The following is a 47,624-nucleotide window of genomic DNA, read 5'->3' as shown; positions in this document are numbered from 1 at the left end:
ACCAAGGGATGGCTTTTCGTGAATTTTTTAGTAGTGTAGCTTACTTTATCTTTTTTCTTTTGGTCACAAATTTATTCCTGACCAAGCATTCAAAAAAAATTCTTTTAATAACATTCAATATCAATGCTGTTTTACTGGTTTTGCTGGGGTTTTTCTACCGATTTGGGTGGATTAATCCTCTGTCTCGACCATTGGGGATGAGCATGAAAGATCTTTTTTTGGCAGCATCAGGTCGTTTGCATTCAACTATGCAATACCCAAATACCTTTGCTGCTTATCTCGCAATGGCGATAATAACCTTGATTCTTATTCATTTTTTGGAAGAAAAACCGGTTTATCTCAGTTTTTGGGGGTTTATACTTTTTTTTCTTCAAACTGGATTATATTTTACCTATTCCCGGGGAGCTTTGTTGGTATTTATCATAACCTCGGTGGTTTTATTCTTTTTGTTGAAAAGGAAAGAGAAGATAAAGCATCTTCTTATTCTCATGGTCGTATTTATTTGGACAATACTTTTTACTCCGCGCTTGGAAAATTTTTTATTCAACAATTTACCCGGTCAGTTTTTTGGTTTCCTCTTATTAGGGAGTCTTTTACAGGCTTTTAGCATCTATTTGCTTTCCTTCCTATGGAAAAAGTTGATCAACCTATCAAAACCATCAATTCGTACCTCCTATTTAACAGTTGGAATTGGTGTTGCTCTTGTTCTCGTTATTTTAATTATTTTGGGACTAAAACCAGCCTTCTTGGGTGATCGTTTTCGGCAAATCACTCTCAACACCATCATTTCTCAAGAAAGATGGATTTTTTATGGAGATGGTTTAAAAATATTCCAAACCCGACCAACCGTTGGTTGGGGAGGAGGAGGATGGGAAGCTTGTTATTTTGCCCATCAATCCTATCCCTATTTTAGCGAAAACACTCACAATTATTTTCTTCAAGTGATGATTGAAATCGGCATTATTGGTTTGTTAGCAACAATTGGGTTAATAATTGGCCTTTTTTATCAAATTTATCGTTTCAAAAAGGTGAATAGTGATAATTGGGATACTCTTTTCGTTTTAGGATTGGGAGCTGCAGTGTTTTTGGGATTTTTTCATGGATTCATTGATGTTGATTTTGCTCTTGGTTCTTTTTATTTTGGCATTTGGGTGTTTATTGCTTTCATCAACCAAATAACTCGATCTCAGCAAATCACCATCAAAAATCGACATTTATTTGAAATGAAAATACCCAATTGGGTGTTGTTTTCCGGGGTTATTTTTTTAATGATTTTTTCCCTATTTTTGATTTCTGGAGAACGGGCAAAAATTTGGGGCGGATATTTTGCAGCTCATGATGATATCAATCAAGCTATTCAATACCATCAAAAAGCAGTCAATTCGATTCCTTTCAATTCTCAAAGCCATTATCTTTTAAGTACTTATTACCGGGAATTGTTTAATACCCAAAAGCAAGCAGAGTTGAGAATAAAAAGTGAATATCATAGTGAAAAAGCTACCGGCTATTCCCCTTTTGATTATCGATATCAAGAAAATAAAGCAGTTTTAAGGGTAGAAAAAGGAGACTTTGAAACTGGTTTGAATGAATTTGAAAAAGCCATTTATTTAGCACCCTTTATATCTACAACCTATGAGCACTATCTACAAACCTGTCTATCGGTTGCTGATTTTTACCTTATGCAATCTGATAAAAGAAAAGCTATTCATTATTTAGAAAAGGGTTTGCGTATCGATGATATATTTACAGCTTTTTTGGATAATTCATTAAGACCAGTAAAGAAAACCACTACTTACAATGAGATTCTGAAAGAATTAAAAAACCAGCTTCAGGAAATTAAGGAATGACCTCAATTACCGAGAAGCTTTCGTTTTTTTTGGTTCTATTCATTGTAATCCTTTCTCCTTATTACCGGGGTATCTATCCTGATTATTACAAACTCCCATTTTTGACTCTCATTTTTTTAGCCTTTCTTATTTATCTTCTGGCAATGGTACGAAAGAAAGAAAGACTTTTCCAATTAAGCCTTCCGGAAATGTTCTTTTTCTTATTAGCAATAGTATACCTTTTTACGATTATAGTAGCTTCCAGTAAATATTCTTCAGTAATTGCCTTTATCAGCTATATAGCGTGGGCATTTCTTTTTTGGTTGATATTGGAATTGTTCCAAAAGAAATCATTAAAAATGTTCTTAATTCAAATAATGGTCTGTAATGCTGGTGTATTATCGCTTTTGGCAATCTTTGATGCCTTCCACTTTATTCCGGAAAGATTTCAAAATTTTTTAGGAATGAGTTTTTGGGGTTTATATTTTTCCGGAAGATTGGCCACTGCCTTTCAATATCAAAACACCTCGGCATCTTTTTTTGCTGTTTGTTTGTTCTTAGGAATTTTTATTTACCTTCAAGAAAAAAATTGGTGGAAAAAGCTGATAAATGGTGTTCTTTTATTTTTGATTTTCTTTGGTTTTCTTTTTGCTTTTTCGAGAGGCACAAATCTTATCTTTTTAATTACACTTCTATTTCTTTTTATTTTAGTCAGAAAAAAAGAATACATAACTTCAGTTGTTTTAATTTTATCTTCATTGCTCTTGCCAAGCATTTTTTTACAGATAGAGTTGGATAGGTGTTTGTCTCAAGCTCTTCCCTTCGATTTTTTAGTTTTGTTTTTGATTGGATTGGGCTCCTTCTTTTTGTTAAGCTTTTTGTTTTTACCTAATCAACAAATTTTCTTGGTGAATAAAATCAATAAAAAACTGGTTTTTTTTCTAATTCTATTAGTAATCTTGGGAATAGAATGTTTTTTCGTTTTTTTTATTCAATTCGATGTAAAGAACTTCACTTTTGTTCGAGGATTTGGAGAAAAGGGAAGAGATATCAGCTTTGAAACAAAAAATGTTATTTATCGATTTACTTTTTACCGTGATGCTTTAAAAATGATTCAAAAAAAGCCTCTTTTGGGTTGGGGCGGTGGGGGTTGGGCAGCACGGTATTTCTCCTTTCAGTCTCATACCTATTATACTAAGTTCCCTCATTCCTTTTATTTAAATACTTTGGTTGAATCAGGAGTCTTGGGATTGGTTCCCCTTTTATTTTTACTTTTCTATTCATTGTATATTTGTATAATTTCCACAAACCAAAATCAGTCTATATCAATAATCCCTTACTTGGGAGCCGGGGTCTTTTTAATTTTTTTACATAGCAGCATTGACTTAAATTTTGCCATGGGCGCTTATCATATTTTTGCTTGGACACTTCTAGGCCTTTTGCTGAGTTTTTATCCTTTACAAAAGCTAAAACTCTCTATTCCATTAATAATTCCCTTGCTGTTAACGCTTATTTTCTTTATTTTAAGCATTTTTTTGGGGAATGCCGAGTATTATTACCAATCAGGGAATGAATATCGAGCTGGGAATGATTTCGTTCATTCAGCGAAAGCCTGGGAAACAGCCGTCCGCCTCAATCCCTGGCACGATAATGTCCTATATCAATTGAGCAATTTATCTTCCGATATTTATTTACAAACAAAAAAGGAGGAATTTTTGAACCTGGCCTTGGAGAAAAATCAAAAAGCTTTAAATATAGAGCCTTATAATTATGAGTACTATCGGCATAGAGCAGATCTTTTTCTTTTAAAAGGAGAAGTAGATGAAGCCTGGAAAGATTATAAATATTCAATGGAACTTGCCCCAATGGTTTTAGGTAATTACGAAAAGATACTTTTTGCTTTTTTGAATTTATTAAATTCTCAACAGAAATCCATAAATCCAAATACTTTAAGTCAAATAAAGGTGTATACTGATGAGGTTTTTCATCTCTATCTCGAAAATCAGTTAAAATCGACCCAACCAAATCCACCAAGTGAAGCATTGAATTTCTTAAAAAGGGATATTGATACAGTATTAGGAGGTGGGAACACTGGAAATTCTATAACCGAAGATTGAGAATATTATAATAAGTATATTGTTGACTAAATAAAAAGATTGGAGTGATTTCACCTTGAAGAATGGTAAGCAAAATCAGCTACTGAAGTATATCCCTTTATTTTTGTTCATTTTTATTTTGCTTCCCGGATGTTTTTTGGTTGATAACCCATATCAACCAAGCCCCACGCCTGGATCTCCCGCCGATCCTTCGCCGACTCCTTATGTTTCTCCTAATGCAATCGATTTTACTCTCTCTGATCTTGATGGAAACCAATATTCACTAAGTGAATTTCGCGGGAAACCGGTATTGGTCGCCTTTTTTGGTTTTTTATGTTCCCATTGCCGTAATGAAATGCCTCGAATCCAAAATCTCTATATGAAGTATAAAGAGAGTCAAAACTTGATCGTTTTAGGAGTTGGAGTATCAAGCTCAATTGGGCAATTACGTGACTTTCAATCACAATATGGGTTAACCTTTCCTGTTCTTGATGATTATAACCGGGATGTCTACCATCGATTCTTCGGTTCTGGAATACCGGCCTTATTGCTCATCAATAAATCTGGTGAGGTTGCCTATACCTATAATCAATCAGAGTTGTCGGAAGCTGAAATTGAAAACCTTTTAAATTCTTATATTTTTTAATCGAAGGTTTTGAACGCAACCCAGATAATAGGGTTTATACTGGGTTGCGTTATTTTTATAAAAATTCTTCAACGTATTCTTCTAAGAGACCAGCTTGGTCGAGGATGTCTAATATCGTAATTCGGCTTCTTACAAAGCGGGAGAAAAGAAAAGAGTCTTTCACTAAGGATCGCGGAAAACCTAGCTCTTCAAAAGTTGATGGGGTTTTCGATCGTTTTAAAGCTTGTTCAACATCAGGTATAGCAAATAGTTTTTCTGATATCATTTGTCGCAGATGATTGGTAAATCCCGGTTTTTTGAAAGAATCGATAAAAACCATTGGAGATGTGATTTTTTGAGTTGCTTCTTTTTCGACCGATGGATAGAGAGAACCAAATTTTTCCTGTAAGATTTCCTTGTTTACCCGAATAGGGTGGGGAGAAGCAATCTTCTCCCAATCGATGGTATCAATTTCTTTTAAAAATCTCTGATACATTTTGTGGATAAAGAGAGTGGCAACTCCCACCCTTAAACCGTGAAGAGAGGTATTTTCTCCCCGGGAAAGACTAATCATTTCTAAGTAATGAGCGATGAGATGTTCAGCACCTGAAGCTGGTCGAGAATCACCAACCAGTGCCATGCTAAAACCTGAGTTGAGAAGAGCAATGGATAAAGCTCTGACGGCTTCGGATTTTCGTTGAGGGATTTGGTCGGCAGACTCCCACAAAATCCGAAGGGCTTCCTTGACTAAGTCCCAGGAATACTGACAAATATATTCATCTTGAAGCTGATGACGCAGAACCCAGTCGGAGTTGGCCGTAGTTTTCCCGATTAAATCAGAAAAGCCTGATTGGAGAAGGTCTAAGGGAGCTTCTACCAATACGTCGAGGTCCATAAAAATCGCTTTGGGAGGGGTTGCTTCAAAAGTGATTTTGTATCCATTTACCAACATGGGCGCGCCAAGGGAAGGATATCCATCCATTGATGCTGCGGTGCCAACTACTACATAAGGAAGGTGAGACCGATGGGCAACGAATTTTACCAGGTCATTAATAACTCCTGAACCAACTGCAATCATAAAATCTGGTTGGTATCTTAAACCAGTTCCAACCTGATGTCGGGTGTCTTCGTCAGGCTCTAAGTATTGAGTCGGAGAGTTATGAGAAAGTAAAAGAGGAATTGTTTCATATTTTTCTTGGTTTAATATTGTTACAATTTTTTGCCCAGCTGCCTGGTAGGTATTTTCGTCAAAAACGATCAAGCATTTCTTTCCCAAATTAAGCTGGTTTAGAATGGGTGGTATCTGCTCTAAAAGCGAGTGATCAACGATGGTTTTTTGGGTTAAAATGCGATGAGTTTCACCACAAGTACAAGAAATATCTGTAGCCTTTTGAAAATAAAAAAGCTCATCCATAGTTTTCTCTCTTTCTGTTTTTTTATCATTGATTGTATTGTACAATTAATGCGTTTCAATTCGATACCAAATATATTCCGAAATATTCAATTTGTTCAATAGAATAGTGTCTATTTCTAATAGCTTTTCTCCATTAAAACAAAAAAGAAGAAGAATTTTCATTGATCTCGGAATAATGATAAGATTAAAACAATGTATTTTATTATCATCGGTTTAATTAAATAGGTCAAGGAGGATGTTCTATGTCTCTCAATCAAGCTCTGTGGAAAAAAGCCCTAACTGAATCTTATCAAGCAATTGAAAGACTCAGTGGGGTTTTTCTGGTTACTCAAGGAAAAGAACGGAAACCGAATATTATGACCATTGGATGGATGCAGGGAGGAATAATTTGGGGACGGCCTATTATATCGGTTTTGGTAAGGCCTTCTCGTTTTTCATTTATTCATATTGAGGAAAACCCCTCCTTTACGGTGTGTGTTCCGACTGATAACATGAAAGGAGAAATAAACTGGTGTGGGAGTGTCTCAGGAGCGACAGTTGATAAATTTAAAAGTACAGCTTTTACTCCTATATATAACGAAGACTTTTCTGTTCCAATCATTAAAGAATGCCCTATTCATTTTGAGTGCATTATAGTTCAAAAAACCAAGGTTATAGAAACAAATTTTATTCCGGAAATCCTTCGTGAATATTATTCTTCGGGAGATTTTCATTCAGTCTATTATGGAGAAATAACCAGAGTTAAAATATAAATTTCTTTTCCAGGGGAAGGGTCGAGAAAGAAGCCGAAATAGGGATAGAATTTCCTATCAACATGCGGAGAAAAAATTATTCGACCACGCAAAAATTTTTTATCTTTAATAACGGTATTTTAAAGAATAGTGTATAATATCATTCGGGTTTTTCCCAAGAAGAGGAAAGACTACTTTATTGGTTGGAAATATTTATTTATATTTACTGTTCTGTGGATAGGAATGAGGTTAAACGGTTTCTAGCAAACATCAAAGAAACGATCAATAAAAGAGATCTCCATTGGGGAATGACGGAACCTATGTTATAACCCCTCCCAAAATAAAGGAGGAAACAATTGAAAATATTATTAATTGCGCCTGAGTCAATCAGGGCATCGAAAAAAAAGGCAATCCTAGTTCCTTTCCCGCAAGCAAGCCTTACCATAATAGCCGGGTTAACCCCTAAAGAGCACTCGGTTACTATCATCGACGAAAGATTACATGAAATAGATTTTAATAGCGATTATGATTTGATAGGCATAACAGCCATGACCGCAACCTCAGTTCGTGCTTATCAAATTGCCGATGAGTTTCGAAAAAGAAATAAAAAAGTTGTTTTAGGAGGTATTCATCCTTCTGCTCTTCCTGATGAAGCTATTCAACATGCCGATTGTGTTGTCATTGGTGAAGCTGAAAATTTATGGAAAATAGTTTTAGATGATTTTCAACAAGGTCAATTACAAAGGTTTTACAAAAATGAAGAGCTTCCTTGTTTAACCGACCTTCCACCAGCGCGTTTAGATTTGCTAGGGAAAGGTTACTTGTTAAAAAATGTTTTTCAAACAACCCGCGGGTGCCCTCATAATTGTGGTTTTTGCTCGGTTTCTACTTTCAATGGAAGACGTTATCGCCATCGACCGGTTGAAAACGTCATTGAAGAAGTAAGCCGCTGTCGGTCGAAGATGATTGGCTTTTTGGACGATAACATTGTTGGGAATCCAAAGTACTCGAAAGAACTTTTTCGCGCGTTAATTCCATTAAAGAAAAAGTGGGTGAGTCAGGGAACGGTTAAGATGGCTGAAGATGAAGAATTAATTAGCCTTGCCCAAAAATGCGGTTGTATCTGTCTATTTGTTGGCTTCGAATCGGTTAACGAAATGAATTTAAAAGAGATGCATAAGCAGTTTAATCCCATAGAAAAGTACCAGAAATTAATTGAAAATTTCCACCGACATCATATTATGGTAGTTGGTTCCTTTGTCTTTGGTTTTGATAACGATGATATATCAGTTTTTGATAATACCCTGAAGTTTATCGAAGATACCAAAATTGATTTTGCTACCTTTAATATTCTGACCCCCTTACCAGGAACTGAAGTTTATGAAAAATTTAAAGATACCAACCGAATCTTTTCCTACAATTGGACTAATTATGATTTTTCTCATGTCGTCTATCAACCAGCTAAAATGACCCCACAAGAACTCCAATTTGAACACAATGAGTTATATCGAAAATTTTATACTTTACCAAAAATAATGAAGCGAGCTTTGTGGAATTGGAGATACCTCGGTTACTTTCTCCCGGCCAGTCTCTATTATAACTGGGTGTCAAGAAATCCGCACCAATTACCCAATTTACATGATTAAGGCAGTTTTATTTGATCTTGATGGTACTTTAATTTTTGCCGAAAAGGCCATTATTAAGGGAATCCAAAAATGTTTTATGATGCATAACCTATGCCAACCCGAAGAAGAAATGATTCGAGGGACAATCGGACTTTCAATGGTTGAAGCTTTTTCGGTTTTACGATTCCCCGATCCAGAAGAAGGTGCCAATTTGTATCGGGAGTTTTTTTTGGAACAGCCTGAAGACATAAGTATCAATCCTGAGTCTTTTGAACTCTTAGACATCTTGGTGCAAAAGAATATTCAGGTTGGAATAGTCACCAACCGAAGGTCAGCAAAAAGACTGATTGATAGACTGCCCTTTCCGGTATCTTTTGATGTTGTTATTGACCTTTCTTTGGGTATCCAGCCCAAGCCATCGCCAGAAGGCGTTTGGTACGCTTTAGCTCATTTAAAAATATCTCCACAAGAAGCTTTATTTGTTGGTGATACTCATTATGATATAATCGCCGGAAAATCTGCTGGGGTTGGTGTGGTAGGGTATACCCAGGGAATGCATGGAGAAGACATCCTAAAAGAATTCCGTCCTGATTGGATGATTGATTCTCTCGATGAAATTCTTATTATTCTTGACAGCGCATGAATGAAAAGTTCATTCCTGAAGCTAAAAACAAGAAATTTATCTAAATAGGAAATAGATTTTGTTTCTATTTTCATAGAAAAATAAAAAAGAAAGGGTATGATAATTCTACAGATCTCTAAAGGGAAGAGCTTATGGTGGCTCCATTTACCTGTTGTCACCTGGTAGAGATAGTTTTATTCACAAATGTTTTTTGAGATAAAGGGCTTGACAAGCATGTTATATTAGTCGGAGGGTGTTTTAGATAAATGAAAACGCTATTAGCTCTGGAAGATGGTCGGTGTTTTTGGGGACACTCTTTTGGATCAACCGGAGAAGCGTTTGGTGAAATTGTTTTTAACACCAGCATGACCGGTTATCAAGAGATATTAACAGATCCTTCTTATTGTGGTCAAATTGTTACCATGACTTACCCTTTAATTGGAAACTACGGTTTAAATTCAGAAGATGGAGAATCTTCACAACCTCAATTAGAAGCCTTCATTGTAAGAGAAAAAAGTCCTTTGTATAGTAATTGGAGAGCTGAAGAAAGCTTGGACGAGTATTTAATCCGTTGTCGAATCATTGGGATGGAAAGAGTTGATACTCGAGCAATTACCCGTCACATTCGGGAAAAGGGAGCTTTAAAAGCAGTTATCTCAACCGAAGACCTTAACCCAGATTCGCTGGTTCAGAAAGCCATTCAAGGACCTCCCTTGGTAGGTGTTGACCTGGCTAAAGAAGTGACTACCGAAGAACCTTATTTTTGGCAATCAGAAGGCAATTACACCATAGCGGTAATAGATTTTGGTGTTAAATACAATATATTAAGACAATTAGCTGCTCGAGGTTGCCGAGTGAAGGTTTATCCAGCCAAAACCACTGCTCATCAACTCATTAAAGACAGTCCTGATGGTGTCCTTCTGTCCAACGGTCCCGGAGATCCAGCCGCTCTTCATTATGCGGTTGAATTAGTTCAGGAAATTATTGGAAAATTACCAGTTTTTGGAATCTGTTTAGGTCATCAAATCATTGGTCAAGCTTTGGGTGGGAAAACCTACAAGCTTAAGTTCGGCCATCATGGTGGAAATCATCCGGTAAAAGATCTTTTGAATGAAAAAGTCTATATTACCACTCAAAATCACAGCTTTGTGGTGGATGTCAATACACTTCCCATGTCAGATCTCAAAATAACCCACATCAACCTCAACGATAATACTTTAGCAGGGATAAAGCATTGTAAATATCCGCTTTTTTCCGTTCAATTTCATCCAGAAGCAGCACCGGGTTCCCATGATACAACATATCTATTTGATCAGTTTGTCAAAATGATGGAGGAATATTGTGCCAAGAAATAATGATATTCATCGAATCTGCATCGTTGGTTCTGGTCCAATCACAATTGGTCAAGCATGTGAGTTCGACTATTCTGGTACCCAAGGTTGTAAAGCTCTCAAGAGTGAAGGATATGAAATAATCTTGATTAACAGTAATCCGGCAACAATTATGACCGATCCGGAAATGGCTGATCGAACCTACATTGAACCGCTCATCCCTGAGGTAATAGAGAAAATCATTGCCCGGGAAAAACCCGATGCTTTTTTACCTATCTTAGGTGGGCAAACCGCTTTGAACCTCACTGTTCAACTGGAAAACCAAGGAATTTTTAAAAAATATGGTATAAAAGTACTGGGAGCTTCACCGGAAGCCATTAGTAAAGCGGAAGATAGAGAATTATTTAAAGAAGCCATGTTACGAGTTGGGATAGATGTACCTCAAAGTGACCGAGCTTATTCTCTTGATGAAGCCAAAGAAGTTGCCAATAGAATTGGATTTCCTTTAGTTATTCGACCAAGTTTTACCCTTGGCGGAACTGGAGGATCGATCGCTTATAATATTGAAGAATTCGAAAATCTCGCACAACAAGCCTTAGAAAGTAGCATCATTCGAGAAATATTAATTGAGGAATCAGTGATTGGTTGGAAAGAAATTGAACTGGAAGTAATGCGTGATTCCAAAGATAATGTTGTGGTTATTTGTTCAATTGAAAACTTTGATCCCATGGGAATTCACACTGGAGACAGTATTACCATTGCACCCGCCCAAACACTCACCGATAAAGAATACCAACATCTACGTGATTTATCCATCCGGGCCATTCGAGAAATTGGAGTGGCGAGCGGAGGATGTAATATACAATTTGCTCTGAATCCTACCAATGGAAAAACGGTTATCATCGAAATGAATCCCCGAGTTTCGAGAAGCTCAGCGTTAGCTTCCAAAGCAACGGGATTTCCAATAGCCAAAATAGCAGCTAAATTGGCAGTTGGGTATTCTTTGGATGAAATACCCAATGATATTACCCGTAAAACTCCAGCCTGTTTCGAACCAGCTATAGATTATTGTGTAGTAAAAATACCCAGATTTACCTTTGAAAAATTTCCCGACACTGAACCGGTATTGGGAATATCCATGAAAAGCGTTGGAGAAACCATGGCAATTGGAAGAAATTTCAAGGAAGCCCTCCAAAAAGGTCTTCGATCGCTAGAAATTGGGAAATGCGGATTGGAAGACCTTAAAAACTGGAATACCCTTACCATTGAAAAAAAACACTTTCTCCTTCGAGAAAAACTCCAAAAGCCCAATCCCGATCGGTTATTCTTTTTGAAAATGGCACTCAAGGAGGGTGTTTCTCTGGAAGAGATTTATGCTCTAAGCTCTATTGACCCTTGGTTTATAAGACAGATAGATGAAATTATCGAGATGGAAAAAAGTTTGGTAGACTTAAGCTCTTGGGAAAACATCGATCCCGAACACTTAAGAAGAGCAAAAGAGTTTGGGTTTTCTGACCGTCAACTAGCTACTCTTTGGAAAGAATCCGAGTGGGTCTTAAGGAATTTTCGGTTAAAAAATAATATCAAAGCGGTTTATAAGCAAGTTGATACCTGTGCAGCAGAATTTGAAGCTGAAACCCCTTATTATTACTCAACTTATGAAGAAGAATGTGAAGCTAATCCGAGTTCCCGAAATAAAGTAATAATTCTAGGGGCAGGACCAAATCGTATCGGTCAGGGTATTGAGTTTGACTATTGTTGCGTTCATGCAACCTGGGGCTTGCGGGATCTTGGCTATGAAACCATAATGGTTAACAGTAATCCAGAAACCGTTAGTACGGATTATGATACGAGCGATAAGTTATACTTTGAGCCAGTTTTCTTGGAAGATGTATTAAATATTATAGTTAAGGAAAAACCAATTGGGGTGATTGTTCAGCTAGGTGGGCAAACTCCTTTGAATTTAGCAAGAGATTTAGAAAAAGCTGGAGTTCCAATATTGGGGACATCACCTGAAAGCATAGATATCGCCGAAGACCGGGATCGTTTTAAAATTTTGGTAGACCGGTTAGGCTTAATACAGCCCAAAAATGGAGTATCAGTATCTTTTGAGGGTGCTCGGGAAGTTGCCGTCCAAATTGGATATCCGGTTGTGGTGCGTCCATCATATGTTTTAGGTGGACGAGCTATGAAGATAGTTTATAGTGAAAGCGAGCTTTTTGAGTTTATGAATCAAGCCGTAGAGATTTCACCAGGTCATCCAGTTTTAATCGATAAATTTTTAGAAGATGCCATTGAAGTGGATGTAGATGCCATCAGTGATGGAGAGACGACTATTGTTGCCGGTATTATGGAACATATTGAAGAAGCAGGAGTACATTCGGGAGATAGTGCTTGTGTGATCCCTCCCTTTTCTCTCAGTGATGAAATTGTTGATCAAATTAAGCTATTTACTCAAGCTTTGGCTCGGGAACTGAATGTTATTGGACTTATGAATGTACAATATGCAGTTAAAGAAGATACGGTTTATGTATTAGAGGTTAACCCACGGGCTTCGAGAACAATACCTTTTGTTAGCAAAGCCACAGGAGTTCCTTTAGCTCGATTAGCATCCCAGGTTATGGTTGGTCGGAAATTATCGGAAATTGGCCTGAATCGCGAAGTTGAAATCCGACATTTTGCGGTTAAAGAAGCAGTGTTCCCTTTTAATCGATTTCCTGGTGTTGACCCAATATTAGGTCCTGAGATGCGTTCAACGGGTGAAGTGATGGGTATTGATGCTGATTTTGGAATGGCTTTCGCCAAGTCACAAATTGGAACTCAATCCCAACTTCCTCAAGCGGGGAGGGTGTTTATTAGTGTTAAAAATCAAGATAAAAGAGGAGTTATTTTTGTAGCCAAGAAACTGGTTGACCTTGGATTCCAAATTGTTGCCACCAAAGGAACTGCTAAAGTATTAATGAATAATGGTATTACAGTTGAAATTGTGAATAAGGTTGGAGAAGGCCGCCCCAATGTTGTGGATTTTATAAAAAACCAAAAAATTGACTTGATCATCAATACCCCCTCGGGAGGACGAACCCAGGTGGAGAGTAGCTTTATTCGAAAGGAAGCTGTAATAAAAAGCATCAACTATGTTACCACGCTTTCCGGAGCCGAAGCTACAGTCTATGCTATTGAGCGGCTTAAAAAATTTCCCATTCAGGTTCGTTCTATTCAAGAATATCATCAAGAAATTTTAAGAACCCTACCAGTATAGATTGGCAAATTAAATTAAAAAGAATCCTTTTTTACAATGACTTCAATCGATTCATAATCGATAGGGAGGTATTTTTGCTGAAGGTAGGAAATTATAAAAATTTTCCTCTGATTATGGTAAACTGATTTTATCAATTTGAGGAGGTGTGGTGTGAAAACCTTTGGTATCATTGGGTGTCTTCTCCTAGTAATTGGTTGCTTTTCTCTCTCCGTTTCAGCCCTTTCGATTAGAGGGGATGTTTTATGGAATGACCAGCCTTTATCTTTTTTGCTCATTACTGAAAATTCCCGTTATGTATTAAAGATACAAAATCAGCACCAACAGCTTATGAGGGTTTTGGCTGACATGGAAGCTGAAGAATTACTTATTATTGATGATATGATGAAGGAATACGCTTCGGTTCATTCGAAACAATTAATCTCTATTGTATCTTTGTTGGCTTTGGGAAAAGTCATTGGTGTAGAGGAAAGCTGGTTACAAGGTGAACAGGTTAATTTTTTTCAAACTGGTGAGAAAAAATTATACGACCCCTTTGGTGAATGTCTTCAACTTCGGGTGAATGATACCATCACTGGAATGTTTTGGTCCTTCCAACTGGATAATTTATTTCTACCCATAATAACCCCCATGCTTCAGAAGCTCACTCATGATGGTATCCGCTTCCCTTTTTGGGAGTCAACTGTCAAAATGAAAGGTTTTATTGTAGCTAACCAAAAGGACCAAAAAACCATTTATCGCTTAATTGAGATTGGGGAAGTTCCCCTTGAATGGCAAAAGGAAATTCAACATAGTGACTATGAGCAAAAAGAATGGGTGGATTTTCTATCTCCATTTAAAGGAGAGAATTAAGCGAATTCTCTAACTGCTGAAAGGGAGGAGGGATGACATGCCAGATATAATCATTACCATAGGAGGCGAAGCAGGGCAGGGTGTTCAAACCATAGGTGAGGTATTATCGCGTATTCTCATCCGAAGTGGTTTTTATGTTTTTTCTATTCAAGACTATCATTCCCGCATTCGTGGTGGGCACAATTCGGTTCAAATTCGCTTCTCTGATCAACCGATACAAGCCATTGGTACCGATTTAGACCTTTTAGTATGTCTCAACTCTGAAACTCAGGAAATACACCAACCAGCACTAAAATCGGATGGGATAATGATAGGGATGATTAAAAAATCACCTTCAACTTCTTCAGCGATCTCAATTAATTTTAACGAAATGGCAGAAGAATTAGGAAATCGGATATTTGCCAATATTATTGCAGTAGGTGCTTTAATTGAAATTTTGGGGATCGATGATAAAATTGCCGAATTGTATTTGGAGGAAATTTTCCAAAAAAAAGGTAATGATGTCGTTCGGCTCAATAAAGAAGCACTTGCTTTAGGACAAAAGGAAATCAAGAGACAACAAATCCCTCGGCAATTTTTAGATAAAAAAAATGGAAATCCGAACCAGGGAAATCTTTTATTAATAGGAGGAAATGAAGCTTTAGGTCTGGGTGCGATCCTGGCAGGATGTACTTTTTATAGCGCCTATCCCATGACACCATCAACCGGAGTCATGAATTTCATATCATCCCGCTCTAAAAAATACGGTATTATTGTCGAACAAGCTGAAGATGAAATTGCAGCAATTAATATGGCCATTGGAGCATCCTATGCTGGTGCTAAGGCGATGACAGCCACTTCAGGAGGAGGTTTTTGTTTAATGGCAGAAGGTTTAGGATTGGCGGCTATGACCGAAACTCCAATAGTTGTTTTAGATGGTATGCGCCCAGGTCCTTCAACCGGTTTACCAACCCGAACCTCCCAGGGTGATCTTGAATTTGTCCTCTCAGCTTCCCACGATGAATTTCCTCGATTTGTATTTGCTCCTCGAGACCCCCAAGATGCTATCGATACAATGATTCGTGCTTTTAATCTATCCGACCGTTTTCAAGTTCCGGTAATAATTCTTTCCGATCAATACCTAGCCGATAGTAGTTGGACATTTTCTCAAATGAAAATGAATGAGCAACCCCAGAAAATACAAACTGTTATTGGTGACCACTCTTACCAGCGGTATGCTCTTACCGATTCTGGAATCTCTCCACGCGCTCTTCCCGGGATGAGTGAGGCTTTAGTAGTTGCCGATAGCGATGAACACGACGAGATTGGCCATTTGACTGAAGATTTAAACCAAAGGGTTCAAATGCATCAAAAAAGAATGAAAAAAATTGAAAAGATGAAAAAAGAAACCCAACCCCCAGTTCATATAGTCGGCCAAACCGCCACGATAATCGGATGGGGTTCAACTTACGGAGTATTGTTTGAAGCAAGAGAAAAGCTGGCAAAGCTGGGAATTGAGGCTGGATTACTTCATTTTAACGATATTTATCCTTTATCAACAGATACTCTTACGATTTTGAAATCAGTTCCTAAACCGATTGTTGTGGAGGGAAATTTCCAAGGTCAACTGGCAAGGTTATTGGAAAGAGAAACGAAAACTTCATTTGATCTTCGCGTTAACCGTTATGACGGAAGGCCCTTTTTTGTAAACGAGTTGGTGGATCAAATTCGGGAGGTGCTTTCATGATATCTCCTTTTCGAAATCAGATAGAAATCGCTTGGTGTCCCGGTTGTGGAAATTTTAATTTACTCACTGCTCTTTCCGAAGCTTTGGCCGAGCTTGGTTTAAAACCAAGCCAAGTGGTGCTGGTTTCAGGAATTGGTCAAGCAGCCAAGGCTCCCCATTATGTACAAGCCAATGTTTTTAACGGTCTGCATGGACGTTCAATTCCAGTTGCTTTTGGTATTCAATCAGTAAACCCAGATCTTACTGTTATAGCTGAATCTGGTGATGGTTGTATGTATGGTGAAGGTGGTAACCACCTTATCCATGCTATCCGAAGAAACCCCAATATTACAGTCATTGTTCATAATAATCAGGTTTATGGTTTGACTAAAGGACAAGCCTCTCCGACTTCAGAGGTTGGTTTTGTTAGCAAAACCCAGCCTCTTGGAACAGTTTCCGAATCTTTCCACCCCTTAGCTCTGGCTGTATCTCAAGGAGCTAGCTTTGTCGCTCGTGGATTTACCGGTGATAAAAAAGAATTAAAGTCAATTTTTAAACAAGCCATCCAATGGAAGGGATTTTCTTTGGTGGACGTTCTTCAACCTTGTGTCACTTTTAATCGTACCAATACTTTTGGATGGTATAAAAGCCGAGTGTATTCTCTTCCCGAAGAGTATGATCCCGAAGATCAAGTCGGTGCGTTTAAAAAATCTCTGGAGTGGGGAGACAAGATTCCCACCGGTGTTATCTATCGTCATGCCAAGCCGGTATTTTTAGATCAAGTTTTTGAAAAGTTAGGTCGGAAGGAGTTTTTAATCCCGACAAACAATTATCAGGTAATTTTTGAGGATGAAAAACGTAGATTTGAGTAAAAGCAGTTCCTTCCTACGGGGAGATAGGAATCTCCCCGTAACCATTATTTCTCAATGAAGAGCCGATAGACACTTAATAACCGTAACTGGAATACAAGTCTTTTTAATAACATCAACCGTAACACTTCCCAAGAATATGCTGGCAAGTCCAGTTCTTCCGTGAGTCCCCATAATAATCAAGTTAACCTGGTTTTCTTCGGCAAACTTAACGATTTCTTCGGCTGGTTCTCCAACCAGAACTTCTAAAATTGGATTTTTTCCTAGTTGGCATTCAGATGAGTTTTTATTATATTCTTGTTGCATATCGTTTTGGATAGCTTGGATAACGTTTTCCCAGGGATTTCCAGGTTCTGAGGTGAGTGCATTCACTTCACTCAAGGTAAGGACATGGGCTAAAGTAAGTTGGGCATCGAAAACTTTGCAAAAGAAAGCCGCATTTTGAATTGCCAGATCAGAGAATGGGGAAAAATCAGTTGGTACCAAAATGTGAGAGATTTTCAAATAATGTTCCCTCCCTCTTTTTTCCAACAGATTAACCTTTACCCAGAGAAAATGCAAGATATTTCTTCCGGGAAGTGGATAAAAATATGCTAAAATGACAAGCAAAATAAAGCTAGTGATTATGATGCTGGAGGGAGAGGCTTTGAAAAATTATTGGAATATCTTTCGACTAAAAATTCATCTTCGCTCTCTTGCCGGAGAAAAAGATCAGGGATTTCTAAGTCTTGGGAAAAAAGTGTTCCAACTACTTCACAATAAAGAACTGGAAAGAGAAGATCTAAAAGAAGACGTCCAGGAGATTCTTTCGATTGAAGATGAAATCGATCAAGTTCGAGAAGCACTATACCGAGAAATGGGACAGCCACCTCGTAAACAATGCCAGTCTTGCGGGAAATATATCGATGCCCAAGCACGATATTGTCCCCGTTGTGGAAATATTCAAGAAAGGAGTAAGTCAGAATGATTGAACGTTACAGTCGACAGGAAATGAGTAAAATTTGGGGCGAAGAACACCGGGCTCAAGTTTGGTTAAAAGTTGAAATGTTCGCTTTGGAAGCTTGGGTTAAACTAGGATTATTGTCTCAGGATGAATATAAAAAGATTACTAATCAGGTTACTCTCTCTCTTGATCGTATGAAAGCAATTGAAAACATCACTCGCCACGATGTCATTGCCTTTCTTACTAGTTTAACCGAACAATGCGGTTTAGAATCCCGTTTTATTCATTTTGGTATGACATCATCCGATATGCTGGATACTGCCCAAGCATTTCTAATGAAAGAAGCAGCCGATTTACTTCTTGAAGACTGCCGAAAGGCTCTCAGTTCCATCAAACAAAAAGCAATAAAGTATCGAAACACTCTCATGGTGGGACGGACCCATGGGATTCACGCTGAACCAACCACCTTTGGGCTAAAAATGGCCATGTGGTATACCGAAATGCAAAGAAATTACCATCGATTAATTGAAGCCCGTGAAAATATAAGGGTTGGAAAAATTTCTGGAGCAGTAGGGAATTATGCGAATATTCCACCCTTTGTAGAACAATATGTTTGTGAAAAATTGGGTTTAAAACCGGCGGAAGTTTCTACCCAGATTATCCAAAGAGACCGTTATGCCGAATTGGTTTGGGCAATGGCCATGATTGGGACATCCTTGGAAAAGTTTGCTTTGGAGCTAAGAAGCTTGCAAAGAACCGAGATCCGAGAAGTTGAAGAAGGCTTTTCTTCAGGACAAAAAGGATCATCGGCTATGCCCCATAAAAAAAATCCCATCACCGGAGAACAAATATGTGGTTTAAGTCGAGTTTTAAGAGGAAATCTAATAGTTGCGATGGAGAATATTCCACTTTGGCATGAACGGGATATTTCTCATTCTTCAGCAGAACGCATCATTATTCCCGATTGTTGTATACTCTGTGATTATTTACTTATTACATTTTGTCGATTATTGGATAATTTACGAATTTTCCCCGAGAATATGAAAAAGAATTTAGAGTCCAATCGTGGTTTGGTTTTTTCGGAACGGATTCTCCTTGAATTAATTAAGAAGGGGTTAAGTCGAGAGGATGCTTATAAAATTGTTCAGCGTTCAGCGTTGACAACATGGGAAGATCCCCAAACCTCATTTCAGGATATTTTACTTCAAGACGATGAATTGAAGAAGTATCTTTCTAAAGAAGAAATCAAAAAGCTTTTTGACTACCAGCATTTTCTTCATTCAGTTGATTATATTTTTAAAAATGCTGGTTTAAATGAGGAGGATCAAGAGTGACTGAAGGATGGACTTATCAAAAAGCCGGTGTAAATGTTGATTTAGCCAATACGACAGTTGAAAAAATAAAAACCTTGGTAAAGTCTACCCGAAGGTCCGAGGTTATTACCGATATCGGAGGTTTTTCTGGAGTTTTTTGTATGGGAGAAAAAGGGAAAAACCATCCTTGTTTAGTTGCCAGTACCGACGGTGTCGGGACCAAATTAAAGATTGCTATTCATCTGGGGGTTCACGATTCTATTGGTATCGATCTGGTAGCTATGTGTGTGAACGATATTCTTTGTACTGGTGCCGAACCCTGGTTTTTTCTTGATTATTTTGCTTGTGGAAAATTGCATTCGAATATTCTGGAAAGAGTTATTTCAGGAGTTGTGCAAGGGTGCCAATTAGCTGGGTGTGCTTTATTGGGGGGAGAGACCGCTGAAATGCCGGGTATGTACCAAGATAATGACTATGACTTAGCTGGATTTGCGGTCGGATCGGTTTTAGAAGATCACCTGATAGATGGACATAGTATTCAAAATGGGGATGGGGTTATTGCTTTAGCCTCATCAGGTCTTCATAGCAATGGATTTTCTTTAGTAAGAAAGGTTTTAGATTGGAACCACATTCAATACGATCAAGTGGTTGGTGACCTTGACTTAGCCCGAGAGTTGTTGAAGCCAACCCGAATTTATGTTAAGAGCGTTTTAAAATTACTAAAGGAAGTATCGGTTCGGGGAATAGCTCATATTACTGGAGGTGGAATTGTGGAAAATGTACCCCGCATCCTTCCTCAACACCATGGTGTATCGCTCTTCAAGAATGAAATACACATCCCTGAAATCTTCTCTTTTCTACAGAAAATTGGAAAAATACCAGAAACCGAAATGTGGCGAACTTTTAATATGGGAGTAGGAATGATTTTGATCATTGAAAAATCTGAAATTGATAAAACTCTCCATCTACTCAATGAAAATGGTGAAAACGCCTATCTGATTGGGGAAGTTATATTAGATCGGGAAGGGGTGAAATGGAATGATTGAAAAAAATATTGTTGTTATGGCTTCAGGAAGAGGAACCAATCTTCAAGCCATCATCGATGCAACTCAATCCGGTTTCATCCCTGGAAAAATAACCTTAGTGATTAGCGACAATCCTGATGCTTTCGCTTTAATCAGGGCTCAAAAGGCGAAAATACCAACTTTGGTTCTCGATTTTAAAAGTTTTACCGGGAAAAAAGCCTATGAAGATGAACTCTTAAAAGTTTTAAAAAAGGAAAATCCATCAATCATCTGTCTGGCCGGTTATATGCGGATCGTTGGGAAAGCTATTATTTCTCAATTTTATTATCGGATTCTCAATATCCATCCTTCTCTCTTACCGGCTTTCCCTGGTTTAGATGCTCAAAAACAAGCTTTGGAATATGGAGTAAAAGTGAGTGGATGTACAGTTCACTTTGTAGACGAAGGGATGGATTCCGGGCCTATTATTCTCCAAGCTCCGGTTCTAATCAAAGATAACGATACGGTAGAATCACTTTCCCAGTCAATACTTGAGAAAGAACATGAAATCTATTGCCAAGCGATTAAAATGCTGTTGGAAGATAAGCTTATGGTTCAGGGAAGAACGGTTAGGGTAAAGGGGTGAATTTTATGAAAGTCATGTTGATTGGAAGTGGAGGAAGAGAACACTGCATTGCCTGGAAAGTTATGCAAAATCCAGAGGTAAAAGAATTATATTGCGTACCCGGAAATGGGGGCATGAGTTCACTAGGGATTTGTTATACCTTGAACACTCTTCAAGATATGGTTCAATTTGCTAAAGAAAAAGAGATAAGCCTTACCTTGATTGGTCCCGAAGCTCCATTGGCTAAGGGAGTAGTTGATTTATTTAAAACCGAGGGATTGGCAATAGTTGGTCCCAATCAGAATGCCGCTCGACTGGAATCAAGTAAGGTATACGCCAAGGAATTTATGAAAAAATATAAAATTCCAACTGCCCAGTTTGAAGTTTTTAATCGTTTTGATTCGGTTATTTCTTATCTCAAATCTGGTTTAAATTTCCCTTTGGTCATCAAGGCTGATGGCTTAGCAGCTGGGAAAGGAGTTTTTATTGTTGAAGATGAAGAAGAAGCCAGGGACGTTGTTGTTGATTTGATGGTTGGTAAAATATTTGGAGATGCCGGGAATCAGATTATTATAGAAGAATGTCTTGAAGGAGAAGAAGCGACAATTATGTTTCTTTTCGATGGAAAGTCCTACTGTGTTCTTCCTTCTTCCCAGGATCATAAAAGAATTGGAGATAGTGATGTAGGACCCAATACCGGGGGGATGGGTGCTTATTCTCCAGCTCCACTGATCACCGATCAAATATTGAAAAAAATTGAAATAAGCATCATTCATCCATTTATTGAAGGAATTCAGCAAGAAAAACTGGATTATCGGGGAGTTGTCTATCTGGGTTTGATGATTACCCATCATTCTGAGGTCCATGTTTTGGAATTTAATGTTCGTTTGGGAGATCCTGAAACCCAAGTGGTCTTACCCCGGCTTAAGAATGATTGGCTAGACTTAAATATGGCTCTTTACCGGAGCTCGCTGTCAGAGGTTAAACTTGAAGTGGATACTCAAAACCTTTTGGGGGTGGTTTTGACCAGTCGTGGTTATCCGGGAAACTATGAAATTGGGAAGAAGATTAATGGTTTAGAGGATTTTCCCAATGAACCACAGGGAAAGGTACTGGTTTTTCATGCCGGTACCCAGAGAAGAGATAATCAAATTTTAACAGCTGGTGGGAGAGTATTAAATGTGTGCGCCTTTGGTGATACTCTTAAAAATGCGGCCTACAATGCCTATTTGGCGGTTGGGAAAATCGGTTTTGAAAATATATATTATCGTAAAGATATTGGATATCGTGCTTTTCGTAGGGAGGAATAGCTATGTCGGTTTATGTGGTTATTGGAAGTAAACATGATATCAATTATGCCTCGAAGTGTATTGAACTTCTTGATAAGTTTGAAATAGAGCATCGACTTTTTATCGCTTCTGCCCATCGAACTCCGGAAAAAATTGATGAAATATTACAATTAGTAGAAGAGAATCATATCCAGGTTCTTATAGCTATGGCTGGATATGCGGCTCATCTCCCCGGAGTTTTGGCTGCCCGTGCAGTGTGTCCAGTTATTGGTGTCCCTCTCGATTCTTCCTCACTTTTAGGATTGGACGCATTATTTTCCATTGTTCAAATGCCGGCTGGCATACCCTGTGCCTGCGTGGGGATAGGAGTAAGCGGTGCAAAAAATGCAGCTATCTTAGCAACTGAGATTTTAGCCCTTCAAAATTCTCAGTTAAAAGACAGAATAAAAGCTTATCGAGAAGAAATGAAAGAAGCGGTTATCCAGGCTAATCGGGAATTAAACCTTTGATAATTTAATATTATCAATAAAAAAAGCCTCCCTAAAAAAGGAGGCTTTTTTTATATTTAGACTTTTGCTTTCTCCTTATGGGATTTAGGGACTGGAGTCTCTTTTAGTTTCTCGAGGTACTCTTTTCTTTCAGTTTTATAATCTTTGTAATAGATGGTTCCTTTGTAGTTTTCCTCCCAGTATGGATCGGATAAATCTTTAAAAGCTTGAGAATATTTATCGATATCCTCTTTCAGATCTTTGACAAGACTGTCAGCACCTTCATGGCTGGGTCTTGCCCCATATTTTTCTACTACATCCCGAAGTACTTCAGGAACATCGATCAACATACAGGGGCGCATTAAATTATTATCATATGGTTGGTTTTCTTGAATAGCCCGGAAGAATGGAGAAGAAAAAACCTCTTTCAAACTTTTATTCTTGATGTTGTCAACAGTGAAATGACAAAATACACAAGGTTCAACATCACCAGCATTGTTGATGTGGAAATATCGTCGACCACCGGCGAGACAACCACCAACGTATGGTCCATCATTCCAAAAATCACCGATGAAAACTGGTTTGTCATATCGTAGATGGTGAACCTGATTACGGAGATGAAGACGTTGTTCAGGTGTTGGCATGAGATTCATGTCTGGTTTTTTCCCAATTGGGACATAGGTAAAGTACCAACCAAAACTCGCTCCTTTGTTGATTAAACCATCCATAAATTCGTCACTACAAACCAATTCAGTGTTATTTCGGGTGGCAGTGATGGAAAATCCAAAGAGTGTTCCTTCATCACGAAGAGCTTCCATAGCATTCATAATTTTCTTGTAAGTACCTTTGCCGCGCCGAGCATCAGTTTCAGCTTCGTAACCCTCAACACTGATGGCAGGATAAACATTACCCATTTGAGCTAAACGCTTTGCCATATCTCGATCTATAAGAGTTCCATTAGTATAAACTTGGAAGGAGAGTTCGCTGTGTTTTTCCATTAGATCAATTTGTTCTTTGCGGAGAAAAGGTTCTCCACCAGAAATGGTGAGGAAATTCATGCCCAGTTCATTAGCCTCAGTAAAAATTCTGTCAAGGACTTCTATTGGCATATCGCTTTCTTTGCGATATTCGCCGGCATAACATCCATAACAGTTGAGGTTACAACGCATACTTGGACTCACTACAAAAAACATAGGTACTTGACAGCCTAATTCCTTTTCAATTTTTTGCCTTTTAGGAACTCCTAAAAGAATGCTTTTACAGATGAGATTTTCAATAAGTTTTCGTCTCACGTTGGGATGAATTTCTTGAAGTACTCGCCGTGCCAAAAATATTTGAGGTCTTTTTTCCTCAAACATCTGGCGAAGTCCACGAATCTGGTCACGATAATACTCAATTGGTGTTAGTTTTTCAGCTAAATAAGTTAAACGGATAATTGATTCGTCGGAGGAGTTTCGTAAAGAACTAACCATTGCTTTAACGACCTGTTCAGCGGTAAAGGCTTTTATAGAATCAAAGTAACCCATATTATGAACCTCCCTCATACGACGTGTTTATTCTGTATAACATATAAAACCACCCCTTATGGAGTATGATAAGTAACCAATAAAACAAACTATTTTATCAAAAGCTATCTTTTTCGAAAACACTCTTACAATTTTATGTATTCCCGTTTATTATTTTTTACGTAATTAAAGATAAGAAAGTTTTAGGATACTTAAAAATACAATTATAGAATAATTTAAAGAAAAACTAAAAACTAAGTACTTTACTCTTATATATTATAGCAAAAAAATTGAATTTCAACTTTGGGTACTATGGCGAATTAAATCATAGTTCCTTTTCACTTCTTTGATATCTTCCCAGGTAAGATACCGGGGTGAACCCCGGGAACGATCATTATAACGGAGGAGAAAACTGGGATGAAACATGGGAAATATTTTTTTGCCACCCCTCCATTCCTGCCAGATACCTCGAATTTTGCTAATCGGTTCTTTGGTATTGAGGAAATAACTAGTCGGAACACTGCCTAAGGTGATGATGAAAGTTGGATTGATAATGGCAATTTGTGCTTCTAGAAAGGGAAAGCAGACATCTATTTCCTGGGATTCCGGATTTCGATTCCCTGGCGGTCGGCATTTCACCATGTTAGCGATAAACACCTCTTCTCGAGTGATATTAACCGATTTTAAAATTTGGGTCAGGAGCTTCCCGGCTCTTCCAACAAAGGGGCTTCCGGTTCGATCCTCTTCCTCTCCGGGTCCTTCCCCAATAAACATGAGAACTGCATCAGGATTTCCGTCACCAAATACAGTATGGGTTCGGTTATTGGCTAACGGGCACAAATGACAACTATTAACTTCCTGGCGAATTTCTTCTAAAAGTTGTTCTTTTTTCGACTTTTGATATGACATCTTTCGCTATCCTACTGTAAAAAATTAAAAACCTTTCAAATACCAGCTGAGATTATAGAAAAATATTGAACGCTTTACTTTAGACATAGTATATTGATATGGAACTTTTTACAAATTTGCTTTGGTAAAAAAGAAATTTTGTGGTTTTCTTCGAATTGCTTTATGATGAGATCGACTTGGTATAAAACAAGCTGCCTTGCGTAGGGCTTCAGCATTATAGAGAAACCATAAATAGAGGTCAGCTAAAGTACGATCTTTAAATTTCTCCATAATTCCGCTTCTTTCTATTTTTTCAGAAGCCGGGAAATAACAGTTTTGATACCATTGCTGAACGGCAACTTTCCAAGGTATTTTTTTTTGGCATTGTTCTCGAGTACTTTGATTATTTGGACACTCAGAACATTGGAAACATTGAATTAACTTGAGTATTTCTCGATACCCACCGGGAAGAGTAATTTGGATATTTTGTAAGCCGGTTTTCTCCCGAAACATCTGTTCTTCTAACTTTAAAAAATAGTATTCAGGAGAAGATGAATTGAAGCGTACTTTCGGGATGTTGATTTCTATTACCTCAGCATCAATATAGAGTTGCCCGGAATTTTTTGCTACTGAAACTCGATTATGACCATCTCGGACAAAATAATAATCACCGATTTTATATAGAGAGATAACCGGTAGAGATTCATGTTGTTCATAATAGGAGCGAATACTCGTCCATTTTCTCCGATTGAACTTATTTAATGGCAAAAAAGCTCGATCAAAATCTTCAAAACGATTTTCACTCCCGACTATTTTATCAACCTCAACGGTTTTCACGCCCAAATGATGTTCTTCTCCAGTTCCAATGATTTCTTTAATTTGATTTAAAGGGAGCAAACGATTTTTGTGGTTTTTCAGAGTACCAAGAATTTTTTTAAAGAAACCTTTTCGATAGAGATGATCAAACTCTCGATTTGACTCCGCTGATCGAAAAATCTCTGACATCTTTACCCCTTCCTAAATCTATAATACGATAATTATAACAATTTATTACTATAGTTTGATAAAGAGGGTCTTGATAGCTTTGATTTCGGTCGTATAAATGAGTATGTCCATGAAGGTGGAATCTTGGTTGAAATTTTTTAATCATATGATTAAATACTTTAAAACCTTTATGAACTGGATCATCACTTTCATGAATGCCACCGGGAGGAGAGTGAGTGACTAAAACGTCAAGATAACGATGATAACGCATTTTAGCCCAATATAGCTGAGGCAAGAGAGCAAGGTATTTTTGATACATCGCTCTTTGGGAATATTGGTGAATATTGCCATTGTACCATAGAGATCCTTCCAAGCCGGCAAGCAGGATCCCTTGAAAATTGATAACCTTTCCGTCTAAATTATAACCACCTGCCAAGCTTTTTTTTCCGGCAGAAGGATCATGATTTCCGTGAACAAAGAATAAAGGGACGTTCAGACAGCTGACTATAAAATCCAGATAATGCTCGGGAAGGTCTCCACAGGAGATAACACAACTCACATTCTGAAAACGCTCCCGACATAGGTTACTATAAACTCGTGGATCAATATGATCGCTCACGGCTAAGATTTTCATTCCGTTTATTATACCTAAAGGATTAATATTTGATAAGTAATACAGGTTTTTAAAACAACTTAGAATGAATTTTATTCCTAAATGATAATCTTTTACCAAGAGGAAAGGAGAATAGAAAAAAAGTACCATTTCTTCTTGATATTTTTTGGATCGATAAGTTTTTTAATTTTAATGTAAAAATGAAAAAACAGCATAAGAGGGAATGACATCCTTAATGATATAATGCTGAATGAAATCTTGTAGGAAGGAACTGTGAAGTTCGAATGGACGAAAAGCATCATTACGGTGTAGTTGACAATCTTGATAAACTGTTTTTAGTTTTACCAGAACACATTCTGAAGGCTCTTGAAGAAAAAGAAAACTCTGATGAACTGATAGAAATTGTTATGGACTTGGGCCGTTCTCCAGAAGCGCGGTTTACCAATGGCTTCTGTGTTCTAATTGAAAGTCCTGTTGAAAGAAGTGATATTGAATATACTTTAGGTAGGGTTGGTATGTTTACCCGTGATAACCGAGCCGGGATCGAAAGAACTCTCCACCGAATTTCATGCATCCGGAATCGGGTTGGGAATGTTGTAGGTCTTACTTTGCGGGTAGGACGCGCTGTGTATGGTACCATTGATATCGTACGAGATATCATTGTGTCAGGGAAAAACATTTTATTTTTAGGCCCACCAGGAGTTGGCAAAACCACCAAACTTCGAGAGGTAGCTCGGGTGTTAAGCGATGAATTTCAAAAAAGGGTCATCGTTGTCGATACCTCAAATGAAATAGCTGGTGACGGTGATATTCCCCATCCAGCTATTGGGCGAGCCCGTCGAATGCAAGTACCATCACCAGAAAGGCAACATGATGTGATGATTGAAGCCGTGGAAAACCACATGCCGGAAGTCATTATTGTTGATGAAATCGGACGTGAAGAAGAAGCCCGGGCCTGTCGAACCATTGCTGAAAGAGGAGTTCAACTGATTGCAACCGCTCATGGTAATTCCTTACGAAACCTTTTATTGAACCCCACTCTTACTGACTTAGTGGGTGGCATTCAATCGGTTATTCTCAGCGATGAAGAATCAAGACGGCGTGGAACCCAAAAAGCTGTTTTAGAACGGAAGGCAATCCCGACTTTTGATGTAGTAGTAGAACTCAGGGATCGAGATATTTTAGGAGTCTATCGTAATACTGCCGAAGCGGTAGATGTCCTTTTAAGGAACTATGATCCTCGTCCGGAAGTAAGGAAAAAAACCAAAGATGGTGCCATCGAAGTTATTAAAGAAATCGAGGAATTCGAGACCGTCGAGGGTGTATACAACCTATCCGACTGGAACCATCCGCAATACTCAGAAGGAAAAATGTTACGGGTATTTCTTTTTGCTGTGAGTCGAAATTATATGGAAAGAGCTATAACCCAGCTTAAGGCAACCCTTGAAGTTGTTGAAGATATCAATGAAGCCGATATCGTTTTAACTCTGAAGAGTCGTTATCGTAAAAAAACCAATCGGCTTCGAGAGGCTGAAAATCGAGGGATGCCGGTTCACGTTATCCGTAGCAACACCTATAGCCAAGTGCTCCGTTTTGTCAAAGATCTTTTTGGCTTGTCCGACAGCTTTGAAAAATCAGGAGAAACCGGTTTGATTGAAGCTGAAAAGGCGGCAAGGCAGGTCCTGAGAGAAAACGAACCAATCGAGCTCACTCCTCGGAATGCTTTTGTCCGAAGACTTCAACATAAAATCGCAGAAAGATATAATTTATTCTCCCAGAGTATTGGTGAGGAGCCTTTTCGCAGGGTAACCATTTATCCACGAAATCTGGATGATAATCGATGAGACATTTTCCGGGATTGTTTATAACCTTTGAAGGAATAGAAGGAACAGGAAAATCGACCCATGCCAAGCACCTTTTTGCTTTTTTAAAGGAAAAGAGATATCCAGTCCTTTTTACTGTTGAACCAGGTGGAACGGAAATCGGCAATCAAATTCGATCAATTCTTCTTCATCCTCAAACCGGGGAAGTTGATGCTGTAACCGAGCTTTTTCTTTTTGAAGCCTCGCGTCGGGAACATGTCTTACAAGTTATTCAGCCAGCCTTACAAATCGGAAAGATTGTTCTCTGTGTGCGTTTTTGTGACTCAACCATTGCCTACCAGGGATATGGTAGAGGTTTGTCGGTTGAGATGATTCAATACCTCAATAGTTTGGCCACCAATGGACTGGTGCCTGATTTAACCCTTCTTCTTGATATCGATCCCGAAGAAGGGTTAAGACGATCCTTTCATCATACCGCTCCGCAAGAGCTGCGTTTTGAAGAGGAATTCATGAAGAAAAAGGACGTTTTAGATTCCATACGGAGAGGTTTTTTTAAAATAGCTGAAGGAGAACCAAATCGATTTCAGGTGATATCTACTGTTGAATCAAAAGACGTTGTTTTTGAGAGAATAAAAAATTATGTATTAGCGGCTATTCAAGACAAAAAAAGGAGGAATGTGCCGTGAAGCCAACCTCTTTATTAATATGTGTCGTTCGAGATCAAGATGCTTTAAAGCTGGTTGATATCCTAAGAGAAAAGCAAATATCTTTTACCAAGCTGGCTTCTACTGGCGGATTTTTACGAGAGGGGAACACAACGCTCTTAATAGGAATCCACGAAGCAAAAAAAAATGAGGTTATTGATTTAATTAGGAGTCAGTGCGAACACCGGGAAGAATATATAGAATCTGCCATTCCGGTCAATGAACCAATCGGACCTTATGTTCCTCAACAGGTAAAAGTTATTCGAGGAGGAGGAGTATTGTTCGAAGTTCCCATCGAACGTTACGAAAGGTTTTAATTCGATGAGTTGGTCAGAGATCTGTGGGCATAAATTACAAAAGCAGTTTTTTCAACGAGTTTTTCAAAACCAATCCCAAAGTCATTCTTATCTTTTTTCTGGACCAGAAGGAATTGGAAAAACCACTTTCGCTTTTGAAATTGCCCGGTTGTTTAATTGTGAGCACCCATCTAATGATGGTTCCTGTGGCTCTTGCCAAAATTGCCGTCTGATCAACGCTGGAACCCATCCTGATGTCATATTGCTTTCTCCTCGGGAAAATAAAATTTTAGTGGAAGATGTACGAGATTTTATTTTTCGTTTAGGACTACAAAGAGTCTATGGGAAATTCCGGATTGGAATTGTTGAATCAACTGAACTATTTAGTAAAGAAGAAATACAAAATTGTCTTTTAAAAACAGTTGAAGAACCTCCAGAGAATAGCATAATAATTCTCCTTACTTCCCAGGTTCAGATTTTATTGCCAACTCTCCTTTCTCGATGTCAAAGGATCCATTTTCAATTATTAAATCAAGAAAGTATAAAAAAGTTCATCAAGAAAAAATATAATCTTACCGACCAAAAAGCTGGAGATATTGCCGAGCAATCACTGGGTCGTCTTCGGAATGCATTTGACTTAGCAGAAGGGAACCAACCTCTCATTGAGAAATCGTTTTTTTTGTGGGACTGGATTACGGGTGAAAATGAAATTTTTTCACTTGGTTCCTGGTTTATTGAAAATAAAGATAAAATAATTGAAATCTTTTCACAACTGGAATGGTACTTACGAGATATCATGATTTTTCAATTCATAGGAAGGGATGGCGAGCGAATCCTCAGCCATTCTGGTTTTAAAAAGCGGATTGTTGACGATTCAAATCGGCTGTCGCCAAGAATTATTTCTCGTTTTATCCTTGAAATTGAACAGTTAGAGAAGGATCTGAAGAGCAATCTCAATTATGATACCACTTTGTTGCATTTTGTTTTAATGGTAAGGGAGGAATTGAATAGTGCCCCGTGTTGTCGGAATCAAGTTTGAACATAATTTAAAAATGTATTTTTTTGAAACAAGAAATTTTGATTTACATTATGGCCAGAAGTGTGTAGTTGAGACGGTTTTAGGCTTGGAAATGGGTGAAGTAGTAAAAAGACCCTTTATTTGTGAAAATATTAAAAATAGTCTAAAGCCGGTTATTCGACCTGCTCGGGAAATTGATATTTTGCAGCTGAAAAGTAACCGGGAAAAGGAAAAAATTGCCTTTGAAATAGCGAATCAAAAAATCCAAGAACACCAGCTTTCCATGAAATTGCTAAGAGCTCATTATACCCTGGATAGGGGAAGATTAACTTTTTATTTTGGATCTGAGGAAAGAATTGATTTCCGAAATTTAGTTAAAGATTTAGCGGCTATTTTCCGAACCCGGATTGAACTTCGCCAGATGGGGGTTCGAGATGAAGCAGGGATGATTGGAGGGTGCGGAATGTGCGGTCGTGAGTTGTGTTGTAGCACTTTTCTTATCAATTTTGAACCAATATCGATTAAAATGGCTAAAGAGCAAAACTTGGCCCTCAATTCGGCAAAAATTTCTGGAGTCTGTGGCCGATTAATGTGTTGCTTGTCTTTTGAGTATTCTCAATATAAAAAATTGATTTACCAACTTCCCAAAAAGGGGAGTAAAATTTTAACACCTCAGGGATTAGCTAAAATTCTTGAAATAGATATTTTTAAGGATATGATTCGCCTGGAACTCGAAGACGGGAAAGAGATATGTATTAATGAAGAAGAATACAACCGTTTCTTCCTTTAGTTCTTTTTCTGATAGGAAATTGGAAGGATAAAGGGTGGTGGAAAACCGTGGGAGAAGCGCAGGTTCAAAAAGCAACCTGGTATCAAGGCTTAACAGCGGAACAAGAAAAAATCTGGTTTGAAGAACAAATACGACAGTGTGAAAAAGACATTATCCGATTTGCCTGTCATATTACTGGTAATATGGAAAAAGCCAAAGATTTAATACAAGAAGCTTTTCTAAGAGCCTATAAGTATCGCTATAGTTATAACGACAAATATCCTTTTCGAAATTGGCTTTATGCCATTCTTTTAAATATTCACCGTCATAACTGTAAAAAAGAAAAGCTTTTTAAGACCATTATTCCTTGGAAAAATTCCGATGATGAAGAGCAGGATGCTTGGGATTTTATTGAAAGCGAGGAAGAAGGTCCCGAAGCGAAAACTTTAAAAAAACAGCTGGTTGTTGATATTGAAAAAGCCATTCAAAAGCTTCCCCTGAAAATGAGAGAAGTAATCGTTTTGTGTGACATGATTGGGTATTCCTATGAAGAAGCTAGTGAAGTTGTTCATTGTCCATTGGGGACAATTCGGTCGAGACTCCATCGAGCCCGTCGTCAAGTTCAAAAGGAACTGGAAATTAAGTATGGAGAAGATTTGCTCACTTCTTGGAGTTGAGAATTATGGAATGTGAACGGATTAGAAAATTACTTTCAGCTTATCTTGATGGTGAGCTGTCTGAAGAAGAACGTAAAGAAGTGCGAAAGCACCTTTTTGTCTGTTCTCGATGTGAATTGGAATTCATGAAAATTCGAAATATGAAGGGATTGATTATCCAATTTGGGCAATCTTTTGAACCAAAAGTTGACTATGGCATTCATTATGAAGCTTTCCAATCTCAAATAAACGGACGACGATTGAAAGAGATTCTCCTTTTTTCAGTTTTGGCCTGTATTATTATCCTTCTTTTTGTTTTTTTTCTCCCTATTTATAAAAACATTATACCAGGATCGAATACTGATGCATCGATTGGGGAGATACATCGCAATCTTACCGGCGATAGCTATGACGTGCCCAAAAACTCAGGGAGAGTCGTGGTTAATTTTCTAAAACAAGTTACAAATGACTGGGAATGAAAAAAACATCTCTATTTATTGGGTTTATTATTCTTCTTCTGGTTTCTTTTTTTACTATCAATTCCTCTCAAGCTCGCATTTTGAGTCCTGAAGAAGGTCGACTTTTTTTAAAACGTATTATCCAGAATAGTACTGCCCATAGTTATTGGGGAATTTGGAAACTTACTGATTATACAGGTGAAAGTGAAAGCATTTTCTATGAGGTGGTGTATATTCCCCGCTTTGGTTTTGGCTGGATAAATCTTGATAATCCCCATCATTATATTATTGGTGATGGGACTTATCGTTTTATTTACGATGAAGAGAAGCAAGTGATTACTGCTGTATATCCCGGCTTTGATCTTCCTTTCCTTCCTCTGGGAGAAGATAATATTGATATATTAGTTTCAAATTATTTGATTGATGTTGAAGAAGATGTCGTGATGATCATTTCTCGTGAAAATAATCAGGTGGTGAAGTCTTTTCTTTTGGACGAAAGCCAAGCGCTCATCAGCCAAACTTATTATTCTAAAAACGGACAGGTGGTAAAACGGGGGGAATATGTTTATCGCATCGACTACCCCGATGATGAACGAATTTGGAAAATTTTCCAAATAATGGATCAAGTCATTCAGAAGAAAAATAATTTCCCTGAGGTTCTTTTTAATCGGAAACGAATGTTGATTCCTCGTTTGTTACCTCCCGGTTATTCTTTGCGTCGATCTTATCTTGTTGAAGGTGATCAGGGAAAAATGTACCAAATGGTATTTAGCGATGGGATAAATTTTTTCTCTTTGTTTCAAACTCTCTTATCTCCCCATTCAAAATATACCAGCCGACTTCGAAAAATCGTTATTAAAAAAGATGGAGAGCTGACTACTCTTATCGGAGAAAAAATGGGGAGACAAATTTTTTTGGTTGGAAACTTGAGTCATGAAATTTTGAGTGAGATATTTGAATCAATTGCTGATGAAGGAGGTTGATGATATGAATAGAAAAATAAAGTTTGAGTTTTTATTATGCTTTAGCGTTTTAATTCTCTTTTTATTAACCGGTTGGGTTCAGGCTGTCAATTCAATCATACCTGAAGAAACCAATCTGGTAGCTGATATTGTTGAAAAAGTCGGACCGTCAGTGGTGTATGTTGATACACTTTCTTATAAGACCTATCGGAATCCCCTTTCACCTTTTTTTAATGACCCCTTTTTTCGAGATTTTTTTTATATTTTCCCTCAACCAGAAGAAAGGAGAATCCCTCAAAAAGGATTAGGCTCGGGGTTTATCTTCCGATCTGATGGGTATATTCTCACCAATGAGCATGTTATTCAAGGTGCTGAACAAATTAAGGTTACTCTCAAGGACGGCCGGGAGTTTGATGGAAAGGTAATAGGTTCCGATCCATTAACCGATATTGCGATCATAAAAGTGGATGCAACCGATCTTCCTGCCCTTCCTTTGGGTGATTCAGATCGAGCCCGAGTGGGAGAATGGATGATTGCCATCGGAAATCCTTATGGTTTGTCGCATACGGTAACGGTTGGCGTTTTGAGTGCAAAAGGGAGACCAATATATTCCGGAGACTCAGGAAGAGAATATGAGAATTTTTTACAAACCGATGCTGCCATTAACCCTGGTAATAGCGGAGGACCACTATTGAATATTAAAGGCGAAGTTATTGGGATTAATACTGCTATCCTTCCTTATGCCCAAGGAGTTGGATTCGCCATCCCCATCAATATGGCAAAAAGTTTATTAGATCCATTAATTGAAACTGGCAAAGTTGTTCGTTCCTGGGTAGGGATTTATCTACAGGATATCACTCCGGATATGATTCAACAATTTGGGCTCAATGAACCAAAAGGCGCTTTAATTGCCGATGTTGTTCCAAATAGTCCAGCTTCGAGAGCCGGTATTCAACGCGGGGATATAATATTAAAAGTTGATGATGAAGAAATTGTCAATGCTGCGGTATTTCATGCCGCAATTCAAGATAAAAAACCTGGAATACAATTGACATTGTCGGTTTGGAGAGACAACCAAGCCAAAGAAATTACCGTAATCTTAGAAGAGTTGGTTACCGAAGGAGGAGTTGAATCAGCCCTATCTCCAGACCTTCAATTTGGTTTTGAAGTTGGAGAAATCACCTCAGAATTAACCAGAAAATATAATTTAAGAACGAAGTCTGGAGTAGTGATCATTCGAATCGACTCGCAAGAAATAATCGAAACCGGTTATTTACGAGAGGGAGATGTCATTCTTCAGCTCAATCGTCAGACCATCAGAGACCTTCAGGGCTGGAATGCCGCTTTGACAATGGTTGAGCCCGGCGATACTATAATTCTATTGGTAAATCGAAGAGGGCGTACTTTTTTTGTACCAGTGGAAGTGAAAAGTTCTAGCTTATTAGTCCCATGAAAAAATTTTCGGAGTGGGGCAATTTTTTTATTTGCCCCACTCCTATTGGAAACTTGGGAGACATTACCTACCGTACAGTATCGGTACTCAATCAGGTGGATCTGATTGCTTGTGAGGATACCAGGGTATCGAGAAAGCTTTTGCAACGCTATTCAATTCAAAAACCTTTATTTTCCTATCATGCCCATAATTACCAAGCTGCAATTCAAAAGATCCTTACCCACCTTAAAAGCGGGGAAAGCGTCGCTTTAATTACTGATGCTGGAATGCCAGGAATTCAAGATCCAGGAATGGAAATTGTAAATCAACTGGTTCAAAATCAAATTGACTTTGAAGTGTTGCCAGGTGCATCAGCAGTCTTACCGGCTGTGGTTTACTCAGGATTTTCTTTAAACGGTTATCTTTTTTTAGGTTTTCTTCCCAAATCAGGAGGAGAAAGGAAAAAACAACTGGAGCAATCACTTTTTTCTCCCCAAGCCGTTGTTTTATATGAGTCACCCAAGAGAATCCTGACCACCCTTCAAGAAATTCAAAGCCTGGTTGGAGAAGAAAGAAAGGCAGTTCTCTGTCGTGAATTAACAAAAATTCATCAAGAGATAATAAGAGGTACTTTAAAAGAGATAATTGAAATATTAAATCAGAGGAAAACCATTAAAGGTGAAATGGTATTGGTGCTGGAGGGTATAGTTGTTGACGAAAAAAGAATTTTACCTTTGATCCAGAATTGTATCAAACAACTTTTATTTACTGGTCATTCTGAAAAAGATACTGTAGAATTGACCAGTGTTATTTTCGGACTTAAAAAAAATAGATTAAAATTCGAGGTCAAACATCAAATAGATCTTTTGGGTGAGGGGGAAAGAAAAAGAATTTAGTTAGATTAAACCTCAAAATATTGATTAAAAATACATATCTTGAAGTGAACTTTAATACCTCTTTTTAAACATTACAGAATTGATTTTATTCTTAAAAATTGGTTTAATGAATTCGGTACAGGAGGTGTTTCGTATTAAAGCGCACCGCGAATCTGCCGAAATTATTTTATTTTTGGTCGCCCTTTCTTCCCTTTTATTTTTAATTGGAATTATTGTCGTACTCTTTGTTGAAGGACTGCCTACCTTTCGTGAAGTTTCGCTCTCACAGTTTCTTTTTGGAAGACGATGGTACCCAACATCAGAACCCCCTCGTTTAGGAATTCTCCCTCTAATCCTTGGATCCCTTTGGGTGACTATTGGTGCGTTAATTTTTGCAATTCCTTTAGGCCTTTTTTCAGCAATATTTCTTGCCGAGCTTTGTCCAAAAAAGCTGAGAGAAATCTTAAAACCGGTTATTGAAATGTTAGCCGGTATTCCTTCGGTGGTTTATGGTTTTTTTGGTATGGTCATTCTCAGCCCACTTTTAAAAGACCTTTTCTCTCTTCCCACCGGTCTGACTGCTTTTACTGCCTCGATCATATTGGGAATAATGGCCATTCCTTCAATAGTGAGTACAGCTGAAGATGCAATTAGTTCAGTTCCCAAGAGTTACCGTGAAGCTTCTTTTTCGATTGGAGCGACTCATTGGGAAACCATAAGAAAAGTTGTTATACCTGCTTCTTATTCAGGCTTAGGGGCAGCGGTGATTCTTGGTGCAGGGAGAATCATTGGTGAAACCATGACAGTGTTGATGATTGCCGGTGGAGCAGCGATAATTCCCACCAGCTTTTTTCAGCCGGTTCGAACCATGACGGCAACCATAGCAGCTGAAATGGGAGAGGCACCGGTAGGTAGTCTTCACTATCATTCGTTATTTGCTATTGCGATTGTTTTATTTCTCATCACTTTTCTTTTAAATATTTTAGTCGATCGATTAGCTCAAAAATACCATACCCGGGTGAGATAAATTGGATATTCGCTTAAAAACGAAGTATTTATCACAAAAAATCTGGTTTTTTATCTTTTTTCTCTCCATAGCCACTATTTGTTTTGCCCTGGGTTTTATCATTTATTTTTTAGTTGTTCGAGGGTATAAAGTAATCAATTGGGAATTTCTCACCGCTTTACCTTCCCGAGGGATGACCGAAGGAGGAATTCTTCCAGCAATCGTTGGGACGCTTTATCTCATAATCGGCAGTATTGTTGTTTCTCTTCCTCTTGGAGTTTTTTCAGCGGTGTATTTAGAAGAATATGCCAAACCATCGCCAACGGTTACGCTGCTCCGATTAGCAATTCATTGTTTAGCTGGTGTTCCTTCGGTGGTTTTTGGCTTATTTGGTTTGGGAATATTTGTTAAATTATTTGGATTTGGAGTCTCTCTTCTCTCTGGATCGCTTACCTTGGGGATTATGGCTCTACCGATAGTCATTACTTCGGTAGAAGAAGCGTTAAAAACTGTACCACTTTCCTTTCGAGAAGCTTCTCTGGCACTTGGTGCAACCAAATGGGTGACAATTCGACGGGTTGTACTTCCAGCTGCGCTTCCTGGTATATTAACCGGATTAATTCTGTCGGTTGGTAGGGTCGCTGGTGAAACCGCCCCCATTTTATTCACAGCCGCAGCTTTTTATGCCCGAGGGCTTCCTCGCTCTATTTTTGACCGGGTTTTAGCGCTTCCCTATCATATATACGGTTTAATGACCGAAGGTACTCGCCCCGAAAAACAAGTACCAATTGCCTATGGTACTGCTTTGGTCCTTCTAATTATGGTTCTCTTAGTTAACTTTTTAGCCATATATCTCAGGCGGCGATCAAGATCAGCTCGAAAGTGGTGAAAGTATGGATAAGGATGAAAGCAAATTAAAAGTATTAAATTTTAATGCCAATTTTGGAGAGAAGCAAATATTATACGATATTAGCCTTGAAATACCAGATAATCGGGTTACAGCAATAATTGGTCCATCGGGGTGTGGTAAGTCAACTTTATTACGCAGTGTTAATCGCATGAACGACTTTATTGAAAATTTTTTAATTCGTGGTGAAATCATTTTTGAGAATCAGAATATATATGGAGAAGAGGTTGATCCAGTTGAGCTCCGACAGAGAATAGGAATGGTTTTTCAAAGACCAAATCCTTTTCCAAAAAGTATTTTTGAAAATATTGCTTATGGACTTCGAGTTCAAGGTTGGAAGGATCGCCAGGCAATTGCTGAACAGGTTGAAAAAAGTTTACTGGCAGCTGCGCTATGGGATGAAGTGAAAGATCGTTTAAATTCATTGGCATTTGATCTTTCAGGAGGTCAACAGCAACGGCTTTGTATTGCTCGAGCTATTGCGGTTGAGCCAGAAATACTTCTCATGGACGAACCAGCTTCAGCCTTGGATCCAATCGCTACAGCTCGAATTGAAGAGCTCATCAAAGATCTCAAGGAGAAATATACCATTGTGATCGTTACTCATAATATGCAGGAAGCTGCTCGTACCTCGGATTATACCGCTTTTCTCTTATTGGGACGATTGATTGAATATGGGTTGACTGATCAAATTTTTACCAACCCCCAAAAGAAAGAAACCGAAGAATATCTCACCGGTCGATTCGGTTGATAATGAGGTGAATCATATGAAGTTCCGATTCTTTTCCTGGTTGTTGGGAATGTGCCTGGTTTTTTCCCTGGGATTTTTTTCTGTATACGCCCAAGAGGCGCCTACTATCGCTATTCTTCCACTTTCGATGAGGGATGAAGTCGATGGATATTTAGGTTATTATCTTCGAGACCTCATCAAAGATGCTCTTGATGATATGGAACAGGTTGAAGTCATTGATAACATCATGATTGATGAGATCTTACGTGAATCAAAAATTCCTCGAGATGTAGTTCTCGTTCAGTCGATGGCTCAAGTTTTGGGAAAAAGAATCGGAGGAGATTATTTACTGAGTGGGTCCTATCGGATTCGTCAACTGGGGGATAAAGAGCGTTTAGTTGTGAGTGTGCGCCTTTTTGATTTGAACCAAGAAGTCATGATTGATTTAAAAAGTAATGTTTTTGATATCAACAATCCCGATGAGTTTCGACAGCTGATTGTTCCCGAGGTTCTAAAATCACTTAATATTGATTTTGCTTTATCCGTTGAACCGTTTCGTTATGAAACCCAATTGATCTTTCCTCTCTATCGTGCTGTTGAGAAAATGGATGAAGCGCTTCGGACCTATGGAAGCGCTCAATTTCCCGATAAACCACTCTGGAAAGAGGCTTTTGCCGAAGCTCAAGAAACCATTGATGCTGTCCCAGAATATTTAGAGAGCTACTATTATCTCGCCTATATGTACCAAAAAACTGGATGGTTGGCAAAAGAAGTCGAAACTTGGATGGAGTATGTCAAGCTCCTTGAAGGTTCGGGAAAGGGAAAAAACTCTATACAAAGAGCGTCTCGGGCCTATTTAAGATTAGCGAATTCTTACCTATCTCAAAAGAAATATGATATGGCTGAGCAGAGCATTAATCAGGCTTTACAGATAAACCCGGATATCGCAGAAGCCTATTTTCTTTTAGGCAAAATTGCTTATGACCAAGGAAAGTCAGCCCAAGCACAGGAATATTGGAATAAAGCCTATTTCTTGGATCCATCTCTCAAGGAAGCCCAATATTTTGCTGGTGAAGCTGGGAAAGCGGCAGTCTATGGGAAGGATGCTTATGAATCCTACCGAACCGGTTATACTTATTATGCCAATGGCGATCTCAAAACAGCTGAAGGATACTTTCGCAACGCCACCCAATTAAATCCGGACATGAAAGAAGCCCAATATTGGTTGGGGAGAACCCTTTACGATCTGGGTAAATTGGCCGACGCCGAAGTGACCTGGAGGAAGGTTATTGAAATAGATCCCTTTGACAGTCAGGCAAAACGCTTCTTAGAAAGAACTATTCAAGAAAAACAATATGGGAGAAATGCTCTGAGCCAATTCCGTCAGGGTTTTGATCTCTATCAAGAAGCAAAATATGCTGAAGCAATTCCCTATTTTGAAAGAGCCGTTCAGGAAAGCCCTCGTTTTCCCGATGCTCATGAATATTTAGCCCGTTCCTATTATTTGTTAGGACAAAAGGATAAATACTTAAAAGAAAGAGAAAAAAGTCTGAATCTCATCGAACAACCGGCTGATAAGGCCTGGCAATATTATTTAGTCGGGTATGAACTTTTTTCTTGGAATGAAAAAGAAAAGGCCATTGGTTACTTACAAAAAGCGGTAGCCGTGGATGATCGTTTGTCGGAAGCTCATCTTCTATTGGGTGAAATATACGGAAGCATGAATCAATGGAAACAAGCTGCTTATCATTATACCCAAGCCAGTTCTGTCCCCGAAAATAATACCGAAGAAGACCAATCCTCGGTATTGTGGGGAGCGAGTGTTTCATACGTTCAGTTGGGAGAATGGGACAAAGCACTTGAATTCCTCAATGAGCTGGTAAAGAAATATCCTTATGCCGATTTTATTGAAGAAGCAGAGTCATTACGGATTGAAGCGATGGTAAAAATGGGCCAATATCGCGACGCCCGGGTCAGTGTGCAACAATTTCAGTTACGTTTTCCATCGGGACGCTTTCGAGAAAGAGTGCAATTTTATTATGCATTTAGCTTTTATCAAGAAAAGCAGTGGAAAGAAGCTGTTCAAGCCTTAGAATCATTCCATAAAAGTTATCCTCAAAGTCAATATCGGAAAGAAACCTTAGAAGCGTTGGGTTATTCCTATCGAAACTTGGGACAAGAAGAAAAAGCTCGGAGTTATTTTTCTCAAGTCGAAGGTCAGGAAAATGCCTTTTTGGTAGCTGATACTTTCTATCGAGAAAAAAAATGGCAGCAAGCTCTGTCATCATTTTTAGAATACCTGCAAACTACTCCCCAAGGTCAATATGTCCAGGAAGCCAGATTAAAACTGGCCTCATGCTATTTAGAGACCAACCAGGTTGAATTGGCTGAAAAATTGGTTAACGAGATAGCTGGTTCGTTAGACGCTAAGTTTCAACTGGATTTCCTACGCCTCACTATAAAGCTGGCTTATAAAAAAGGGAATTGGCAGAAAGTGGTTGAGGGTGTTGGTCAATTAGAAAAGCAGTCCGGGACGCTCGACCTGGAATATTTATACCTTTTAGCTTGGTCCCAGGTAAAATTAGGAAAAGAATCAGAAGCGAGAGAGTTGTTGGAAAAAGCGGATTTGAATCCCGATGAGATCCTTTCTGATCCGGAAATTGAAAAAATAAGCGATATTATGGATACTCTTCAATCGGGTGATTATCCTTCGGCGATATTACAACTAAAAGAACTCATCACCGAAGGAGTAAATTCTGAGAATAGCGCTATAGTTCATTTTTTATATGGAAAAGCTTTATATTTTAATGGAAATTATGATGAGGCTATCCAATACTTAAAAGAAGCAGTTGCTGCCGGAAACAAAGACTATCTGGAAGAGGCTTACTTTTATTTAGGTGATATTGCCTATAAGGAAGAGAATTGGTCAGAAGCAGCTCAATGGTACCAAAGGTTGACCACCCAGGATAATCTTGACCTTCTCTGGCGACTGGCGACTTCGTTAGAAAAATTGGGGAAAAAAGATCAAGCTCTTGATATTTATAAAAAATTAAAAGGCGACAATGCCTATTCTGAACGAGCTGGCATTATTGTTTTGGAAACTTTATACGATCAGAAAAAATATCAGGACTTTTTAAAGGAAGCCACAGAATATTTAGAGAACCATCCCGATTCGGTTCAAAACGAAGAAATATTATATATGACCGCTTGGTCGGCTTATTATTTAGGAAATGCTCCTGAAGCATTGGAACGGATATCTCTTTATCAGGATAAATACCCTCAAGGGCAATATTTCGATGAATTGGAGTCATTAGCAGTCGATCTTATGATTGTACAAAAGAATTATCAAGATGTCCTTCCCAAATTATTTACTTTAGAAAATAAACTCAAAGGAGAAAAATTGGAGTATACTTGGTATCGTATTGGAAGTGTCTATTTAAAATTAGAAGGATATGATCGAGCGGCTTTCTATTTTGAAAAATTATTAGGAAATGTGAATGGGAAATACTATACTCGGGGTGGATATTTAATGGGTGTTTGTCTTGAATACTTAGAACAACCGGAGACCGCCTTGAAGTTTTATCATCAGATTGTTGAAAGCGGCTTAAAAGACGAATGGGTTGAAAATTCACAGAAACGAATCAGTCTATTGACTGAGGATTAAACAGAGGATACACTTATGCTGATTCTTTCTCCACAATGCAGGAGGTTTCATTGATGCAGATATTTACTGTAATTGGCAAGGGCGGATTAATCATGTATCCGATCGTGGCCTCATCGATTATTTTCTTAGCAGTTTTTATCGAGAGGTGGTATGTTTTACGGCATTCAAAAGAAAGAATAAAGAGATATTTAAGGGCGTTGAGAAAAGCTATTAATCAAAGAGACTTGCGGAACATTGTTGACATTAGCCAGAAAAATCCTGGTCCAGCATCGCGGATTATCATGGCAGGTATAAAAAAATATCTGAATGGTGTTCCTCGGGAAGCAAAAGAAGCAATGGAAGCTGTAGCCATGCAGGAGTTTCCTTATTTTGAAAAGCGCTTGGGAGTGCTATCGACTATTGCGAGTATTGCCCCATTATTGGGATTGCTTGGAACGGTTACTGGAATGATCCGAACTTTTAATGTTATTGCCTCGATTGGAGTGGGAAAACCAACCGAAATGGCAGGAGGAATCTCTGAAGCATTGATAACAACTGCTGCTGGATTATCAATCGCTATTCCTACGGTTATTGGTCACTACTATCTTTCCCAGATTGCCGAAAGCATTATGAACGATATTGAAAAAGCCAGTTCAGAGGTTTTAGATATTATTGAAGAGCTTAGAATTAATAATGGAAATGAAGGAGTAATCTTCGAGGAAACCAAGAGCCCAGAAGGAGTTGAGGAGAATGTTCCGATTTCGACAAAAGAAACCGAGGCGCCAGCCTGAAATTAACCTCACTCCGATGATCGATGTGGTGCTCCAATTAATAATATTTTTTATTGTAACCACCACGTTCATCAGCATTGAAAGTGGGGCCAAGGTGAATCTTCCCTCGGCAGATTTTTCCAAAATTGAGGAAGTCAAGACTATCACTGTAACCATAACCGAAAACAACATGCTCTATGTCAATGGTGCTCTCGTTGATGCCAATGAGCTTCCCTCGGCGGTTGTGGTGGCATTGCGTAATGAACCAGAGGCGACAGTCATTGTAGAGGCAGATAAGCAGGTTTTGCACGGAAAAGTTGTTTCGGTCATGGATATTCTTAAAAAGGCCGGAGCTGAGAAAATAGCCATCGCCACTCAACCGACCAAAGAAGAATAATTATGAATAATTTTTTAATTAATGAAAAAAAGGTTTGGACTTTTTCCCTAACCTTATCAGTTATTATTAATCTGGTTATTTTGGCTGCAATATCTATCTATTGGTTATCGATAAAATACGAACCTCCTCTTCAAGATGAACCTATGGTGATTCAGGTTTTAGAAATACCATCCACACGTAAGCCAGTAACAGTTGCTCCAGTTGAAGAAGCCAATATTGCCGAACTGAATCCTTTAAAGGATATTCAAAATCAAGATGTTAATAATGAGCCTCAGATACAAAGCGAGATAGCGACTGAAGTTCAGCAAAAAAAAGAACAGGTTACCATCCCAAAACCACCAATTGACCTTCCCGACTCGGAAATGATTTCTGAATCGGGATCACCTTCGGGAGCAAAATTAGTGAATCCAGGAGAAAATATCGATGTTCCAGAAGATTTAAAATGGCAGGGAGTTGAAGCCGAAAACACCCTGAAAGCCCAGTTTGAAAGATCTGGCCAATCAACCCGTTTAGCCCGTTTGGCTGAGGAAGGAGCAGAAAGGATAGAAAGTACGGTTGGTGAAACATTGGCTACCGGTGAGCTGGCTATACCAACTGGTCAGGTTGAAAAAAAATCTCCCTTTTCTAAACGGCCGATTTCAGTCATAATTGAAAATGCCCCCGCGGCACGACCTCAAGCCGGGCTCAGTAAGGCAGATATCGTCTATGAAATTATGGCTGAAGGTGGAATCACTCGGTTCTTGGCAATATATAACGAAGGTGTAGCGGATAATGTTGGTCCGGTTAGAAGCGCTCGTCCCTATTTTGTGATGAAAGCTGCTGAACATAATGCCATATTTGCACATGCCGGCGGCAGTGTTGAAGCGTATGTCTATATGAAGGAAATGAACATTGATACTATCGATGAATTTAAATTCTTTCAAGCTTTTTGGAGAAGTAAAGATCGAAAAGCCCCTCACAATCTCTACACCTCGATTGCTAACCTCAGAAATCAAGCCCAGCGGTTAGGTTATAATAAACCGGTGAAAGGAGGAGGGGGATTCCAAATACGAACACCCCAAGAAGCCTTAGGAACTGAAGATGCTTCTCAGGTGGAAATCTTGTATGCTGGTGATTATCGAGTAAAATATACCTGGGATCCTGCCCAAAGAATCTATCGAAGATATATCAATGGAAACCCCCATGTCGATTCTTTGAACGGTCAACAAATCAAAACTCCCAATCTAATCATTCAAATTACCGAGCAGAAAGTGAAAGATGAAGAAGGTCGAATAGAAATAACTTTTGTTGGGAAAGGTACTGGATGGATTTTATTAGATGGGAAAGCAGCTGCAATACGCTGGGAAAAGAATTCTATAGGAGAAAAAACCAACTTTTATTATGCTGATGGAAGGGACTTGAAAATTAACCCCGGGGCGCTATGGATAGAAGTGGTCAGTACCCAGAATAAGGTGGCGATGTAATGCACAGTGTTATATTTAGAATTGGTCAATTTCCTGTTTATGCCTATGGCTTTTTTTTAGGCGTGGCTTTTTTGGTGGGTATTTATTATGCCTCAAGGCGAGCTCCTGGTTATGGAGTTGCTCCCGATGCAGTGGTTGAAGTCAGTGTGCTCTGTATTTTTGGGGCCATCATTGGGTCTCGCTTAGTTTTTGTTCTCCTCAACTGGGATATTTACCGTGATAACCTCATTCATATCTTTTTAATCCGTGAAGGTGGTCTGACTTTCTATGGTGGTATTTTTGGAGCAATTTTTTTAGCAATTCCTTATATTATTTATAAAAAATATTCTTTACCGGCTTTATTTGATATTTGCACTCCGGCTATAGCTCTGGGCTATTCCATTGCTCGAATTGGTTGTTTTCTCAACGGTTGTTGTTACGGTCGAGTTTGTTCCTATACTCATTTTCCTCTTGGGGTTCATTTCCCTGCTTTAGAGGGGTGGAGATATCCAACTCAAATCTATGCGGTGGGGTATTCTCTTCTGATCCTCTTTTTTTTACTGAAACTGGAGAAAAAAAAGGTTTTTCGTGGAGAGCTCTTTTTTGATTATCTGTGGATGTACGGGATCGCTCGTTTTTTCATTGAGTATTTTCGTGAAGAGCCCTTTTCGGTTTGGGGAATCATGACTGCAGCTCAATTTGCTTGTATATTAATAATTATAATTGCTCTTATTCTACGAGAGATATTGAGAAGACATGCTATCCAACGATCTCAGGAACATTCTTGAAGCGTATCTCCAGTTTTTGTATTGGGAAAAAAGACTTTCTGATAACACGATTCAATCCTATGAGCAGGATTTGGAGCAATTCGTTGTTTTTTTGGAAAAAAAGGGTATGGTATCTTTTTCCCGACTCGATCAGGATATAGTTGAAAAATTCCTACGATATGAAGCCAAGCGCGAAATAGCTCCTGCTTCACTTAGCAGGAAAATTTCAGCCCTCCGTACCTTTTTCCAATATTTGATCCGTGAGAAAATGAGTCCTGAAAATTGTGCCAAGCTTATCGATTCTCCTCGTTTTCAGAGAAAAATACCCGATGTTTTAGATGAAGTTGAAATCGAATCCTTATTGAACGCTCCGGATTTGACTAAACCGATTGGAATTCGAGACCGAGCTATTTTAGAATTATTATACGCCAGTGGATTGAGGGTAAGCGAATTAACCTCTCTGGAATTTTCACACCTTGATTTGGAAAATTCTATGTTACGGCTTTGGGGCAAAGGCTTTAAGGAGAGGATGGTACCTTTTGGCGAGGAAGCCAGCGAAGCGTTGAAGCGATATTTTCAGCAGGCAAGAGAACAAATATTAAAGGAAAAACGAAGTCGGTCGATTTTTGTCGGAGCCTCCGGTCAACCTTTAACCCGGCAAAACATTTGGGTAATGATTAAGAAATACTCCCGAAAAGCTGGAATTGAGAAGACTGTAACACCGCACACTCTTCGACATACCTTTGCCACCCATTTGTTGGAAAACGGAGCTGATTTGAGAGTTGTGCAGGAGTTTTTGGGACATTCCGATATCGTGACTACTCAAATCTATACTCATATTAGTAAAAAAATCCTTCGTGAAGCATATGCCCGTTCATTTCCCAGAAAATAATAATCAAGTTTTTTTAAAACCCAAGGATTACCAATAATATTTGCTTTTTACCAAGTGTGACAATTATAATTTTGAAGGGGTGTTTTTATGGAGAATTTACGTTCAAAAATTGAAGAAAGTGCTCATTTCATTCAAGAAAGAATTGATTTTTCTCCTGAAATAGGCATTATCTTGGGAACTGGTTTAGGAGCTCTTGCCGATGATATCGAGATTGATCGAGTTATTTCCTATGATGAAATTCCCTGGTTTCCAGTTTCCACAGTTGAAAGCCATCACGGAAATTTAATTATCGGTGAATTATCAGGAAAAAAGATCGTTGCTATGCAGGGAAGATTTCACTATTATGAAGGATACTCGATGAAACAGGTTACCTTCCCGGTTCGGGTTATGAAAGCACTGGGGATTAAGGTATTAATTGTCAGTAATGCCGCCGGTGGAATGAATCGGAATATGCAGCGCAGTGACTTGATGATTATTTGTGATCACATCAACCTTTTAGGTGACAATCCACTTCGTGGTGAAAATGACCCGGAGTTGGGACCACGATTTTTGGATATGTCAAATGCCTATGACCCTGATCTTATTCAATTGGCTCAACAAATCGCCCTTGAAAAGGGGATATATGTTATGAAAGGTGTCTACGCTGCTCTTGCTGGACCAAACTTTGAAACTCCTGCTGAATATCGTTTTTTGATCTCAATTGGTGCTGATGCGGTTGGAATGTCAACGGTGCCCGAAGTTCTCGTAGCTCGTCATTCCGGCATGAAAGTTTTTGGAGTATCTTGTATAACCGATCTAGCAATCGATGGGTTTATAGAACCGGTATCTCATGAAGTCGTCATCCAGGCGGCTAATGAAGCTCAACCAAAACTTAAACTTCTCATTCGGGAATTAGTGGGCAAAATAAACTTCGCATGAATTCACAACTATGGATTGCTCTTTTGAGTTTTTCTCCAATTTCAGAAATTAGAGGATCTTTACTGTATTGGGCATCTAATCCGGTTATTCCTTTCTGGCAAGCTCTTCTTATTTCTATTTTATTCAATCTTCTTCCATTTTTCGTAGTGATGTTTTTTCTTAATGCTATCCTTTCGATATTTTTACGATTTCAATGGTTTCAATCACTCTGGGACAGACTGGTGGTCAGCACTCGGAAGAAATTTCAGAAATATGAGAAATGGGAGCAGATCGGCTTGGCTTTTTTTATCGGAGTTCCACTTCCTATTACCGGGGTATGGACGGGCTCTTTGATATGCTTTTTAATGGGATGGCCATTAAAAAGATCCTTTCCCTTTGTTTTATTAGGTTTAGGAATTGCCTCGACTATCGTGAGCGTGATTGTGCTTTCAGGACGAAGAGTATTGACTCTTTTTTAATATATAGGGTTATGGTTTTAGCAACGCTAGTTAGGACTATGGTCTATCCTGAAAATACCAATATTGGTGAAAAAAGAATAAACAAAAAAAGAAAAAG

The 47,624-nt window shown here is 38.5% G+C and carries 44 protein-coding genes; 38 read left to right on the top strand and 6 right to left on the bottom strand.

The features are described 5' to 3' along the window. The 3 genes from PLK24_RS00220 to PLK24_RS00210 form a co-directional block, all read left to right on the top strand. A partial coding sequence (locus PLK24_RS00220; RefSeq protein ID WP_324475654.1) for an O-antigen ligase family protein occupies positions 1–1,847 on the top strand: 1,847 nt, incomplete at its 5' end. 29 nt (positions 1,848–1,876) lie between these two features. Beyond that, a complete protein-coding gene (locus PLK24_RS00215) occupies positions 1,877–3,943 on the top strand; it encodes an O-antigen ligase family protein (RefSeq protein WP_324475653.1) in 2,067 nt (688 codons plus the stop codon). A 55-nt stretch (positions 3,944–3,998) separates the two neighbouring features. Beyond that, positions 3,999–4,568 carry a peroxiredoxin family protein gene (locus PLK24_RS00210; protein WP_324475652.1) on the top strand — a complete coding sequence of 190 codons (570 nt, stop codon included), beginning with the start codon at positions 3,999–4,001 and terminating at the stop codon, positions 4,566–4,568. 55 nt (positions 4,569–4,623) lie between these two features. On the opposite strand, the gene PLK24_RS00205 is transcribed toward PLK24_RS00210, so the two are convergent. Then, a complete protein-coding gene (locus tag PLK24_RS00205) occupies positions 4,624–5,961 on the bottom strand; it encodes a sn-glycerol-1-phosphate dehydrogenase (protein WP_324475651.1) in 1,338 nt (445 codons plus the stop codon). Positions 5,962–6,203: 242 nt separating this feature from the next. On the opposite strand from PLK24_RS00205, the gene PLK24_RS00200 reads away from it, so the two are divergent. The 8 genes from PLK24_RS00200 (at position 6,204) to PLK24_RS00165 (ending at position 16,955) form a co-directional block, all read left to right on the top strand. Further along, entirely contained in the window at positions 6,204–6,713 is a 510-nt protein-coding gene (locus PLK24_RS00200) for a flavin reductase family protein (RefSeq protein WP_324475650.1), read from the top strand. A 335-nt stretch (positions 6,714–7,048) separates the two neighbouring features. Beyond that, the gene (locus PLK24_RS00195) at positions 7,049–8,338 is read left to right on the top strand and encodes a B12-binding domain-containing radical SAM protein (protein ID WP_324475649.1); all 1,290 of its coding nucleotides are present in this window, start codon (positions 7,049–7,051) and stop codon (positions 8,336–8,338) included. Continuing rightward, positions 8,331–8,960 carry an HAD family hydrolase gene (locus PLK24_RS00190; protein WP_324475648.1) on the top strand — a complete coding sequence of 210 codons (630 nt, stop codon included), beginning with the start codon at positions 8,331–8,333 and terminating at the stop codon, positions 8,958–8,960. Before PLK24_RS00195 ends, PLK24_RS00190 begins: the two co-directional genes overlap by 8 nt. 245 nt (positions 8,961–9,205) lie before the next feature. Continuing rightward, positions 9,206–10,294, top strand: a complete 1,089-nt coding sequence (gene carA / locus PLK24_RS00185; protein ID WP_324475647.1) for a glutamine-hydrolyzing carbamoyl-phosphate synthase small subunit — start codon at positions 9,206–9,208, stop codon at positions 10,292–10,294. Continuing rightward, positions 10,281–13,529, top strand: coding sequence for a carbamoyl-phosphate synthase large subunit (gene carB / locus PLK24_RS00180; RefSeq protein ID WP_324475646.1), 3,249 nt, complete (start codon positions 10,281–10,283; stop codon positions 13,527–13,529). Before carA ends, carB begins: the two co-directional genes overlap by 14 nt. A 150-nt stretch (positions 13,530–13,679) precedes the next feature. Then, positions 13,680–14,378: a hypothetical protein gene (locus PLK24_RS00175; protein WP_324475645.1), complete on the top strand. Its 699-nt coding sequence runs from the start codon at positions 13,680–13,682 to the stop codon at positions 14,376–14,378. A 37-nt stretch (positions 14,379–14,415) separates the two neighbouring features. Further along, positions 14,416–16,104: a 2-oxoacid:acceptor oxidoreductase subunit alpha gene (locus PLK24_RS00170; RefSeq protein ID WP_324475644.1), complete on the top strand. Its 1,689-nt coding sequence runs from the start codon at positions 14,416–14,418 to the stop codon at positions 16,102–16,104. Beyond that, positions 16,101–16,955, top strand: coding sequence for a thiamine pyrophosphate-dependent enzyme (locus PLK24_RS00165; RefSeq protein WP_324475643.1), 855 nt, complete (start codon positions 16,101–16,103; stop codon positions 16,953–16,955). Before PLK24_RS00170 ends, PLK24_RS00165 begins: the two co-directional genes overlap by 4 nt. 51 nt (positions 16,956–17,006) lie before the next feature. On the opposite strand, the gene PLK24_RS00160 is transcribed toward PLK24_RS00165, so the two are convergent. Then, a complete protein-coding gene (locus tag PLK24_RS00160; RefSeq protein ID WP_324475642.1) occupies positions 17,007–17,456 on the bottom strand; it encodes a universal stress protein in 450 nt (149 codons plus the stop codon). Between the two features lie 142 nt (positions 17,457–17,598). Here PLK24_RS00160 and PLK24_RS00155 point away from each other — a divergent pair, with 142 nt between their 5' ends. The 6 genes from PLK24_RS00155 to purE are packed head-to-tail and all read left to right on the top strand — an operon-like array spanning position 17,599 to position 22,635. Further along, positions 17,599–17,919: a zinc ribbon domain-containing protein gene (locus PLK24_RS00155; protein ID WP_324475641.1), complete on the top strand. Its 321-nt coding sequence runs from the start codon at positions 17,599–17,601 to the stop codon at positions 17,917–17,919. Then, entirely contained in the window at positions 17,916–19,229 is a 1,314-nt protein-coding gene (purB, locus tag PLK24_RS00150; RefSeq protein WP_324475640.1) for an adenylosuccinate lyase, read from the top strand. Before PLK24_RS00155 ends, purB begins: the two co-directional genes overlap by 4 nt. Then, the gene (gene purM, locus PLK24_RS00145; protein ID WP_324475639.1) at positions 19,226–20,254 is read left to right on the top strand and encodes a phosphoribosylformylglycinamidine cyclo-ligase; all 1,029 of its coding nucleotides are present in this window, start codon (positions 19,226–19,228) and stop codon (positions 20,252–20,254) included. Before purB ends, purM begins: the two co-directional genes overlap by 4 nt. Beyond that, on the top strand, positions 20,247–20,858 hold the full coding sequence (gene purN / locus PLK24_RS00140; protein ID WP_324475638.1) for a phosphoribosylglycinamide formyltransferase: 612 nt from the start codon (positions 20,247–20,249) through the stop codon (positions 20,856–20,858). The genes purM and purN overlap by 8 nt, the downstream gene beginning before the upstream one ends. A 5-nt stretch (positions 20,859–20,863) precedes the next feature. Next, positions 20,864–22,147 carry a phosphoribosylamine--glycine ligase gene (gene purD / locus PLK24_RS00135; protein ID WP_324475637.1) on the top strand — a complete coding sequence of 428 codons (1,284 nt, stop codon included), beginning with the start codon at positions 20,864–20,866 and terminating at the stop codon, positions 22,145–22,147. A gap of 2 nt (positions 22,148–22,149) precedes the next feature. Continuing rightward, positions 22,150–22,635 (top strand): 5-(carboxyamino)imidazole ribonucleotide mutase, encoded by a 486-nt coding sequence (purE, locus tag PLK24_RS00130; protein WP_324475636.1) that lies wholly within the window; start codon positions 22,150–22,152, stop codon positions 22,633–22,635. Between the two features lie 56 nt (positions 22,636–22,691). On the opposite strand, the gene PLK24_RS00125 is transcribed toward purE, so the two are convergent. From PLK24_RS00125 to PLK24_RS00110, 4 genes are all read right to left on the bottom strand, one after another. Further along, on the bottom strand, positions 22,692–24,140 hold the full coding sequence (locus tag PLK24_RS00125; RefSeq protein ID WP_324475635.1) for a radical SAM protein: 1,449 nt from the start codon (positions 24,138–24,140) through the stop codon (positions 22,692–22,694). Positions 24,141–24,416: 276 nt separating this feature from the next. Beyond that, positions 24,417–25,028 carry a uracil-DNA glycosylase gene (locus tag PLK24_RS00120; protein ID WP_324475633.1) on the bottom strand — a complete coding sequence of 204 codons (612 nt, stop codon included), beginning with the start codon at positions 25,026–25,028 and terminating at the stop codon, positions 24,417–24,419. 108 nt (positions 25,029–25,136) lie between these two features. After that, entirely contained in the window at positions 25,137–26,012 is an 876-nt protein-coding gene (locus tag PLK24_RS00115; RefSeq protein ID WP_324475632.1) for a hypothetical protein, read from the bottom strand. Continuing rightward, positions 25,969–26,625, bottom strand: a complete 657-nt coding sequence (locus PLK24_RS00110) for a metallophosphoesterase family protein (protein ID WP_324475631.1) — start codon at positions 26,623–26,625, stop codon at positions 25,969–25,971. Before PLK24_RS00110 ends, PLK24_RS00115 begins: the two co-directional genes overlap by 44 nt. A 263-nt stretch (positions 26,626–26,888) precedes the next feature. On the opposite strand from PLK24_RS00110, the gene PLK24_RS00105 reads away from it, so the two are divergent. The 21 genes from PLK24_RS00105 (at position 26,889) to PLK24_RS00005 (ending at position 47,527) form a co-directional block, all read left to right on the top strand. Beyond that, a complete protein-coding gene (locus PLK24_RS00105; protein WP_324475629.1) occupies positions 26,889–28,448 on the top strand; it encodes a R3H domain-containing nucleic acid-binding protein in 1,560 nt (519 codons plus the stop codon). After that, positions 28,445–29,113, top strand: coding sequence for a dTMP kinase (gene tmk / locus PLK24_RS00100; protein ID WP_324475628.1), 669 nt, complete (start codon positions 28,445–28,447; stop codon positions 29,111–29,113). The genes PLK24_RS00105 and tmk overlap by 4 nt, the downstream gene beginning before the upstream one ends. Continuing rightward, positions 29,110–29,448, top strand: coding sequence for a cyclic-di-AMP receptor (locus tag PLK24_RS00095; protein ID WP_324475627.1), 339 nt, complete (start codon positions 29,110–29,112; stop codon positions 29,446–29,448). Before tmk ends, PLK24_RS00095 begins: the two co-directional genes overlap by 4 nt. A gap of 4 nt (positions 29,449–29,452) precedes the next feature. Continuing rightward, positions 29,453–30,466, top strand: coding sequence for a DNA polymerase III subunit (locus tag PLK24_RS00090; protein WP_324475626.1), 1,014 nt, complete (start codon positions 29,453–29,455; stop codon positions 30,464–30,466). Beyond that, positions 30,438–31,235 carry a PSP1 domain-containing protein gene (locus tag PLK24_RS00085; RefSeq protein ID WP_324475625.1) on the top strand — a complete coding sequence of 266 codons (798 nt, stop codon included), beginning with the start codon at positions 30,438–30,440 and terminating at the stop codon, positions 31,233–31,235. Before PLK24_RS00090 ends, PLK24_RS00085 begins: the two co-directional genes overlap by 29 nt. A gap of 47 nt (positions 31,236–31,282) precedes the next feature. Further along, positions 31,283–31,891 (top strand): RNA polymerase sigma factor, encoded by a 609-nt coding sequence (locus tag PLK24_RS00080; protein ID WP_324475623.1) that lies wholly within the window; start codon positions 31,283–31,285, stop codon positions 31,889–31,891. 5 nt (positions 31,892–31,896) lie between these two features. After that, entirely contained in the window at positions 31,897–32,349 is a 453-nt protein-coding gene (locus tag PLK24_RS00075) for a zf-HC2 domain-containing protein (RefSeq protein ID WP_324475622.1), read from the top strand. Then, positions 32,346–33,311: a hypothetical protein gene (locus PLK24_RS00070; protein WP_324475621.1), complete on the top strand. Its 966-nt coding sequence runs from the start codon at positions 32,346–32,348 to the stop codon at positions 33,309–33,311. Before PLK24_RS00075 ends, PLK24_RS00070 begins: the two co-directional genes overlap by 4 nt. 4 nt (positions 33,312–33,315) lie before the next feature. Then, positions 33,316–34,743: a Do family serine endopeptidase gene (locus PLK24_RS00065; protein WP_324475620.1), complete on the top strand. Its 1,428-nt coding sequence runs from the start codon at positions 33,316–33,318 to the stop codon at positions 34,741–34,743. Continuing rightward, the gene (rsmI, locus tag PLK24_RS00060) at positions 34,740–35,618 is read left to right on the top strand and encodes a 16S rRNA (cytidine(1402)-2'-O)-methyltransferase (protein ID WP_324475619.1); all 879 of its coding nucleotides are present in this window, start codon (positions 34,740–34,742) and stop codon (positions 35,616–35,618) included. Before PLK24_RS00065 ends, rsmI begins: the two co-directional genes overlap by 4 nt. A gap of 106 nt (positions 35,619–35,724) precedes the next feature. Next, positions 35,725–36,624, top strand: coding sequence for a phosphate ABC transporter permease subunit PstC (pstC, locus tag PLK24_RS00055; protein ID WP_324475618.1), 900 nt, complete (start codon positions 35,725–35,727; stop codon positions 36,622–36,624). A 1-nt stretch (position 36,625) separates the two neighbouring features. Continuing rightward, positions 36,626–37,492, top strand: coding sequence for a phosphate ABC transporter permease PstA (gene pstA, locus PLK24_RS00050; protein WP_324475617.1), 867 nt, complete (start codon positions 36,626–36,628; stop codon positions 37,490–37,492). 4 nt (positions 37,493–37,496) lie between these two features. Beyond that, positions 37,497–38,261, top strand: a complete 765-nt coding sequence (gene pstB / locus PLK24_RS00045; protein WP_324475616.1) for a phosphate ABC transporter ATP-binding protein PstB — start codon at positions 37,497–37,499, stop codon at positions 38,259–38,261. Positions 38,262–38,277: 16 nt separating this feature from the next. Further along, positions 38,278–41,904, top strand: coding sequence for a tetratricopeptide repeat protein (locus PLK24_RS00040; protein ID WP_324475615.1), 3,627 nt, complete (start codon positions 38,278–38,280; stop codon positions 41,902–41,904). A gap of 53 nt (positions 41,905–41,957) precedes the next feature. After that, the gene (locus PLK24_RS00035) at positions 41,958–42,674 is read left to right on the top strand and encodes a MotA/TolQ/ExbB proton channel family protein (RefSeq protein WP_324475614.1); all 717 of its coding nucleotides are present in this window, start codon (positions 41,958–41,960) and stop codon (positions 42,672–42,674) included. Then, entirely contained in the window at positions 42,634–43,050 is a 417-nt protein-coding gene (locus PLK24_RS00030) for an ExbD/TolR family protein (RefSeq protein WP_324475612.1), read from the top strand. Before PLK24_RS00035 ends, PLK24_RS00030 begins: the two co-directional genes overlap by 41 nt. A 2-nt stretch (positions 43,051–43,052) precedes the next feature. Beyond that, positions 43,053–44,513, top strand: coding sequence for a DUF3048 domain-containing protein (locus tag PLK24_RS00025; protein WP_324475611.1), 1,461 nt, complete (start codon positions 43,053–43,055; stop codon positions 44,511–44,513). Continuing rightward, entirely contained in the window at positions 44,513–45,280 is a 768-nt protein-coding gene (gene lgt, locus PLK24_RS00020) for a prolipoprotein diacylglyceryl transferase (protein WP_324475610.1), read from the top strand. Before PLK24_RS00025 ends, lgt begins: the two co-directional genes overlap by 1 nt. After that, positions 45,249–46,151 (top strand): site-specific tyrosine recombinase XerD, encoded by a 903-nt coding sequence (xerD, locus tag PLK24_RS00015; protein WP_324475609.1) that lies wholly within the window; start codon positions 45,249–45,251, stop codon positions 46,149–46,151. Before lgt ends, xerD begins: the two co-directional genes overlap by 32 nt. A gap of 87 nt (positions 46,152–46,238) precedes the next feature. Further along, positions 46,239–47,069, top strand: coding sequence for a purine-nucleoside phosphorylase (locus PLK24_RS00010; protein ID WP_324475608.1), 831 nt, complete (start codon positions 46,239–46,241; stop codon positions 47,067–47,069). Continuing rightward, complete coding sequence (locus PLK24_RS00005; RefSeq protein WP_324475606.1) at positions 47,066–47,527, top strand: COG2426 family protein; 462 nt, start codon at positions 47,066–47,068, stop codon at positions 47,525–47,527. Before PLK24_RS00010 ends, PLK24_RS00005 begins: the two co-directional genes overlap by 4 nt. Positions 47,528–47,624: the final 97 nt, after the last annotated feature.

The organism is Atribacter sp. (assembly GCF_035418125.1).
GTDB lineage: Bacteria > Atribacterota > Atribacteria > Atribacterales > Atribacteraceae > Atribacter > Atribacter allofermentans.
The sequence above is the reverse complement of the archived record's forward strand: the minus strand, read 5'-3'. Positions and strand labels throughout refer to the sequence as shown.

Coding starts and splice junctions, on each gene's coding strand:
- PLK24_RS00205 (WP_324475651.1), bottom strand. CDS start 5,961: ATGGATGAGCTTTTTTATTTTCAAAAGGCTACAGATATTTCTTGTACT.
- PLK24_RS00200 (WP_324475650.1), top strand. CDS start 6,204: ATGTCTCTCAATCAAGCTCTGTGGAAAAAAGCCCTAACTGAATCTTAT.
- PLK24_RS00190 (WP_324475648.1), top strand. CDS start 8,331: ATGATTAAGGCAGTTTTATTTGATCTTGATGGTACTTTAATTTTTGCC.
- carA (WP_324475647.1), top strand. CDS start 9,206: ATGAAAACGCTATTAGCTCTGGAAGATGGTCGGTGTTTTTGGGGACAC.
- PLK24_RS00170 (WP_324475644.1), top strand. CDS start 14,416: ATGCCAGATATAATCATTACCATAGGAGGCGAAGCAGGGCAGGGTGTT.
- PLK24_RS00165 (WP_324475643.1), top strand. CDS start 16,101: ATGATATCTCCTTTTCGAAATCAGATAGAAATCGCTTGGTGTCCCGGT.
- purB (WP_324475640.1), top strand. CDS start 17,916: ATGATTGAACGTTACAGTCGACAGGAAATGAGTAAAATTTGGGGCGAA.
- purN (WP_324475638.1), top strand. CDS start 20,247: ATGATTGAAAAAAATATTGTTGTTATGGCTTCAGGAAGAGGAACCAAT.
- purD (WP_324475637.1), top strand. CDS start 20,864: ATGAAAGTCATGTTGATTGGAAGTGGAGGAAGAGAACACTGCATTGCC.
- purE (WP_324475636.1), top strand. CDS start 22,150: ATGTCGGTTTATGTGGTTATTGGAAGTAAACATGATATCAATTATGCC.
- PLK24_RS00125 (WP_324475635.1), bottom strand. CDS start 24,140: ATGGGTTACTTTGATTCTATAAAAGCCTTTACCGCTGAACAGGTCGTT.
- PLK24_RS00120 (WP_324475633.1), bottom strand. CDS start 25,028: ATGTCATATCAAAAGTCGAAAAAAGAACAACTTTTAGAAGAAATTCGC.
- PLK24_RS00115 (WP_324475632.1), bottom strand. CDS start 26,012: ATGTCAGAGATTTTTCGATCAGCGGAGTCAAATCGAGAGTTTGATCAT.
- PLK24_RS00110 (WP_324475631.1), bottom strand. CDS start 26,625: ATGAAAATCTTAGCCGTGAGCGATCATATTGATCCACGAGTTTATAGT.
- PLK24_RS00105 (WP_324475629.1), top strand. CDS start 26,889: ATGGACGAAAAGCATCATTACGGTGTAGTTGACAATCTTGATAAACTG.
- tmk (WP_324475628.1), top strand. CDS start 28,445: ATGAGACATTTTCCGGGATTGTTTATAACCTTTGAAGGAATAGAAGGA.
- PLK24_RS00090 (WP_324475626.1), top strand. CDS start 29,453: ATGAGTTGGTCAGAGATCTGTGGGCATAAATTACAAAAGCAGTTTTTT.
- PLK24_RS00075 (WP_324475622.1), top strand. CDS start 31,897: ATGGAATGTGAACGGATTAGAAAATTACTTTCAGCTTATCTTGATGGT.
- PLK24_RS00070 (WP_324475621.1), top strand. CDS start 32,346: ATGAAAAAAACATCTCTATTTATTGGGTTTATTATTCTTCTTCTGGTT.
- PLK24_RS00065 (WP_324475620.1), top strand. CDS start 33,316: ATGAATAGAAAAATAAAGTTTGAGTTTTTATTATGCTTTAGCGTTTTA.
- rsmI (WP_324475619.1), top strand. CDS start 34,740: ATGAAAAAATTTTCGGAGTGGGGCAATTTTTTTATTTGCCCCACTCCT.
- pstC (WP_324475618.1), top strand. CDS start 35,725: ATGAATTCGGTACAGGAGGTGTTTCGTATTAAAGCGCACCGCGAATCT.
- pstB (WP_324475616.1), top strand. CDS start 37,497: ATGGATAAGGATGAAAGCAAATTAAAAGTATTAAATTTTAATGCCAAT.
- PLK24_RS00040 (WP_324475615.1), top strand. CDS start 38,278: ATGAAGTTCCGATTCTTTTCCTGGTTGTTGGGAATGTGCCTGGTTTTT.
- PLK24_RS00035 (WP_324475614.1), top strand. CDS start 41,958: ATGCAGATATTTACTGTAATTGGCAAGGGCGGATTAATCATGTATCCG.
- PLK24_RS00030 (WP_324475612.1), top strand. CDS start 42,634: ATGTTCCGATTTCGACAAAAGAAACCGAGGCGCCAGCCTGAAATTAAC.
- PLK24_RS00025 (WP_324475611.1), top strand. CDS start 43,053: ATGAATAATTTTTTAATTAATGAAAAAAAGGTTTGGACTTTTTCCCTA.
- lgt (WP_324475610.1), top strand. CDS start 44,513: ATGCACAGTGTTATATTTAGAATTGGTCAATTTCCTGTTTATGCCTAT.
- xerD (WP_324475609.1), top strand. CDS start 45,249: ATGCTATCCAACGATCTCAGGAACATTCTTGAAGCGTATCTCCAGTTT.
- PLK24_RS00010 (WP_324475608.1), top strand. CDS start 46,239: ATGGAGAATTTACGTTCAAAAATTGAAGAAAGTGCTCATTTCATTCAA.
- PLK24_RS00005 (WP_324475606.1), top strand. CDS start 47,066: ATGAATTCACAACTATGGATTGCTCTTTTGAGTTTTTCTCCAATTTCA.